At 41.2% G+C, this 50,399-nt stretch carries 47 protein-coding genes and 1 pseudogene; 20 read left to right on the top strand and 28 right to left on the bottom strand.

What is annotated here, in order from left to right; translation table 11 throughout:
* The first annotated feature begins 219 nt into the window (after window positions 1-219).
* Both V7K53_RS14005 and V7K53_RS14010 read left to right on the top strand, forming a co-directional pair.
* Window positions 220-1,104: a hypothetical protein gene (locus V7K53_RS14005; protein ID WP_335198120.1), complete on the top strand. Its 885-nt coding sequence runs from the start codon at window positions 220-222 to the stop codon at window positions 1,102-1,104.
* Between the two features lie 11 nt (window positions 1,105-1,115).
* Window positions 1,116-1,889 (top strand): hypothetical protein, encoded by a 774-nt coding sequence (locus V7K53_RS14010; protein WP_335198121.1) that lies wholly within the window; start codon window positions 1,116-1,118, stop codon window positions 1,887-1,889.
* Window positions 1,890-2,006: 117 nt separating this feature from the next.
* On the opposite strand, the gene V7K53_RS14015 is transcribed toward V7K53_RS14010, so the two are convergent.
* Together V7K53_RS14015 and V7K53_RS14020 are read right to left on the bottom strand one after the other, a co-directional pair.
* Window positions 2,007-2,729, bottom strand: coding sequence for an SAM-dependent methyltransferase (locus V7K53_RS14015; RefSeq protein WP_335198122.1), 723 nt, complete (start codon window positions 2,727-2,729; stop codon window positions 2,007-2,009).
* 45 nt (window positions 2,730-2,774) lie between these two features.
* A complete protein-coding gene (locus V7K53_RS14020; RefSeq protein WP_335198123.1) occupies window positions 2,775-3,320 on the bottom strand; it encodes a protein-tyrosine phosphatase family protein in 546 nt (181 codons plus the stop codon).
* 553 nt (window positions 3,321-3,873) lie between these two features.
* Between V7K53_RS14020 and V7K53_RS14025 the strand changes: the two genes are divergently transcribed.
* Genes V7K53_RS14025 through V7K53_RS14035 form a run of 3 tightly spaced genes read left to right on the top strand, consistent with a single transcriptional unit; the run spans window position 3,874 to window position 4,970 of the window.
* Window positions 3,874-4,083: a DUF2997 domain-containing protein gene (locus V7K53_RS14025; RefSeq protein WP_094328129.1), complete on the top strand. Its 210-nt coding sequence runs from the start codon at window positions 3,874-3,876 to the stop codon at window positions 4,081-4,083.
* 39 nt (window positions 4,084-4,122) lie between these two features.
* Complete coding sequence (locus V7K53_RS14030) at window positions 4,123-4,509, top strand: DUF1257 domain-containing protein (protein ID WP_012406942.1); 387 nt, start codon at window positions 4,123-4,125, stop codon at window positions 4,507-4,509.
* The gene (locus tag V7K53_RS14035; RefSeq protein WP_335198124.1) at window positions 4,509-4,970 is read left to right on the top strand and encodes a ferredoxin; all 462 of its coding nucleotides are present in this window, start codon (window positions 4,509-4,511) and stop codon (window positions 4,968-4,970) included. The genes V7K53_RS14030 and V7K53_RS14035 overlap by 1 nt, the downstream gene beginning before the upstream one ends.
* Window positions 4,971-5,089: 119 nt before the next feature.
* Here the strand turns inward: V7K53_RS14035 and V7K53_RS14040 are convergent, their stop codons facing one another.
* The 5 genes and pseudogenes from V7K53_RS14040 to V7K53_RS14060 form a co-directional block, all read right to left on the bottom strand.
* On the bottom strand, window positions 5,090-5,374 hold the full coding sequence (locus V7K53_RS14040; RefSeq protein ID WP_289796743.1) for a YiaA/YiaB family inner membrane protein: 285 nt from the start codon (window positions 5,372-5,374) through the stop codon (window positions 5,090-5,092).
* Between the two features lie 275 nt (window positions 5,375-5,649).
* Complete coding sequence (locus tag V7K53_RS14045) at window positions 5,650-7,278, bottom strand: DUF4335 domain-containing protein (protein WP_335198157.1); 1,629 nt, start codon at window positions 7,276-7,278, stop codon at window positions 5,650-5,652.
* Between the two features lie 249 nt (window positions 7,279-7,527).
* Window positions 7,528-8,133, bottom strand: coding sequence for a DUF3038 domain-containing protein (locus V7K53_RS14050; protein WP_322660741.1), 606 nt, complete (start codon window positions 8,131-8,133; stop codon window positions 7,528-7,530).
* Window positions 8,134-8,966: 833 nt separating this feature from the next.
* Window positions 8,967-10,325: pseudogene (locus tag V7K53_RS14055) on the bottom strand (IS701 family transposase).
* Window positions 10,326-10,793: 468 nt separating this feature from the next.
* On the bottom strand, window positions 10,794-12,059 hold the full coding sequence (locus V7K53_RS14060) for an FGGY-family carbohydrate kinase (protein WP_335198125.1): 1,266 nt from the start codon (window positions 12,057-12,059) through the stop codon (window positions 10,794-10,796).
* 200 nt (window positions 12,060-12,259) lie between these two features.
* Here V7K53_RS14060 and psaM point away from each other — a divergent pair, with 200 nt between their 5' ends.
* Window positions 12,260-12,349, top strand: a complete 90-nt coding sequence (gene psaM / locus V7K53_RS14065) for a photosystem I reaction center subunit XII (protein ID WP_040630342.1) — start codon at window positions 12,260-12,262, stop codon at window positions 12,347-12,349.
* A 307-nt stretch (window positions 12,350-12,656) separates the two neighbouring features.
* Complete coding sequence (locus V7K53_RS14070) at window positions 12,657-13,067, top strand: hypothetical protein (protein ID WP_335198126.1); 411 nt, start codon at window positions 12,657-12,659, stop codon at window positions 13,065-13,067.
* 232 nt (window positions 13,068-13,299) lie between these two features.
* Here the strand turns inward: V7K53_RS14070 and V7K53_RS14075 are convergent, their stop codons facing one another.
* Both V7K53_RS14075 and V7K53_RS14080 read right to left on the bottom strand, forming a co-directional pair.
* On the bottom strand, window positions 13,300-14,019 hold the full coding sequence (locus tag V7K53_RS14075; RefSeq protein ID WP_335198127.1) for a tetratricopeptide repeat protein: 720 nt from the start codon (window positions 14,017-14,019) through the stop codon (window positions 13,300-13,302).
* A 234-nt stretch (window positions 14,020-14,253) separates the two neighbouring features.
* A complete protein-coding gene (locus tag V7K53_RS14080) occupies window positions 14,254-14,412 on the bottom strand; it encodes a hypothetical protein (RefSeq protein WP_335198128.1) in 159 nt (52 codons plus the stop codon).
* 45 nt (window positions 14,413-14,457) lie between these two features.
* Here V7K53_RS14080 and V7K53_RS14085 point away from each other — a divergent pair, with 45 nt between their 5' ends.
* Both V7K53_RS14085 and V7K53_RS14090 read left to right on the top strand, forming a co-directional pair.
* On the top strand, window positions 14,458-14,922 hold the full coding sequence (locus V7K53_RS14085) for a hypothetical protein (protein WP_335198129.1): 465 nt from the start codon (window positions 14,458-14,460) through the stop codon (window positions 14,920-14,922).
* 6 nt (window positions 14,923-14,928) lie between these two features.
* A complete protein-coding gene (locus V7K53_RS14090; RefSeq protein ID WP_335198130.1) occupies window positions 14,929-15,486 on the top strand; it encodes a glutathione S-transferase family protein in 558 nt (185 codons plus the stop codon).
* A gap of 63 nt (window positions 15,487-15,549) precedes the next feature.
* Here V7K53_RS14090 and V7K53_RS14095 read toward each other — a convergent pair whose 3' ends face one another.
* From V7K53_RS14095 to V7K53_RS14110, 4 genes are all read right to left on the bottom strand, one after another.
* Window positions 15,550-16,041 carry a YajQ family cyclic di-GMP-binding protein gene (locus V7K53_RS14095; RefSeq protein ID WP_012411046.1) on the bottom strand — a complete coding sequence of 164 codons (492 nt, stop codon included), beginning with the start codon at window positions 16,039-16,041 and terminating at the stop codon, window positions 15,550-15,552.
* Between the two features lie 106 nt (window positions 16,042-16,147).
* Complete coding sequence (locus V7K53_RS14100) at window positions 16,148-16,546, bottom strand: MAPEG family protein (RefSeq protein ID WP_335198131.1); 399 nt, start codon at window positions 16,544-16,546, stop codon at window positions 16,148-16,150.
* Window positions 16,547-16,633: 87 nt separating this feature from the next.
* Window positions 16,634-17,137 (bottom strand): hypothetical protein, encoded by a 504-nt coding sequence (locus V7K53_RS14105; protein WP_041565591.1) that lies wholly within the window; start codon window positions 17,135-17,137, stop codon window positions 16,634-16,636.
* Window positions 17,138-17,221: 84 nt separating this feature from the next.
* Window positions 17,222-17,767 carry a PadR family transcriptional regulator gene (locus V7K53_RS14110; protein WP_335198132.1) on the bottom strand — a complete coding sequence of 182 codons (546 nt, stop codon included), beginning with the start codon at window positions 17,765-17,767 and terminating at the stop codon, window positions 17,222-17,224.
* 96 nt (window positions 17,768-17,863) lie between these two features.
* On the opposite strand from V7K53_RS14110, the gene V7K53_RS14115 reads away from it, so the two are divergent.
* Window positions 17,864-18,358 carry a DUF4188 domain-containing protein gene (locus V7K53_RS14115; RefSeq protein ID WP_335198133.1) on the top strand — a complete coding sequence of 165 codons (495 nt, stop codon included), beginning with the start codon at window positions 17,864-17,866 and terminating at the stop codon, window positions 18,356-18,358.
* A gap of 51 nt (window positions 18,359-18,409) precedes the next feature.
* Here V7K53_RS14115 and V7K53_RS14120 read toward each other — a convergent pair whose 3' ends face one another.
* The gene (locus V7K53_RS14120) at window positions 18,410-19,504 is read right to left on the bottom strand and encodes a phosphotransacetylase family protein (protein ID WP_335198134.1); all 1,095 of its coding nucleotides are present in this window, start codon (window positions 19,502-19,504) and stop codon (window positions 18,410-18,412) included.
* Between the two features lie 327 nt (window positions 19,505-19,831).
* On the opposite strand from V7K53_RS14120, the gene V7K53_RS14125 reads away from it, so the two are divergent.
* Window positions 19,832-20,386 carry a pentapeptide repeat-containing protein gene (locus V7K53_RS14125; protein WP_335181055.1) on the top strand — a complete coding sequence of 185 codons (555 nt, stop codon included), beginning with the start codon at window positions 19,832-19,834 and terminating at the stop codon, window positions 20,384-20,386.
* A gap of 296 nt (window positions 20,387-20,682) precedes the next feature.
* Here the strand turns inward: V7K53_RS14125 and V7K53_RS14130 are convergent, their stop codons facing one another.
* The 5 genes from V7K53_RS14130 to V7K53_RS14150 all read right to left on the bottom strand — a co-directional run bounded on the left by V7K53_RS14130 (window position 20,683) and on the right by V7K53_RS14150 (window position 27,695).
* Window positions 20,683-21,060, bottom strand: a complete 378-nt coding sequence (locus tag V7K53_RS14130) for a response regulator transcription factor (protein WP_335198135.1) — start codon at window positions 21,058-21,060, stop codon at window positions 20,683-20,685.
* A 206-nt stretch (window positions 21,061-21,266) separates the two neighbouring features.
* Window positions 21,267-24,638: a PAS domain S-box protein gene (locus V7K53_RS14135; protein WP_335198136.1), complete on the bottom strand. Its 3,372-nt coding sequence runs from the start codon at window positions 24,636-24,638 to the stop codon at window positions 21,267-21,269.
* A gap of 13 nt (window positions 24,639-24,651) precedes the next feature.
* On the bottom strand, window positions 24,652-26,631 hold the full coding sequence (locus tag V7K53_RS14140) for an ATP-binding protein (RefSeq protein ID WP_335198137.1): 1,980 nt from the start codon (window positions 26,629-26,631) through the stop codon (window positions 24,652-24,654).
* Window positions 26,618-26,812 carry a hypothetical protein gene (locus V7K53_RS14145; RefSeq protein WP_335198138.1) on the bottom strand — a complete coding sequence of 65 codons (195 nt, stop codon included), beginning with the start codon at window positions 26,810-26,812 and terminating at the stop codon, window positions 26,618-26,620. The genes V7K53_RS14140 and V7K53_RS14145 overlap by 14 nt, the downstream gene beginning before the upstream one ends.
* A 382-nt stretch (window positions 26,813-27,194) precedes the next feature.
* Window positions 27,195-27,695, bottom strand: coding sequence for a fatty acid hydroxylase (locus V7K53_RS14150; RefSeq protein WP_335198139.1), 501 nt, complete (start codon window positions 27,693-27,695; stop codon window positions 27,195-27,197).
* Between the two features lie 1,023 nt (window positions 27,696-28,718).
* Here V7K53_RS14150 and V7K53_RS14155 point away from each other — a divergent pair.
* Complete coding sequence (locus V7K53_RS14155; protein WP_335198158.1) at window positions 28,719-28,865, top strand: ribbon-helix-helix protein, CopG family; 147 nt, start codon at window positions 28,719-28,721, stop codon at window positions 28,863-28,865.
* A 497-nt stretch (window positions 28,866-29,362) separates the two neighbouring features.
* Here the strand turns inward: V7K53_RS14155 and V7K53_RS14160 are convergent, their stop codons facing one another.
* Window positions 29,363-29,542, bottom strand: a complete 180-nt coding sequence (locus tag V7K53_RS14160) for a CopG family transcriptional regulator (RefSeq protein WP_289796777.1) — start codon at window positions 29,540-29,542, stop codon at window positions 29,363-29,365.
* Window positions 29,543-29,983: 441 nt separating this feature from the next.
* Here V7K53_RS14160 and V7K53_RS14165 point away from each other — a divergent pair, with 441 nt between their 5' ends.
* Window positions 29,984-33,580, top strand: a complete 3,597-nt coding sequence (locus V7K53_RS14165) for an NB-ARC domain-containing protein (protein ID WP_335198140.1) — start codon at window positions 29,984-29,986, stop codon at window positions 33,578-33,580.
* A 164-nt stretch (window positions 33,581-33,744) separates the two neighbouring features.
* Here the strand turns inward: V7K53_RS14165 and V7K53_RS14170 are convergent, their stop codons facing one another.
* From V7K53_RS14170 to V7K53_RS14185, 4 genes are read right to left on the bottom strand one after another with little or no spacing between them, the layout of a single operon-like run.
* Window positions 33,745-34,500 carry an SDR family oxidoreductase gene (locus V7K53_RS14170; protein ID WP_335198141.1) on the bottom strand — a complete coding sequence of 252 codons (756 nt, stop codon included), beginning with the start codon at window positions 34,498-34,500 and terminating at the stop codon, window positions 33,745-33,747.
* On the bottom strand, window positions 34,497-35,501 hold the full coding sequence (locus tag V7K53_RS14175) for an SGNH/GDSL hydrolase family protein (protein ID WP_335198142.1): 1,005 nt from the start codon (window positions 35,499-35,501) through the stop codon (window positions 34,497-34,499). The genes V7K53_RS14170 and V7K53_RS14175 overlap by 4 nt, the downstream gene beginning before the upstream one ends.
* Before the next feature lie 40 nt (window positions 35,502-35,541).
* Window positions 35,542-36,684 (bottom strand): 3-oxoacyl-ACP synthase III family protein, encoded by a 1,143-nt coding sequence (locus tag V7K53_RS14180; RefSeq protein ID WP_335198143.1) that lies wholly within the window; start codon window positions 36,682-36,684, stop codon window positions 35,542-35,544.
* Between the two features lie 13 nt (window positions 36,685-36,697).
* Window positions 36,698-38,455, bottom strand: coding sequence for a ScyA-related TPP-binding enzyme (locus tag V7K53_RS14185; protein ID WP_335198145.1), 1,758 nt, complete (start codon window positions 38,453-38,455; stop codon window positions 36,698-36,700).
* A gap of 380 nt (window positions 38,456-38,835) precedes the next feature.
* Here V7K53_RS14185 and V7K53_RS14190 point away from each other — a divergent pair, with 380 nt between their 5' ends.
* Together V7K53_RS14190 and V7K53_RS14195 are read left to right on the top strand one after the other, a co-directional pair.
* A complete protein-coding gene (locus V7K53_RS14190; RefSeq protein WP_335198146.1) occupies window positions 38,836-39,528 on the top strand; it encodes a haloacid dehalogenase type II in 693 nt (230 codons plus the stop codon).
* A 254-nt stretch (window positions 39,529-39,782) separates the two neighbouring features.
* Window positions 39,783-40,652, top strand: a complete 870-nt coding sequence (locus V7K53_RS14195; RefSeq protein ID WP_335198147.1) for a DUF5895 domain-containing protein — start codon at window positions 39,783-39,785, stop codon at window positions 40,650-40,652.
* Between the two features lie 71 nt (window positions 40,653-40,723).
* On the opposite strand, the gene mltA is transcribed toward V7K53_RS14195, so the two are convergent.
* The 3 genes from mltA to V7K53_RS14210 all read right to left on the bottom strand — a co-directional run bounded on the left by mltA (window position 40,724) and on the right by V7K53_RS14210 (window position 44,034).
* Window positions 40,724-41,983: a murein transglycosylase A gene (mltA, locus tag V7K53_RS14200; protein ID WP_335198159.1), complete on the bottom strand. Its 1,260-nt coding sequence runs from the start codon at window positions 41,981-41,983 to the stop codon at window positions 40,724-40,726.
* A 3-nt stretch (window positions 41,984-41,986) separates the two neighbouring features.
* The gene (locus V7K53_RS14205) at window positions 41,987-42,241 is read right to left on the bottom strand and encodes a hypothetical protein (RefSeq protein ID WP_094348386.1); all 255 of its coding nucleotides are present in this window, start codon (window positions 42,239-42,241) and stop codon (window positions 41,987-41,989) included.
* A 368-nt stretch (window positions 42,242-42,609) separates the two neighbouring features.
* Window positions 42,610-44,034: an ATP-binding protein gene (locus V7K53_RS14210; protein WP_335198149.1), complete on the bottom strand. Its 1,425-nt coding sequence runs from the start codon at window positions 44,032-44,034 to the stop codon at window positions 42,610-42,612.
* A 421-nt stretch (window positions 44,035-44,455) separates the two neighbouring features.
* Between V7K53_RS14210 and V7K53_RS14215 the strand changes: the two genes are divergently transcribed.
* The 4 genes from V7K53_RS14215 (at window position 44,456) to V7K53_RS14230 (ending at window position 48,242) form a co-directional block, all read left to right on the top strand.
* The gene (locus tag V7K53_RS14215; RefSeq protein ID WP_335198150.1) at window positions 44,456-44,626 is read left to right on the top strand and encodes a hypothetical protein; all 171 of its coding nucleotides are present in this window, start codon (window positions 44,456-44,458) and stop codon (window positions 44,624-44,626) included.
* Between the two features lie 619 nt (window positions 44,627-45,245).
* Window positions 45,246-45,785 carry a calcium-binding protein gene (locus V7K53_RS14220; protein ID WP_335198151.1) on the top strand — a complete coding sequence of 180 codons (540 nt, stop codon included), beginning with the start codon at window positions 45,246-45,248 and terminating at the stop codon, window positions 45,783-45,785.
* A gap of 504 nt (window positions 45,786-46,289) precedes the next feature.
* Window positions 46,290-46,616, top strand: coding sequence for a DUF4278 domain-containing protein (locus V7K53_RS14225; protein WP_335198152.1), 327 nt, complete (start codon window positions 46,290-46,292; stop codon window positions 46,614-46,616).
* 165 nt (window positions 46,617-46,781) lie between these two features.
* Window positions 46,782-48,242 carry a serine/threonine-protein kinase gene (locus tag V7K53_RS14230; protein ID WP_335198153.1) on the top strand — a complete coding sequence of 487 codons (1,461 nt, stop codon included), beginning with the start codon at window positions 46,782-46,784 and terminating at the stop codon, window positions 48,240-48,242.
* A 64-nt stretch (window positions 48,243-48,306) separates the two neighbouring features.
* On the opposite strand, the gene V7K53_RS14235 is transcribed toward V7K53_RS14230, so the two are convergent.
* Window positions 48,307-49,221 carry a c-type heme family protein gene (locus V7K53_RS14235; RefSeq protein ID WP_335198155.1) on the bottom strand — a complete coding sequence of 305 codons (915 nt, stop codon included), beginning with the start codon at window positions 49,219-49,221 and terminating at the stop codon, window positions 48,307-48,309.
* Window positions 49,222-49,402: 181 nt separating this feature from the next.
* Between V7K53_RS14235 and V7K53_RS14240 the strand changes: the two genes are divergently transcribed.
* Window positions 49,403-50,263, top strand: coding sequence for a phosphate/phosphite/phosphonate ABC transporter substrate-binding protein (locus V7K53_RS14240; RefSeq protein ID WP_335198156.1), 861 nt, complete (start codon window positions 49,403-49,405; stop codon window positions 50,261-50,263).
* Window positions 50,264-50,399 lie beyond the last annotated feature (136 nt).

Here is a 50,399-nt window from a genome sequence, read left to right on the forward strand (position 1 = left end):
TTTTTAACTATATTGCTTGAGTTGCATTTAGGACAGTACATAGTTCTGGTATTGAACAACACTTCTTAATTCTATCATTACTATGCACTACTACCTAATTTTTCTCTGGAAGAAGAACAATCGGATAGCCATTATTCAAGGAAGGTCAGCTTATCTTTTACTGATACTTCAATTGATAAAGTTGCATCTGTTATGGGGGGTTACGTACCTTTAACTCAAGTGACAAATTCTCAGCGTGTTGTAACTCGCGAACAACAGCCTGTCTTACCTCCTTTTCAGAAACCACTAGAAGAAGCACAGTCCAGCTATGATAAGCCTTTGCAGGAAGGAATTATTAATACTACGGTTCAAAGTAATATTGAAACTAATGCCCCTTCAAATTACTTTGAAAAAGATGGACAGGGTATTCTTATTTCAATTAACCCTGATTACAAGGGCAAGAACAAAAAGGCTCAACAACAAAGATTTAGTTTACTTTATGTTTGGGCTTATAACTTACTTCACGAAGAACCAGTTCCTAATAAGGAACACTTGAATCAAGCTGCTAAAACAAATGGAGTATACGATCAAAATTATTCAACACATCTTAATGATATTGCAAGCCGTTTCTTTATTAAATCTGATGGAACTTTTAAAGTTAATCCTAGTGGACGTGCAGAAGTCAATAAAATTCTTGTAGAAATGCAAAACCAAGATATTATTGGTTTTGAGTATTCAAAGTCAACTAAGAAGAATTCTAGTCGAAGTTCTCGGATAACAAAAGAAGAAACTCAAAAAATCGAAGAGTGGCTTCAATTACCATCAAGGTTTGACAGCTTCGATGTAAGAAAATTAGATACTGGCGTTAAGTATGCCCTTCTTGCCTTATACGACATTATCAAAGAATTAAAAACTCAAGACGCTGTGAAACCAGGATTAGCATACGAGTACCTCACCAAAAGATATCAAACTGTTTCAGTGAAAAAAGATAATTTTACGAAAGCCTTGACTAACACCAAAGACTACAGCAAATACTTTGGTCGTACTCATGAAAATTTATATTATCTTACATCTGAAGCTGAAAGTCTTGTGGAAGAATGGCTTAACGAAGATACTGTTCAGTAACTATAGAAATTGTGAGTATTCAAAAATCCAATATTGAAACAGCTTTATCTTCTAAGCTGCCAAAAGATATTCTGATTGTATTGCTTAATGAGTATCAAAATATCAAACAAAACTTTTTTATAAAAAAGTTTCGTCCAACTGAATTAAATGCTGCTCGTTTCAGTGAATGCATTCTACGTTTAATTGAATTTCTAGATACGGGTAATTTTACACCATTTGGAAAACAATTAGATACTCAAAAAATAATCAATCGTGTTATTTCCAACACGAATTTACCAGAGGGTATCAGGTTTTTTATTCCTCAATTAACAAGAGTTCTTCTTGATATTAGAAATAAAAGGAATGTTGCTCATGTGGGCGGGGAAGTAGATCCAAATTACTCTGATTCTCTACTTGTAGCACATTTAGCAGACTGGATTTTAATTGAACTTATACGTAATTATCATACTAATAGTATTGATGAAGCAAGAAAAATTGTTGCAAGCATTAACGAAACAAAAATACCTTTGATAACAGAAGTTGATGGTTTTATACGAATTCAAAATACAAAACTAAATTCTGAAGACAAAACTTTAATTATTCTGTACTATAAACAGCCAGATAAAGTTAGTGATTCAGATTTGACGAAATGGATTAGATATACAAATATAAGTAGATATAGAACGCAAATTTTGAAAGCATTAGATGATGAAGCACTTATCCATTATGAGAATCGTTTCTGTGTAATTCTCCCCAAAGGTATCGCCTGGATTGAAAAAAATATTAATCTAGAATTAATTGTGTAATTATTGTGGTGTTAAAGCAGGTTAGAGATTGCCTGCTGTAATGTAAACAGCCATGTCTAGTTTAGGTTACGCCTAAGCATATTACACATATAGCTGAAAGCGCGAGCGCATTCAAAATTATTGAGAAATTGAGCATTCAAAATTACGAATTACATTAGCATCTCTAGTTATCTTCAACATTTTATTTCCACCAGGCTGTAGTTCGTATTCAACCTTTTCAATATCTATCTTGTAACCTTTTGAAGTGTAATATTTGACAATTTCATCTAAATATTGTGAATGTTTCCACATTAAAGTTATGAGGGGGAATATTCGGACTTCTTTAGCAATACGCAACATCTCACCTACAGAATCTAGGTGAAAATCGTAATCGAGATGGTCTGAATATAAAAACAGTAAATGTGAACAAAGCGCTATGTCAAATTCTTGATTATTAAATGCCAGTTTTGGCAATTCACCGATTGTGTATCTGTTGCTTTTTTTGCCAGCTTCATAATCAGACAGAAATTCTTGAATAACTTTCACCCTATTATGTCGCAAATCATCCGGTGATTTATGATAGCTCCATACCCAATCATTCGTTGTAGCCTTGACTTGATTAATAATGTTATCTACCACTTCATTAAATCTTTGCAATATCTCATCGCTAGAAAATTGGTAGAGTGGATCAACAGAAACTACACTTTTACCCTGACGTGTCATTTCTGCATTAAAGCTTGCTGGGCCATCCCCAATTCCAATGATTCTTTTATTTAAATCTGCATTTGTTAAATTGAATATTTTTATATATTCATCCATTGACCTCCCAAAAGGAACTACTTTATCTAGAACCATTGCCATATAATTTCCCTCGCAAAGGACTGATTAAACAAGATAATAGTAAACTCAAAATGTTTTATCCACTGCTAGACGGCAATCATTCAGAAGCGCGTTCAGTTCTTTTATAACTGTTAAAGGATTTTTACCTATAAATACAGCAGCGATCGCAGCTTCATAAGGATTTCTACCTGTTCTTTTGACAGCATTTATTGCAGCTTGATTTGATAATCCTCGGACACTAACTAGCCAAGCCGCTAACACATGTCCAGTACGCCCAATTCCACCAGCGCAGTGTACAACAACTTTCTCATTTTGTTTATCGGCTTCTATTAAAAAAGGAAGTATTTTATGTGTAAGAGTTTCTAAATCAGATAAATGGAAATCTGCAATTGGTGCCCAACAAACTACCTGATTCCCAAATTCCTGTTTGTAGGTGTCCAGAAGATTAGAGTAAGAAGCTAGCTGTTGTTCATCAAGAAGACAGCAAACTCGCTTGATATCTTGGCGCTTCATGAATTCTATCCAATCCTGAACATTCTTGTCAGTGTATCCAGGTCGTGCAGCACCAAAGACTATTTGCTCCTTTTCCCAAGCTGGGGCAAATTTGTACATATTTAGTCTAAAGTCGAGGTTGGTAAATCTAACCAATGGTAGAAAATGGCGATCGCAGTTTAAAAATCCCCTTTACACTCAATGCAAGCTAAAGTTACTAATCTAAAGACCTAATGCAATGCCTACGTAGGTATACCTCGCTATCTTGCTCTAGGCTGATACTGCGCTGCATCAAACCTACCTGAAAAATCTTAGGATAATAATCTAAATCGCACGGTCATAATAAAGTTTTTCAATAAATTTTATATTTTTGTGAATTGTTTTGCTGTCTATACTACCTCTAATGCTTGTTTTTAGGACTTTTGCAGCTTACTTAGCTAGCTCCAGTAGTTACCTTGACTAATCAATGAGGTTAAGAGAAACTAACTAAATACTGATGTGTGTGCTTATAATACTAATAAGTTTCGTAAAGATTCTGAGATATATATGTTGAAAGATGGAACATTAGTTAACAAATGGCGAGTTTGTATCTAAAAATGTTCCTACGGCTATATTTTTAGCCTTCTGCTAAGGCAGTACAATTTAAGCGTACTTATCCTGGTTGACCAAAAGAATGGAGACATTAGAGTTCATAATCTATCCAGACGGTCGGGTACAAGAGAAAGTCACTGGCATTGTGGGTAATTCTTGCGCTGAAGTTACAGCAGCAATAGAGGCACAGCTAGGGCAAGTACTTAATCATGAGCCAACCTCAGAATATTTCGCCGCCAAGGTGCAGCAATCTAATGTGGCGAATACACACACCACTTACAGCGATTGGTAAGTTTTCACAGTAGTTTAGTGTTATTAATTCACAACCACCATGTCACACTTTAGCCAAATTAAGACTCAAATCCGTAACCTTGATTCTTTGAAAGATGCTTTGACTGAATTGGGCGTAGACTGGAAACCCGGCCCACGCGAAGTTCGTGGCTATCGCGGTCAAACCCATCCTGCGGAAGTTAGTATTGAGCAGGAAAATGGCTATGACATCGGCTTTAGATGGAATGGCAAAGAATATGAATTGGTGGCTGACTTGCAATATTGGCAACAAGATTTGTCTGTAGATGGATTTTTGCGCCAAGTAACACAGCGCTATGCTTATCAAACAGTTGTCAAAGAAACCGCTCGTGTTGGTTTTCAAGTTTCTGAACAACAAAAAAATGAAGATGGTTCAATTCGCCTGGTAGTACAGCGCTGGAGTGCGTAATGGCTGATTTTCTGCCGTCGCCGGAAGAACAAGAAGATAACCGTTCCGGTTTGGAACCAGAATTAGGGGGTTTTTTACGGGATGCCCCAGAACGTTCTGGTTTAGAACCGGAATTGGGTGGTGTGTTCCGCCAAAATGGTGTTTATGTTGACGAAATCACCTGTATTGGCTGTAAGCATTGCGCTCATGTTGCGCGTAACACCTTTTATATTGAACCAGATTACGGGCGATCGCGCGTGGTTCGGCAAGATGGGGACGCTGAGGAAATTATTCAAGAAGCAATTGACACTTGTCCGGTTGATTGCATTCATTGGGTTGATTACACTGAACTGAGAAAATTAGAAGACGAGCGCAAATATCAAGTAATTCCTTTAGTGGGTTATCCTGTAGAACAGGCAGTTGTTGCTAGCGAACGTCGGCGTAAAAAGCAAAAGTTAAAAACCAAAAAATCCCGTTATTAAGATAAAAACGTTAAATCAATATAATAAAGGACTGGTATATCCAGTCCTTTTGTTTTTCGTTATGTATTTAATTTCTGATGCAAGGATAATTTTGAATTCTTTATAAGGGCTAACTTCCTTCATTTGAAATTTAGAGGATCGTGTTGTGAAAGTAATTTTTCTACTTTTGCCTCGTCTAACCTAGCGGTTAATCTTCTAGTTTCATGCAAGTCTCTAGTAGTTTTTGCCAAAGTAAAAGTTGAGCCAACAGAGAAAGCCATACCCATACCCATAAAGCCTTTCACCCAGCCATTTACAGGTAAGTTTACAATACCGAAGCTGGTCATAGAAATAGAAATCACAAAAGCTGCCCAAGTTTGAATAACCCAAGCTGCACTATCTTTTTGGGTACCAATTGTTTGCATATTTTCTACCTTTGATATGAGTTATTAATACCAATTCTTAATTCGTAATTAAGAAGCGTAAGATTTAATCTGGGTTTTCAGACTTGTATCTATAGTTTATTTTTGGAGAATTGGTGTTAACAGTAATTATATTGCTTGGTAGGTTTACTGGTAATTAATAGTAAGACCAGTTTCCTAACTGGACTTCAACAAGTGAGCTTAATAGCAATGTAGTAAGTAAAACTGGCACAAGATTTGTACCAGTTTTACAAGTGGCATTCAAAGGATGAGTTTAGTTATTCATCTGGAAAAGTCTGTACCTTGCCATCAGGACTAAGAACAACCCGAATTCTGACATTTTGTCCATTTTTATTAGCGGAAACAAAAGGTTTGCCAACTTCAGGCATCCCAGCGTTATCAACGAATTCTCTTGCTGCCTTATTAAGGGGGAAAATTCGTTCAATTGTGCCGTCAACACCAACTACCAAACTGTACTCTAATGTTTGTCCCAGTCCAGTGGGTGGTTGCCAACGCTTTGTGAGGTATTGTCTAGCTTCTGCTACTTGAGGTGTGTCAAATAATGTGCCAGTAGCTACTTCTCTGGATGTGGGGTTTTTACTTGCGTCCCCTAATTGATCGATAAATGGATTATTAGCAGCAGTTCTAGAGGAGGGAAGTTGTGAAGTAGGTTTCTCTCCAGCAGAAGATTGCTGTAAGGAACGGATTCTTTCGTCTAACTGTTGTGAGGTTAGTGGGGAGGGTTGAGTTGGGGTATTGACACGATTCTTATTGGGTATGGTGTCAAGAGATGGAGGCAGGACTGGTGAGATATTAGTTGGTAGGCTATTTGCGTTAGAAGATAGTCTGGGTGGCAAATTCCGCAGTTGAGGGATAGCACCGGCACCAGCTTGGGGACTTGACCCGGTTGGATTCTGTCCCAGATTTGGTAATATGGCAATTTCCTGGCCTGGGATTTTGCTGGATGGTGCGTTAGGGAAGCTCGCCGGAGGCATCGCTCGATTACTAGGGAGGGTTGCAGTCGTCCCTTGAGGTATTGTCAATGTATTTGGTGGCGATGCAGAGAAACTACTAGAACTAGGGGCTGTTAGAGGTGCTTGGGGTAAAGTGGATGTAGAAAGTGGAGGGGTAGAACCTAGCAAATTATTTGATGGAGGGGTTAGCCCAGGTTCAGGGGTGGGGAAGTTTAGCGAGGATGAAGGTTCTAGAGCAGTCTTTACTGCTTCTGAATTTGATGTTTTGGCTGTCTGCTGTTGCTTTTCTCTAATATTGTTAGCATATTGCCAAGTAACTGGTAAAAAACCTACACCTAATACTAATACTGCGGCAATAGGTGCCCAAGCAGGAAACCTCAGAGTCGAACCTGTGCTGTTGAGAGTTGGAAGTGCCATGACATCAGTTGAGTATTCATCTAAAGCACTTGCCAAATCGAATAGTTGCAGCAAACTGAGTTGAATGACGGGGCCAGATGAATAGTTGGCCAGAGAACCAAGAAATAGGTTGTGAGTTAAATAGCTGCTTGGTTCTAAGTGGATATTTGTCCCTGGAATCTGGTTACTAAAAGCATTTAATGTTTTTGTTGAAGACTTTAATTCCGGATCGTCCAGTGCTGTACTTGACTCTTGGGTACTGGAGAAACTGACCCAAAAGCTTTCTGGAGACTGTTGGAGAAATTGCTGTACATAGTTGGTAACAGCATCACATAAAGCTTCGAGTTGCTCGCGATCGCCCCGAATTGGAACTCTTTGTTCTTCTGGTAGTCGGGGATCGTCAAAACGTAGCTCAAAACTCAGATGTTTGAGGACAGTTTTCCCCATCCAACGAGACAAAGGTGAGCTTTGCGCGAATACTTCTAGCGTGCAAGTCGGTGGTGTGTAGCAACGAATAACTGAATTTGATAGAGGCATGACAGGAACTACGAAGAAGACTATATTGGGATTTTGCAAAAATTGAGCCAGTTGCTTGCAAAGAAAAGTTGGAACGGTGGATTCTTCCACTCAGAAATTTGTTAGGTTCCTTCTGTTATGCAAACTGGCGTGCAAGGAGGAAGCATTGTTGATAGTGCATCGCTCAAGAACTAATGACCATCAAAAAGGTTTCCTGACCTAGCAAACTTTTGAAAACAAATTTTGGTTGAGGAATTTCAAATCTAAAATTTAAAATTTTGTTGAACGGTCTATAAGTGCTAGCCAGAGACGGCGATGCCCACCAGGAGCGCTGTAAAAAAGTAAATCTACAAGCAGTTTTAGGGCCAGGTTAGTTAGTAAATCCGTTGAGATTTGCTCGTCCTCTTCCATCCGCTCTTGGTAGGTGTTGCAAAAAGCATCAATATAGTCTCCAAGTAAAGCAGCCTGGTGAGGTTCCCGGTTATTTTCTGCCATTTGTTCTAACAGACCGACAGCACGGCGAATCAATTCCTGGTGCTGTTTGGCTAGGTAGCAGACGATCAAAACAAGCGATCGCGCTTCTTCGACATCTAGCTTTTTTCGCCCTCCTTGACCTTTGCGTAGAGGATTTGATTGGCGCAATCGCCATAAAGCTACGCGGTCTGGCACTCTTGACTCTAAATTCAGATCGGTTGCCGCCGAAAGCATTGCCTCTGAACCAATCCCAGTTAAGGTTTCTAGCGCCAACAGCACCAAGTCTAATTGGGTTTTGATATTGTCCCATTGAACTGTGTTTGGGGCTGGAAGCTTGATTAAATCCTCCCACTGGGAATTTGGAGTGGCTGAGTTGGCGGCCGAGTGCATAACTTTTAGCATAGGTGATCGAGCTGATAGGGGATGTTGCTGTTACCCATTTTGAAACCAGACTCTTAAGAATCAAGCTTGGTTTCCCATAGATAGCTATGAGCCAGAGGCTTCAGCTAGCTTTTTTATCTGGTAAACAGTAGATATCTTTGTCTTACTCTAGATGAAAATTTATTTTCGACAAAGTAAAAAATTATCAATTCTAATTAAGGTTTACTTGACTTTCACTGTTAGCTCCGTATCAGAGTATAAATAAACTATTGTTTTAAGTGCTAACCGCTAGCGATCGCTAAGTAATTATGTAGAATACCTCCTAATTTATTTGCGGTTTTAAATTTTGAAATTTCTTGATATTTATTACTTGGTCTTAATGTATACATAATTACTCTACAAATATTTTACCTGTTTGCTAAAGGCACTTTTTGCTGCTGGACATTACCCCAACTGAGTTTTACCCGTGTGCAGCCTGTTATTTCAGTATAGGCTGGGCAACATCAGGACGATTGATGCCTCCATGAATAAAAGTGATGACAAACTTAAAAATTTGATAAAGTCAGCGTTTGAAGATGTTGAGCAATTGATTTATTCCAACTTAGTTGGTAGTATAACTCTAACCACAAACCACGCACATATCAAAACTCATTTATGAAGTTAATGGGCAGAGGTATCCTTCTCCTAAGAAACCATTCTGTTTTCTTAGGAGAGGGGTATATTACTGTGTGATGCTGCTACTGGCAAAACAATAGTAATTTTGGATACAAAGTATAAAGCCCCTAAACTGTCAGGAAATACAGATATCCCTCTTCTGTCACTTTCCGAAATAAGCAAGTAGTTCAGGAGCTAAATCATCCAGAAGCATAACAAGGTTTAAATTGATTTATTGCGGCAATTAAATGATTGAATCCCATTAACAAATGTGAATTAGGGAAAATACTTAACCAGGGATAAATTAACCAAAATAGTAAAAGTGGTTGGATAATGAGACGCAGATTATTTAAAGTATTCTTCCATCCAAATTCATGGTTCCATTGCGGATGATTAGAAAAATCCACATCACTATTTTCTTGTACCTCAGTCTCAAATTGACGAGATTAATTTAAGCTTAAGAAGACTGGCGAATTTAAACTAATCCGCAGTGTAAACACAAAAAATAATCTCCCACCACCTTTCAATATGTTGGAAATTAGTAAAACGGTAATCTGTCCAGCCTAGTTCCTGTTTACACTGTCGAAACCCATATTCTACCCAGGTTCTTAATCCATATAAGTCACCTAAGATTTTCTTGAGATTACCTTGCAGATTCGTCATCACGAAGAAGGTAGAATTTTCCGGCATGGTTTCTGGATCAGTAGTCATTTCCCAGTAAGTTATGGCTCTTTTTTTACCATAAACTATTTCCCTAATGTATCTAATTTCTGATTTCTGATTGCTAAATGTTCTCTCTTTCTTTACACCACTTATTCGCCCTAACGCTCTGTACTGCTGGCAACCAGACTCCATGATTATTTCTTATCGCTACGGCATAATCTAATTTGTATTCAACTAGTTTTCTAATAAATTGGCTGCTTTCACCATATAAACTATCCGCTAGTACTAATTCAATAGTAAAGCCCGATTCAATTAGCTCTGTAATAATTTCTGATGCTAACTCTATTTTAGTTTTGTATTTATCTTCTTCTTTTAGCGTTCCTTTTGGTTTGAATATTTTTACACTTAAAGGAAAAGTTATATTAGAGTAAAGTCCATAAGCATTGACTGCAAACGTTTCCATTATCGACTTTTCCGAAACTCCCTAAATATTGCCTGGCTACATAATCAGCGGAGCCGGAGACGCTCCGCCTCCGGTCTTTTTACCTTTTTTCCTATCTCCTGTTTCATCTATTACTACTGTAATTGCATTGCCATCCAATGCTTTTTTTAGTTTATTTAATCTTCGTTGTTTTAATTCCTCTACTGACCAACCTGAATTAGCTAAAAAATGATGTAATGACGCTCGCTGAGTTTATACTTACGGCTTTCGCTATCTCTGGTAACGATTTTCTTTTGATTGGTGACATTATCCCCAGATGTAAATATTTGAAGCACTCATAATTTCTTACTTCTTTAAACAGGTCTTTATACTCTGTACAATATTCATCTACAATCGCAACTGTTGGGTGAGCGTCTCTCGCCAAATGCTTGAGGATTTGTAATTCTACATCCATTGCCCTACTTACCTTTCAGGGTTTTATTTTTTTATTCTTTTATTCAGAATACCCGGAAAGTGACAGAAGAGGGATATTTATCAAATGATCGGCTACGCAAACACAGCAAAATGTGAGTAAGCCTTTTTGATATATCCCAAAGACTTGACACAGCCACTAGATATTAAAAGCGATAAAATACGAGTCCGCAGCCTCACCTTTTCCCTAGATGATAATCTCGATCGCGCAGGTCAAACCTTCTTAAAGAACCTTTTTCTCCTAATCCCTTCAGAACCCACACCAATAATTAGGAAAGGGGATGGATGACATTCGCTTGCTGCAAATCACCCATCCCCGAATAGCTGCCCAGATTATGAACCTGGAATCTATAGTCCGGTATCTAATCATCCCAGTATCGGCCGAGATATGTCGATTGTCACTGGGATAGATACTGATTTAAAAGATATCTACCAAAAGATGCGTTGTTGATTAACCCCTTTTTCTATCTCCCATCGCCAACAGCGCCGTTCCGTAAGCCGCTTCTGTGTACACTGACGCGACTACAGGAACCTGCAAATGACGCGCCCTAATTGCAGTCCAAGTATCATTCGCCGCACCACCGCCAGCAGTATAAACACGGCTCAGTTTGTCTGCTCCCATTTGTTGTAATAATTCATACCCTCGCGCTTCTATGCGGGCAATGCTTTCTAATAACCCATGCAAAAATTCCACTGGATTATCTGGGCGTGGTTCCAAACGTGGGGGTAGATTGGGATCGTTAATTGGAAAGCGATCGCCTACCTTCAACAACGGATAATAATCTAACTCGCTAGCTTTTGATGCATCAATCTTCCGGCTAAGGCTTGCTAACTCAGCGTTTGTGAAAAATTGCTTTAGTACTGCACCCCCAGTATTAGAAGCGCCCCCAGTTAGCCACAAATCACCCAACCGATGGCTGTAAATCCCATATCTGGCATCTTCTACACGAGTACGACTTAACAACTTTAGTACCAACGTTGAACCAAGGGATGTCACGGCTTCACCAGGTAATTTTGCCCCACTGGCGAGAAAAGCGGCAATACTATCAGTTGTACCAGCACACACCAGACAATCACGGCGTAAACCGAACTTATCTGCAATCTCAGGGCGCAATTGAGCTATCGGAGTCCCAGGACTTAAAACTTTGGGTAGCAGCTGAATTGGTATTTCTAGCAATTCTTGCCATTCTGGGTATTTCAACTTTTCTACGTCATAACCCAGCTTTAAAGCATTATGGTAATCGCTAATACCCAACTGTCCATGCAGCAGAAACGCCAGCCAATCGGCTTGATGCAGGAAATATCTAGCTTCACTAAAAGACGGTAATTGCCTCATCCACAAAAGTTTGGCTAGGCTAGAGGTGGCACTCAACACGGTATGATTGGGGGGTGCGATACTCCTCAAATGCTCTAGGACGCATGATCCCCGCGCATCGTTGTACAGCAATGGTGCATCTACAGGGTTGCCAGCAGCATCGACCAGCAAGACGGTAGAGGAAGTACCATTAATTGCGATCGCTTTAATTTCTCGCCGCAATTGGTCAGGTATTTGTTCCACCAACGCAAACAAAGCCTCCTGCCAAATTTTTGGCGTAACGGCATCTGGTGAGTCATGGAAGGGATATCGCACCTCTGCCTGAATACAAGAGGCTTCCTCGTCAATCACCACACCGCGTCCGCCAGATGTGCCGAAGTCGATACCCAGATATAAATTCATAATTTTTATAAATTTTTTTAATGGAGAATAAATAAGAACTACTGACTAATAACTGCTTTTGTTGCATCTTGTAACAAGATATTCCACAATCTTGGCAAAACAAGGAAAAGTAGTAAACGAACTGTTCAAAATCTATTCAGGTTAGGAGGTTTTCAGCCATGCCTATCTTAGATACTCTGTACATCGCTCAGATATCTTCTATCTCAGATACTCAAGTCTACATCGCTCTAGTTGTAGCCTTGATCCCAGGAGTTCTAGCTTGGCGATTAGCCACAGAACTTTACAAATAAGGCTCCGATGTGACACAGTTGAAAAGCTAATAATCCTGGCAGTACGGGGTGCAATTTCCAAACTTTATGGCTTTATGTCATAAGTACCTAGAAACCTTGCACTTACGTAAGCCAGGTTATTTTTTAACTAGTGCGACACTTGTAGCTATTTCAAAAAAATGAAGTAATATGACAGCTAAATCAAGCATTCAGGAGTGCTGAGTGCTAATTCAGCTCCGAGTATCGAGTGCTGGTTGCTGAGTTATATTTCCAACTCAGCACTCTTGATAGTACTTCCCTTCACTAAGCGAGGTTATCTTTTAGCATCATGAACGCGATTCAACCCTCCAGACCACCGTTACAACCTATACAAAAACGCCGGATCATTTCTCGACCAAAGCGGCATCTTCGTCAACGTTCTTACCAGGTGATGGCACTGGAAAGTACAGCCAAAATAGCGGTCAATCTTGTGATTACTGCCGTTGCAGCATCTGCTCTAACACAACTCTTGCCTTATCACTGGTTACAGCAAGAAAAATTGCGAGAAATGAGTACTGAAGTCAAGCTGATGGAAGGACATGTCAATGCTTTGCAGGCAGAATTTAGTCGTAACTTTGATCCGCAAGAAGCTAAAATTATTAGACAACGACAAGGATACCGATTCGATCCCAGCCAGCGTCAGATCGTGTTGATGAATCAAGATCGCCGAGAAGATGAGCAAACAGACTCGTTACCCTAAGATAAATGGCGAATTTGGGATTATTTAGGTTTATTGTGATTCAGGCTACGTATAAACCGGGTGTTAATTTATATTATTATTGCTAAGAAGTAATGGTTAATAGCTAATTTTTGAATAGCTATGTAGTTATCATCTATTAGTCATTAGCGATACAGCGTCACTAAACTCTAGTTCAAAATTAATCAATCAATTATTTTGAATTTTGAATCCCCCAGAAGAACTAATCTACCAATTAGGACGCTGATTGAGATAGTAACTCGTCTAGCCAATTTTCGAGTTGTAAACGCAAGCGACAACCAGGAATATCCTTATCGTTGTCGAGAGAGGGTAGTTGAGTAAGGGCGCGACGATAATCAGCGATCGCACAATTCCAGTCGCCCCAAAGATGGTAAGTTCTGCCGCGTTCAGCCCAGATATGACCTTCTAGTTGACCGAAAAGCAGTGCTAGCTCAAAATTCTCAATTGCCACCTCGTATTGCCCCAAATCACGCCAGGTAATGCCTCGGTTAATCCACGCCCGAACATGGTGAGGTTTCAAATCAATCGCTCGATCGTAGTCGGCAATAGCTACTGCTAATTCTCCACAGGCCGCGTAGTAATTTGCGCGGTTATTATAAGCACTAGCCAAATAAGGATTAAATTTCAGGGCGGTATTATAGTCGGAAAGAGCTTTTTCCCTGTCGCCACTTTGGAAATAAATTAGCCCCCGGTTGTTGTAATCAACAGCATTGTGGGGATGGCGGAAAATTAGTTGGCTTAAAAGTGCGATCGCCTCAGTATAATCTCCTTGTTGAGCCAACTTCAAAGCAAAAGAGCGTAAGTCGCTATCCCTAAAAATAGATTCACTGCGATCGCTTTTCCTCCGCTCTTGAAGTTTGTTTGTAGTATTTAGAACATATTTATATTGGTTATTTTGCTGGTCATCGTCAGCTAAAAATGAGTGAATATTCATCTTTCCCTGCCTGAAATCCCTGCTTTATGAAATAAAAGTCTAGTTTTTACAGATGGTGGTTTTACCACTGTGTCTATTTTTAAGGTATTTATGGTTACTTGAAAGCCATCTCAAGACTGAATTTAACTACTTACACCAGTAGAAATCTACGCCCTAAATAAACAATTGCTCCTCAAACCTATTCATGGATACTTGATCCCGAAGGCAAATTCCAGAAATAGCAGACGTTAAATCTCAAAGAATAGTCAAGTAGTGAGAGCGACAAATTGGTAGAATGCCAACAAGCCTTTCATTAAACAGGGGATGAGGAAGCAGGGAAAAATTAATGCCCAATACTTCTCTACGAGAGGCTGCGCCAACGGCAACGCTCAGTACAAGTGCCCAATACCCCATGCCCCATTCCCTAAATTCAATTTTTAAGTTTTGAGAAATTTCCTGATGACAACTGCAATTTCCTATCCCAATGCCCCTGATTTAGCAACTGATGATTACATTGTTATCGGCTTGGCAACCTGCTTCGTCAAAGAAGATGGAGAAGTTTATCAAATCGAAGTTATAGAACCGATTCCCTCTGCTGCTTTGGAAGCCCTGTTAAAGGGCATTCCTACCTCCTATAAGCTGGCTTATGCCACAACTTTGGGATCTGTGCTGGATGGCGATTCACCACTGCTACCAGATGGCTTTCCAGAGTCAGCTCAGTTTGGAGAGGAATTTGTGCCACGGGCATTTGCAGCAGCTCGTACATACAAGCGTCGTGAATCTGCAAAATCCCTGATTCCCTTGGGTACAAACTACACTGAATTTAAGTATTCCATTGAGCGGAAACGGGTGTTAAACGCCGCCAGAGTTGTCACCAAAGAAGACAATATTAAACAGCATTCTCACACTCACAAAGTGCTTTAAGTAATTATGCTAAAACTTTACGGTGGCGCTCGTAGTCGAGCATCAATTGTTCACTGGTATTTAGAGGAATTAGGAATTCCCTACGAATTCGTTAAGCTTGATATGCAGGCGGGTGAACACCTCCAGCCTTCATATTTGGCAATTAACCCATTTGGTAAAGTCCCAGCAATTGTTGATGAGGATTTTCAGCTTTGGGAATCTGGGGCAATTTTGCTGTATCTTGCCGATAAGTATAGTAAAACTCCACTTTCACCAGAGGAAAATGCTCTATTTTCCCAATGGGTGTTGTTTGCCAATGCTACCCTTGCTCCAGGGATTTTTGGAGAGGAGAATCGAGAGCGGGAAATGCCCCGCTTGTTGACTCCGTTAAATGAAATTTTCAGTAAGCAACCTTTTTTACTTGGCAATCAGTTCACTGTTGCTGATGTGGCAGTGGGGTCTATTCTGAATTACATTCCCATGATACTGAAGCTAGACCTCAGCCCCTATCCAGCAGTTTTGAACTATATGAAGCAATTATCTGAGCGTCCGGCATTTCAAAGAAGTATTGGCGGACGGACTTAAAATAATTCGTAATTCATAATTCGTAATTCGTAGTTAAAAATTTAATTACGAATTACGAATCTTTTAACGATAGTTTGTAAATTGCAAAGCAACTGGGTAGTCTTCTTGTTTTAGCCGCTGCATGACAACTTGCAAGTCATCTTTAGATTTGGCAGAAACCCGCACAGCATCCCCTTGAATTGAAGCTTGTACCTTCTTGAATTCATCCCGAATCAATTTGGAAATTTGTTTGGCGATTTCCTGACTTATGCCTTTTTTGAGTTTGATTTCTTGACGCACGCGATTACCACTGGCTGATTCAACCTTGCCAAAATCAAAGATTTTTTGGGAGAGGTTACGCTTGGCGGCTTTTTCTCGCAGAATGGTGTGTACAGAATCTAAGGTAAACTCGCTGTCAGTACTAACGTTAATGCTTTCTTCAACTAACTCGACAGTAGTTTCAGTATCTTTAAGGTCGTAACGACCTTTGATATCTCGTATAACTTGATCGACAGCGTTAACCAACTCTTGTCGGTCAAAGTCGCTCACAATGTCAAAGGAAAAAGTAGAAGCCATAAAACATTTTGGATTTTAGATTTTGGACTTCGACTTCGCTCAGTCGAACAATTTTTAGATTGGGTATTGGGAAAACTTTTCCCCAGTCCCCATACCCCAGCCCCAATTAACTAGTAGCTTGGATGATGCTCAAGAAAAAGAGAGTGCCACAGCTAAAGATGCCAGTGGCAAACATGAGCGACCGCAAAAGGGGTATATTCAAAATATAAAAAATCGAGTATAGGAAACGAGCCACCACAAAGGCGATCGCAGCCACTTGGGCTGTAAAAGAATTTACACCAGTTACATAAGCCATCAATGCAGCTGCGGCAAATATCATAAAGGCTTCAAAGGTGTTCTGATGTGCCCAAGTAGCCCGTTGGGCATAAGGTGGCAATTTATCAAACATGGCGCGAGGAGTAGAAACCATTTCAGAACTAATACGCGCACGGGCATAAGCTACTAGCAAAAATGGCACATAAATGAGAAATGCAGCAGCAGCGATCGAGTACAAAAAAATTATCATTACTTATTGGTCGTTGGTTATTAGTCATCAGTCATCAGTCATCAGTCATTAGTCAAATGCAAATGACAAAAGACAAATGACAAATGACTAATCAAAGTAGAAAAGCGTCACCACTTTTCTTTGTTCTTCTGCATCCTGACAAGTTTGTAACAGGGTGCGGCTGTCGTGAAACGCAAAGCAGATTAGTTGCTGGCAACGGGAGACAATTTCTTTGTTGCACAAGTAACTAGCTTCCGCCAGAGACAGATTATCATTACTGGGATTTTCGACTAGATGCATTACCTGTTCTAGTTGCTGGCGCGATTCTAAAGGCTGGCGTTCCAGGCTTTGGGGTAGAATCACCGTCAACAAATTTGCATCAGCCCGCGTTGCTCCCTTGATGGCCGCGGAATTTGTACCTGTAGCACCAGAAGTAATGATTCGATTACCCGATAAAACTAGGGCATAAGTCATCATTTCAATAAGATTCTGATGCGTTATCGGGACGTGACGAGAACCTAGCAAAGCAATTCTTTTAGAACCTGTTTGCTGGATTGTCGCCAATTCTTGGGCTAATGTATCGAGGTTAATAAGGTCTGTTGATTGGCTCAAAGATGGAGATAATCAGACTAAACGACCCAGATATTTTACCAAACAGCGTGTAGATGCGAAGAAAACTTAAGTTAGACATTGCGACTATTTTTCGATTGTTTGGTTCAGTAACTCCATTACTTGGTTACACCAGGCTAGCCAATGTGTTTCATAACTAATGCCATTTAAGAGAGTCAAGTACTGAAATTTGCCCGGTTCTGAGAGTTCATGCGGATTCTGAAAGTAACGCTGTTCTAAGTTATGGTACGTAGACAATTTTTTTTGATGGGCTTTTTGGTGATGTTCTAGCTCTGCCAAAATGGTTTGGTTAGGAACAATATGACCAGCAAAAATTTTAACTAGTAAATCATCTTTAATCGGTGTGGGTTCACAAGGTTGAGCAATCCACTCTTTGAGGTGCTGTTCTCCCAAGTCTGTAACGCTGTAGAGCCTTTTATCTGGCCGTCCTGCTTGAAGAATCGACTCAGAACCGATCCATCCTTGTTCTTCTAGCTTCGACAACTCCCGATAAATCTGCTGGTGACTTGCTGACCAGAAAAAGCCTACAGAGCCATCGAATCGTTTTGCTAAATCATACCCACTACAGGATGCGTCAACCAGAGCCGCTAATATTGCGTGCGCTAATGCCATAATTTTTAATTCACTACTTGACTTATGCAACTAATTGCATAAAGATAGTTAATATGCAATTAGTTGCATATTAACTTAAATAACAAGGAGTGAGAGATGCCTCAAGTAATACCAGGACGATTTACAGCCGAGATTGATGAACCCTTTGTTGTGTTTCTGATTGGGATGCGAATTAATAAATTATTCGCTTTTTCCAAATGGATTCCCACAGCTAGGGCAATGTCGCCCATGCTACAAAGCCTTAATCAGAATCCTGAAAAAGGGTTTTTAGGGGGAGAAACTTTTGTTTACTGGCGAGGGGTAGGATTGATTCAGTATTGGCGATCGTTAGAGGATTTGGAGCGTTTTGCCAGAAATCCAGCCGATGCACATTTAAAAGCTTGGCAAAGGTTTAATCAAGCCGTTGGTGCTGATGGCAGTGTTGGTATTTGGCATGAAACTTATGTAATCGAGCTGGGAAGATATGAGGCGATTTACGGCAATATGCCTGTCTTTGGATTAGCTGCTGCAACTAAACACGTCCTAGCGAGGGGGCGGAAGGAAACAGCACGCCGTCGCCTGGGAGGTGACGGCGAACCAGCTGTATCCTAGCAATACAGCCTCCTAACTAATAGATGCTCTTAAAAGTTTGAGTTGATGAATCTAAGACAATGCCGCTGCGGGAGTTAAACCTAGTTTGGATAACAAGCGGTCAACGTCAAAATGCTCGGACATCAACTGACGAATATACTGAACCTTAATCGGCTCGTGGACACGGACTTGACCAAAAGTGCGGTCAACAATTCCGACAGTAGTTAGGGTATCTAAGTCAACAGACAAAATGGGTATTTCTAGTTCTTCAGCGCGACTGAGAATAAACGGTGGGGGTGGTAGTTGCCCAGTGAGAATTAAACATTGGGTAGAAGTTTCCAAAGCCGCTTGCTGAATTTCCACCCGATCGCCTCCTGTCACCACTGCCATATTCCGGCGTTTGCGGAAATATTTCACAGCTGAATTGACATTCATCGCTCCAATTGCCAGACTTTCCACCAACAAATCCATACGATCGTTGCGACAGAGAACATCAGCCTTTAACTGTTTGACTAGTTCGCCAACACTCACACTGCGGAGCAAATCGCTGTTTGGCAGCATTGCTAGCACCGGAATACCCTGCTGTTCCAAAAATGGTAGCACGAGAGTTTCAACTGCTTCTAGTTGGGTGACAGGGATATCATTGATCGCAACTCCAATCAAGCGATCGCCCACACGCCTTTTAGCAGCCAATAGTGCCTCAACCGAAAGCAACGATTTATAGCGGGCTACTAACAGCACGCCAGCATCCAATACCTCAGCCATTTGCAGTAAAGACAAGTCAAACAAATTGCCTTCGGACAAATCACCAGGCCCCTCCAGTAACACTAAATCTCCTTGAGATTTATGTAAATATTGCTGTATTAGGGACTGCTGATAATCGGTTTTGTCTTCCCCTCGCAAGCGCTTTTGCACATTTGGTTCATCCAAAGCCAGCATTGTAGGTGCAACGCGGTTTTCCGGCAAATTGAGGCTAAGAGCGATGAACTGGACATCTTCTTCAACTACGGTTCCACTGGACGAATTGAAAGACGTACCGAGCGGTTTACCGTAGGTAATATCCAGACCTTTTTGCTGTAGCTGATGAGACAAACCCAGAACAGTTGCAGATTTACCGCTGTAATTCTCGGTCGATCCAATCAGCAAATATTTAGGGGATTTTGGCACACATGCACTCCTAATTTCAAAAGTCAGAAGAACCCAGCTAGGTGTTTCCTAATTCTAGTTCCTTCTGGCAAAAGCCTCTCGCTCTCACAAATTAAGGTTTCCCAGAATTACCTTCTGAATCAGCAGGGGCAGAAGAAAGGTTTTCTTTCCTTGTGTCGGCTCTGCTAACCTGTACGCCTACCTTGAAGATTTGTCATTACCAACAAATACCAAACTAAAAATCTAAGAGCTTCGTTGCTATGGAAGGGTTGGTAGGGTCAAAGAGGATTTGCCACAGATTGAGTGGGTTATCTTTATTGTTGTTTGATGCAGGATTTAAGTTATGGAATGGATATTGAAGAATTGCTGAAAAGGTATGCTGCTGGAGAGAGAGATTTTAGGGGCACTGATTTGAGCGATAGCGAGTTGATTGGTACTAATCTCAGTGGCGCCGACTTGAGTGAGGGTGATTTTAGTTGCACTGATTTCACAAATGCTAATCTCAGTGGAGTTAACTTCAGTAAGAGTATGATGATTTCCGCTACCTTTGAATGTGCCGACTTGAGTTACGCTAACTTGAGTACTTCCGATTTGACTGAGTGTATCTTCAACGACGCTAACTTGGTTGGTGTTAATTTTAGTGGTTCCGAAATGTTCACCGCCGTTTTGAGTGGAGCCAACCTGAGTGGAGCTTGTCTCAATAATGTGGGTTTGAATGTTGCCAATTTGGTTGGCGCTAATCTCACCGACGCTGATTTGAGCGGAGCTTCTCTCAACAGTGCTAACATCACTGATGCCAATTTGACTGGTGTTAAAAATGCCAACATCAGTGGAGCCATTATATACACCACTACTACTAGCCCAGATGGTAGTGTTGTTCATAGTCGCCAAATTTGTGAATGAAGAGTAAGTGTTCTCTGTTGAAGACTCTTGGTTAATGTTCGTCTCAATAGTTTTCTCACTTATCAAAGGTGCGGATAGCTTTGAAATAGCGGCTCAAAAATAGATGCGATCGCAGCTACTTTTAATAATTTAAAAAATATTTAGTTATATCTAAAAACACTTGGTGATTAAAAGTCATAATAGCCTAGTTGCAGAAGCAAGCTATGCCCATTGCGGATGAATTAGCACTACCAAATACTGCGATCGCCTACGTTAAATTGGAAGCGATCGCAGATGAAAAGCCTTCATAAATTTCCTCAAATACCCAACACCTGCATTGATTTTTCAAGCACTTCTTTGGGGCGGAATGGTTTAGTTAGATATAAGTCTGCACCAACCTCAATTCCTTTTTGTTTATCAAACTCCTGTCCTTTAGCTGTCAAAATTATAATGTAGATATCAGTCATTTGCAGGTCGTGTTTTACAATATGGCAGACTTGCAGACCATTCATTTTAGGCATCATTACATCAAGAAAAACTAGGTTGGGTTTTTCAGTTTTAATAGTTTCGAGAGCTTCTTCTCCATTTCTAGCAGTTAGAAGTTCAACACCCTCATCTTCTAATGCTTCTAAGGCTTGTTCCATCAAAATCAAGATATTGGGTTCATCGTCAACAATTAGAATTTTCTGGTTCATAGGGATTGGGGATTGGGAATTGGCAATTGAGCATTTGTACTGAGCGACTTGCCCTGAGCGTAGTAGAAGGGAGTCGAAGTATTGGGCATTGGGCATTGAAAAGAGGCGGAGGGGAAAATTCTGTTCCCTTGCTCCTGTTCGGCTACGCTCACGACAAGCCTGCTCCCTTGCTTTTTGCACAGTCCCCAGTCCCCACTCCCTAGCAATTACTGTTCTGACAGCATAATAAAAAATACATTTTCCAACTCCTTCTCAAACCGGAGGGTTTTCACCAAATCGGCTTCTTGAGAGAAGATAGAATCGATGATGATCATGTCAGGTTTGGCTGACAGGGCTTTATAAATACATTCTTGCGGATCGGAGGCTTCAATCACGCTATATCCCTGAGTTTGTAGTACATCTGATAGGGTTTTTAAGGCTGATGCATTTTTATCTACAACCAATACCTTTTTACTAGAAGTGCCTTGGTAAAGCAGTGAGCCAATTTCGTTGAGGAGTTTTTCTGTGTCAATGGGCTTGGTAAGATATCTATCGATACCAATATGGTAGCCCCGTTCTTTGTTTTCAATAATTGACAGAATGATAATTGGAATGTCTGCGGTCTGAGGATCATTTTTGAGAACGGCTGCCACATCGAAGCCGTTGATTTGGGGCATCATCACGTCCAAGAGAATCAAATCGGGACGGGCTATTTTGATTTGATGAATTGCATCCATACCGTCTTTTCCTTCGCGAACATTGTAACCTTCGTTTTCCAGTTGTTGACGCAGCAGTTCCCGAATGTTAGCGTCATCATCTACAACCAAAATGGTTTTACCGTTTTGATTCAACACAGCGCTTTTGGTAATGACGTGTTCTTTGAGTTGTTTGACTAGCGTATCCAAATTCAGATTAGCAGTGGTTTTTTGATCGCTGGCGTAGGTGGGAATGATGAACGAGAATATGCTGCCTTTACCTGGTTCACTTTCAACCCAGATTCTACCGCCGTGATGATCGACGATTTGTTTACAGATGGGCAGTCCTAACCCAGTGCCTTTGGGTTTGTCGGTGAGGGTATCGCCAACTTGGCGGAATTTCTCGAATACTTTCGGCTGGTCTTCAGGTGCAATCCCAATGCCTGTGTCGATGACGCTAATGCAAACACCGTCGTTTCCTTGTTTGACGCGACAGGTAACACAACCAGATTCGGTAAACTTAACGGCATTAGAAATCAGGTTGATTAAAACTTGCAGCAGACGGTTGCGATCGCCTACTATTTGAGGCAGTCCAGGTTCAATCTCACTGACCAACTGCAAGCCATTGCTTTCAAATAACCCGGCAGTAGAATTGGTTGCCCAATCCAGTAATTCACTGGGATCGATCGGCTGCATCTGCCATTCCACCTTACCTGCTTCCATCTTGGCGATGTCCAGAACATCGTTAATCAAAGACGTGAGCCGTTCTGCTTCCGACACAATAATGTTGAGATTATCAGCCACCCGCTTAATCGTTTTCTGAAGCTTGCGGTCTTCGGTAGAAATCATTGGGAACACATCGGTTTCCAGCTTTTCTTGAATGATGGATGCAAAACCGAGGACAGAAGTCAGTGGCGTCCGTAGCTCATGGGAAACTGTTGAGATAAAGTCGGTTTTCATTTGGTCGATTTCCTTTTCTGCCGTCACATCCCGAATCAGCAATGCCGAACCGAAGCAGGCAGCGGGTTCTGAATCTGTCGTCTTTTTGAAAATGGCGGTTGCCACTGCCTGACCAATGCGTTCCTTAGTCAGTGCAACTTCGGCAGAGAACACCTCACCGGGATGGGACTGAGTTCGTGTAACCAGGTCTGTTAAACCAGATATCGGCAATTCTCGGTAGTGACCGTTGAGGGCGGTAGCTGTCAATCCATACATACTTAAAAAGGCAGGATTGAAGTGGGTGATTTGTCCTGCGGTGTCTGCCACTAACAAACCATCAGCTAAGTTATCTAAAATGGCATTTAATCCCTGCGCTTCTGCTAAGGTATTTTGCAAGGCAGCCGTCCGCTCGACAACTCTGGCTTCCAGTTCTTGATTCAGTTGCCGCAGAGCAATTTCTGCTTGTTTACGGGCTGTGATGTCAGTATTGATTTCTAGCATGGCGCAGGGTTGACCGGATAAATCTCGTTGCAAAGTCCAGCGGCTCTGAACGGCGATCGGTCTGCCATCGCGCGTGATGTGTTCCAGTTCTCCTTCCCAAGTGCCCTCCCGTAGAAACTCTGATAGAATTTCTTCTAAAGGTTTTGGAAAGGTTGATTTTAGAAATGCGTGAATGTATTGGTCTTTCACTTCCTCACGCGTCCAACCGTAGAGTCTTTCGGCACCCTGATTCCAGTGAGAGATTTTGTCGCTCATGTCGCGGACAATGATGGCATCGCTGGAATGATTCAACATATCAAATAAACGTTGATTTTCAGTTTCAGCCAGCTTGCGATCGTGGATATCAGTACAGGTGCCAATCCATTCCCGAATGCTGCCGTCTTCTTCCAGGACGGGGGCACCACAGACCCAAAAGTAGCGGTATGTGCCATCTTTACCATGCAGCCGATATTCGGTTTGGTAAATACCTCGGTTTGCCACAGCAGCATTCCAAACTTCTGTAGAGTTGGCACGGTCATCGGGGTGAATTGGATCGATCCAGCCCCAACCTTCTACTTCAGCTTCGCTCTGCCCTGTATAGTCCATCCATGTAAGCATTTCACTACTTATTCCCAGCCCTTCCGGGGTAGCTCCCCAGACGATCTGTGAAGTAGCAGTTACTAATGAGCGATATCGTTCTTTAAGACGCTGATTTTCGGCTTCTGCCAGCTTGCGCTCATGAATATCGGTGCAGGTGCCAATCCACTCTCGGACACTGCCATCTTCTTCTATAACGGGCGCACCCCAGACCCAAAAGTAGCGATAGTTGCCATCCTTGCCACGAATTCGGTATTCAATTTGATACATACTTAGGTTTGCCACGGCAGCACTCCAGACTTCTCCGGTATAGGCGCGATCGTCAGGATGAACGGCATCAATCCAGCCCCCATTTTCCGCTTCAGCTAGACTTTGACCTGTATAGGCTATCCAGCTTGCCAGTTCAAAGCAAATTCCATCTGGTGTGCTTACCCAGACAATTTGTGTATTAGCTGTCACCAGAGAACGGTATCGAGCTTCACTCTGTTTCAGGATTTGTTCAGTATGTTGGCCTTCCTGCTGAACGCGTCGAAGGTCGCTGATATCCTCCACACTAGACCAGATCAGTTGCTCCCCATCTTTCTCAATCATCAGTCCAGATAACCTTACCGGAACCAAATGCCCGCCTTTGTGGATGTACTCCTTCTCATAAGGCCCATAGCGACCAGTTCGTTCCAAGTCTTCTAGGCAAGATTGCTCCGTAGCAGCATATTTTTCTGGGGTAATCTGCCAGTAGGTGAGATTAAGGGTTTCTGAAACAGTTCGCCCCAAAATGGCAGCATAGGCGGGATTGATGCTAACTAGCGTCCCATCTGTTCGGCATAGTGCTAGCCCAACAGGACATTGTTCAAATAGCTGACTGTTGTATTCATCAAGTTGGTTAAACATGGTTGAGGTTTCTTTAGTGGCGTATTTGGCTAGGGTTAGAACAACAGAACCAAGACAACAAAGTGGCGTAAAGCCTTAATGAAATTGGATGGCGTTGGAACATCTGGTAAATTTGATCGGGTGATGCACCTTCCACATCTGGACTATGCTTTGAAAGCCGCTGGATCAGTTGAGTATGGCGGATCAGCAAATCCGTCGGTTTGAGCATTGGAGCTGTTGATGGAATGAAGCCGTCGGTATCGGAAGTATGGAATAATTCTGTTGTTCGAGTTGGCGAGGTAGAAGTGTAATTTTGTTCTTCAGTAGCTTCTGCAAATGCACAATTTAACGGAATCTGAATCCAGAATTCTGTCCCTTCACCTGGTTGAGAACGACATTTGAGCATTCCCCCATGTTTGTCTACAACAATTTGGTAGCTGATTGCCATGCCTAACCCGGTTCCCTTACCAATATCTTTCGTGGTGAAGAAGGGATCGTAAATGTGGCGAATTACCTCCTCCTTCATTCCTGGACCATTGTCAGCAATGCGAATCACAACCCATTGTTGGTCAAGGACTTTGGTACGAATAGTGATTTGGGAATTGGGGATTGAGGATTGGGAACTACTCCTGACTCCCGAATTTTCTATACCTTCTTCCAAAGCATCAATGGCATTTGCCAGGATGTTCATAAATACCTGATTCAACTGTCCGGGGTAGCATTCAATCAGAGGAAGTGTTGCATAGTCTTTAACGATTTCAATTGCCGGACGATGAACATCTGCTTTCAGGCGATGGTGAAGAATCATTAAGGTTCCATCGATGCCATCGTGGATATTAACGGCTTTCATTTCTGCTTCGTCATGGCGGGAGAAGTTTTTCAAGGATTGGACAATTTCAACAATGCGACTTGTGCCCAGTTTCATTGAATCTAGCAGTTTGGGGAGATCCTGCATAATAAATTCCAGGTCTATGTTGTCTAACTCTGATTCCAGTTCTGGAGGAGCAACAGGTAGGAATTTCTGATACTTTTCCAACAGATACAACAAGTCTTGAGCATATTCGGCAACATACTTTAAATTGCCGTAAATAAAGTTAACTGGGTTGTTGATTTCGTGGGCAACTCCGGCAATAAGTTGCCCTAAACTGGACATTTTTTCGCTTTGGATCAACTTAGTTTGGGCCAATTGCAACTCATGGAGAGCTTGCTGAAGCTTCTGTGTTTGGGCTTTTGCCTGGAGGGCTGCTTGAGTGCTTTGCTCATAAAGCACAGCTTTGTCAATAGCGATCGCTGTTTGAGAGGCAAAGATACTTACCAGTTTCAGGTGTTCAGCCTTGTATGAGTCAGTTTTAGCCGTTCCAATGGCGATCGCTCCCAGTACCCGCTCTTTGGCTCGTAACGGTACACAAATCATTGCAGCAATGTTTTTTTGCCCCTCTAATCGCGGATCGGCTTGCACATCATTGACAAGTTCGGCCCGGTTGGATTGCACAATGTTGCCGATAATTCCCTTACCCGGTTCCGGCTGATTATGGTCAAAAAACACTCCAAATTCGGCAATGATTTCAAACGCAGTTGCATCTGGACTCAAAAGCAGAATCATCCCCGCAGATGATTCAATTAATTGACTCAATTCTTGCAGCACAAGTTGGGCAATCTGTCGCGTATCTAAACTTGTTGTCAGTTGAGTCGAGATATCGTCAAACAAATCAATTTCCTGATATCGCTCTAGCAATTCTTTGGCGAGTACTTTCTTCTCAGCTTCCTGCTTTGCCAGAAATGAGAGCAAATTTGCAAGTATAGTTGCCTGTTCTTCTCCAACAACCCAACCGATGATTTCTCCTGAAACCTCTATTGGATAACGGTTTTCTACTGTTTGCTCCCCAATGCTAATCAGTTTCGTGCCGTCTACCAGTTCAACATCAATCGCGATGTTGAACTGGTAGACTAAGTTATGAATAAGAGATGGCAACTCTTTTTTGTTGAGCATCTTTCTGAGGCTAACTGCGGGCATGAAACACCTCATTTAGAGCAGGTTGCAAATTTCTAGCAATCAGTGTTAATTCGTTGCCGTAGTGTCTCAAAGACAAACCTACACTGTATTGCAACCTCCTGCCACCTTCACCGTAGCTATCTGTACCCCTTTGTATAAGTAAGCTACGCCTAGCATCTCCCGAAAAGAGAGGAATTGTCATAAAAATCTAGGGATATAATAATTTACTAATTAAGACTAGGTTTCCCAAAAACCTTAGCTATATAACAGCGAAGGCGAGCGGTAGCAAATACCTTTAAACTCTTTACCAGAGGCATTCTTCCGTCCTTGTAACTCGCTTACTATTTGATCGGTTGGAATAACTATAAGTAAAAAAACAATAATTAGGTAAAAGCATAGATTTAAATCTATGGTAAATTCATGCCTTTTGTTGCTACTCCTCATAAATTAGGAATTAGCTTTTTGAGTATATAGGTGAGCGTATTTCTGAGAGTATAATAATCACCTTTAGTGTACTAAAAGAAGCTGCGATCGCAGCTTCTTTTGGTAATTTTAAAAAGTATTTAGGTAAGCACTAGTTTTAGTTAGATCCGAGAATCGCGAAAACGAAGTCTGAGTAATCGCAGCCAGCGCAACCACATTTGTGCGGGTTGTTCAAAGAAGGTGAAAATATCGCCGAAACCTAAATTAGTTTTATGATGATGTAACCAGTGTCTCTCAGGAGTGGTAATAAATAGAATTTTACATAAGATATTTATAGGCTTTGGAGTTTGCCAACCTAGTACACTTATGTGTCTCCACCATACATGAAACTGACCAAGCAGTAATCCAGAGATAACGCCAATGGGAGAGAAAGACCACAATACTAATGCTATAAGTACATAAGGTAAAGCTCCCAAGATACCATCTAAAAGAACCTGGGGATTAAAAGTCAAAATAGCATAGTGGCGGAAGTCCTTCTTCCAGGAGTGATGCGTTTTTAAATGAAGGCTACCAAAAACGTGCTCGGGTACGTGATAAAAGAATGTAGATAGAAAATCGCCAAAAAACAGTAATAACCAAGCAACAGCGATAGCCTCAAGCATTTGTACTCCTCAAGAATAGTTAAGAAAACTCCACAGAAAATATGCAAATGTCATTCTGTGGGCGTAGACACCTAGTTTTCTGCCACTAAAGCAGTATCTGTGCGTCTTATGTGTTTACGCTCCAGCTAATTTGGCTCAGAGTATATGTAATTGGTTTAGTTGCAGTTTCTATGAATCTCCAATCCTTAATGCAGTAATCAGCAACTCGTAAGAACCTCCAATTTGACTTTTAACTCTGGGTTAATGGTATCAATACATCTAAAACCAGATGGAGATACAGTATTTTGCCATAGTTACTACACAATCTTCTTACTAAGGCATACAGCGTAAGCAAAGGTTGAGTTAAACTTAGTACAAATTTAGGTTAAGGCTTTCTACAATATTGTTAATTCTAAATTTATTGCAATTAATCTTCAATTATGAATCGATTTAGAATAATATAAATAGATATTCTGCCAATATTAATTGAGTTATTGAGGTGAATAAAGTAGTTTTATAGTTTAATTGAAACGTTATAAAAATTGGTTGGTCTAGAACTAACTAGATGCTATATATTATTTATAAAGTGAGTAATAATATTGCTTTTAACCTGCACTTTCAATGATGAATTAACATTGAAAAGACAGCGATAATTTTAGAATTTCTCTTTATTTGCCAAGTGCGTTTGTATTCCCTTACTCTAGATCGTTAGCTCACTCAAGTTGTAGACACTCGCAACTTTATGTGTCACCCTTGTCCTGTAGTTGATGTTGCACATAGCTTGCTACGCGCAGCGAACGGGTAGGCATTAGGCTACAGCCTAAGCTAAAAGTGATAAAAAATTAAATGATAGAGTACCAAATATTGATTTTTCCTTTATCATTTATAGACAAGTTAGTAAATCAGTAAAGCACACCTGTAATATTTTTTTACAACGTGTCCTATTGAAAGGGTATCTCAGTATATCCAAAATTTAGGTTACTTTCCATTTGGAAGGTAAAATCAGGATTTGAAGTTATGATTACACGATTTATCTATTTCAGTATGAACAAAAAATGGGCGGTCAAGCGAATCACTATAAACCTGGCATCAAATGAAGCCAAAAACCTGGAAAAATATTGCGAACAGACAGGCAGACCAGCAACGGATGTAATTAGAGAACTTATTCGAGCCTTACCATTGCCAACATAAAAGTAGATTTGCGAATTATTTCACCTTGGTTCATTTTCAAGATATAAATATTAAAATTTGGTTTAATTGGAGGTCTTAAATTCAGAGATAGTAATTTTTGGTGATTATTGAGAGGAACGTAAAAACTTAGTTTATAGCGTGCTGCGCTCATTTACGGCGGGCGCGCCGAATAGAAGATGACACGATCGCTATTATTGAATTGCACAATGAGAAGTGAGAGAATATTTTTTTGGTTCGATGACTATCCTTATTCTGTCGTCATCTTCGTTAGAAAATAATCTCTAACCCATATTGTTTAAAATTTTCACAACAAACAACAGCATTGAGGTAGCAAATATACAGTCGTGAGGATCTAATCTATGATTACTGCTCTTGCAATTACTCACATCAGAGCAGAGTAAAATTGGAAACCTTTGTCCAAATTTGCAACACCTTCTACTTCAGCTAGAACTCTTCTGAACTGGCGCTTTTCAGACTTGGCATCAACGTTCAGCAGGTCAAGGCAAAGCTTGAATGAGTTCTCGAATCACGTCTATTGCTAGTTTGCCTGCTTGTTCGCAATACTTTTCAAGGTTTTGGGCTTCATCTGATGTCAAATTGATAGTGATTCGCTTAATTGCTCTTTTTTGACTGGAGGTTGTCAAACGGGGAAATTTAAGTGCAGCAGTTTTATTCATTGATTGATAAGCTAGATATATACAAACTTTCCTTATCAAGATTGCCAATTCTGAGCTGTCTTTACCAGTGAAAATCGAGATTTTGAGATTGAACTTAAGCTTTACGCACCAAAAATATTACGGAGAATAGGAAGTATTAAATAACTAACACATACGTAATAATTCTCCCGTTAGCAAGTGCAATAAAGAAACTTTCGGCTGAAGAGATGATGTTAGCAATGCCCTAAAGTCCAGATAGTCTGTTGAGCAAGCGACGTTGAATTACCGAGATGAGTGGATACCAAAGGTGGTTTTTATCACTCAAATTTTGGTAATATACCTGTTTTAAATCCTCTGCAACATGAAATTATTCGTTTGTTATGGCTATTACCCCATATCTATAGCAACCTAGTAGATAATTCCTTTTCATAAAAAGTGATTAAACGAACAGTGAGTTAATACATGACTTTACAGAATTGGAGACGTAAGCGTGGCGTTACACTTACTACCAAGGGTTTACAAAAAATTAAAGAAGCAAAGCATCAGTCAGAAGCAAAAGAAAATTTTGGAAATCGGTATACTCTTGAAGAAATGAGTGTACGTTCTGGTTTATATTCCGCTACCATCTCGAAAGTATTAAATCGGGAAGGAGGAGTTGACAAACAGACTATTGAGAAGCTTTTTTCAGTTTTTAACTTAAAAATAGATAAAAGTGACTATTCAAGCTCAAATACTCGTCTAGATTGGGGAGAGGCTATCTTTAACTCCGCTTTTTATGGGCGTGTAGAAGAACTTATTATACTAGAGCAATGGATTCTCAATGAGCACTGCCAATTGGTTGCACTATTGGGAATAGGAGGTATTGGCAAAACAGCACTGTCTGTAAAGTTTGCTCAAAAAATTCAGGAAAATTTTGAGTATGTGATCTGGCGATCGCTACGAGAGGCACCGCCTGTTAAAATTATTCTAGGTAACTTAATCCAATTTGTATCCGACGAACAAGAAACAGAAAGTAACTTACCAGAAAGTTTTAGCGATCGCGTATCGCGACTACTCTATTATTTACAAAATTATCGCTGTTTAGTGCTCCTTGATAATGCAGAATCAATTCTCCGCAGTGGTAGCCGCGCCGGACTTTATCGAGAAGGATATGAGGAATATGGTGAGCTTTTAAGACGGGTAGGAGAAGCAACTCACCAAAGCTGCTTAGTGCTGACTAGTCGTGAAAAACCCAGAGAAATAGCATTTTTGGAAGGCCAAGCACTACCTGTTCGCTCATTGCCACTGAGTGGATTGAAGGTGGCGGAAGGGCAAGAAATTTTAAAACTCAAGGGACTATCGGCGGCAGAAGATGAATGGAAAGTAATGATTGAACGTTACGCAGGCAATCCATTAGCCTTAAAGATAGTTGCCACGACAATTCAAGATATCTTTGATGGTAATATGACTGACTTTTTGCAACAAGACATGGCTGTCTTTGGAGATATTCGCGATATCTTAGAGCAACAGTTTGAGCGCTTGTCAGATTTAGAAAAGGAAATAATGTATTGGCTAGCGATTAATCGTGAGCCAATGGCGCTTCCAGAATTGCGAAATGATATTACATCACAAGTACCGCAAGCAAAATTAATGGAGGCTGTGGAATCTCTGCTAAGGCGATCGCTAATTGAGAAGGCTTCTCTACGAGATCCTGCGCGTAGCTTGCTTCCCCGTAGGGGTACGCTAATGCCAACGCCTACGCTGATTGAAAAAAGTAAAGCACTATTCACACTTCAGCCTGTAGTCATGGAGTATATGACTAGTAGATTGATAGAACAAGTCTGTGAAGAAATTGTTACTCAGAATTTTGATTTGTTTAGGCGTCATGCTTTGATAAAGGCGACTGGTAAAGACTATGTTAAAGATATTCAGGTTCGCCTTATCCTTAAACCAGTCATAGATGGGTTGCTTTACGACTTAAGAAGCAAAAAAAATATTGAAAGTCGGTTAACTCAAATTCTTGCAAGACTGCGAGAAGAATCTCCGCTAGAACCAGGGTATACGGCTGGCAATATTCTGAATCTGCTTTGTTATTTAGAGACGGATCTAAGTGGCTATGATTTTTCTTATCTGACTGTTTGGCAAGCAGACCTACGCAGTGTAAATTTGCACAATGTAAATTTTACTTATGCCAATCTAAGTAAATGTGTTTTTGCTGAAACCCTGGGAGGGATTCACTCAGTGACATTCAGCCCTGATGGAAAACTTTTAGCAACAGGAGATACTAATAATGATATTCGCCTGTACCAAGTTGCGGATGGAAAACAACTGCTCACCTGCAAGGGACACAAGGGTTGGATCTGGCCGGTTACTTTTAGTCCCGATGGTCGTATTCTCGCCAGTGGCAGTGACGACCAAACAGTCAAGTTATGGGATATTAGCAGCGGGCAATGCCTCGCCACCTTAGAGGGTCATAGCGGTGGAATCTGGTCTGTTTGCTTCAGTCCGGATGGTAATATCCTAGCAAGTAGCAGTGAAGACACAACGGTAAGGTTATGGAATGTCGGCAGCGGTCAATGCATTAAGACTCTACAGGCATCCAGTCGGGTATGGGCAGTCGCATTTAGTCCTGATAGTACAATGCTTGCTAGTGGAAATGACGATCGCACGGTGAGACTGTGGGATATCAGCATCGGTAAATGTATTAAGACCTTGCTGGGACACACCCATAGGGTGCAGTCTGTTGCTTTTGGCTTGGACAGTTCGCTAGCTAGTGGTTGTCATGACCAAACATTAAGGGTGTGGGATATCAGCAGTGGTCAATGTCTTCAAATTCTGCAAGGTCATACTGACTTAATAAATTCAGTTGCCTTTAGTTTAGATGGTCGTAAGTTGGCAAGTGGGAGTGATGACCAAACAGTTAAACTGTGGGATGTGAGTACAGGTGGATGCATCAAGACTCTGAAAGGACATGGTAGCAAAGTGTGGTCAGTTGCTTTTAATCCTGATGGTACAACCCTGGCGAGTGGTAGTGATGACCAAACGGTTAAGCTATGGGATGTGAGTACAGGTGGATGTCTCAAGACCTTCCAAGGTTACTGTAATGGGATATGGTCAGTTACCTTTAATCCTCAAGGCACCATGCTTGCTAGTGGTAGTAGCGACCAAACGGTGAGGTTATGGGATACCAGTACAGGTAAATGCCTCAAAACGTTGCATGGGCATAGTAATCGAGTTACATCAGTTTCCCTTAACCCAGACGGTAGCATCCTTGCTAGTGGTAGTGAGGATCTAACGGTGAAACTATGGGATATTAACAGCAGTAAATGTATCAAAACTTTGCACGGACATAGTAATAGAATATTATCAGTCGCCTTTAGTCCCAATAGCACAATGCTGGCCAGTGGTAGTGAAGACCAAACAATAAGACTGTGGGATGTTAGCACTGGGCAATGTTTGCGGATTCTGGAGGGACAAACTCATCGGGTATGGTCAGTCGCTTTCAACCCAGATGGTCATATATTAGCCTGCGGTTGTCACGATCAAACAATAAGACTGTGGGATGTTAGCACTGGGCAATGTTTGCGGATTCTGCAAGGTCATACTGACTGGATCTGGTCAGTTGCCTTTAGTCCTGATGGTACGACATTGGTAAGTAGCAGCGGCGACCAAACAGTAAAACTATGGAATGTTAGCACCGGATTGTGTCTTAAAACTTTGCATGGGCATACTAATTGCGTATATTCCGCTGCCTTTAGTATGGATGGTTGCACATTAGCAAGTGGTAGCGGAGACCAAACTGTAAAGCTATGGGATGTCAGCACAAGCAATTGCGAGAAAACTTTATCAGCACACACTAAGTTAACCTGGTCAGTTGCTTTTAATCCTAAAGGTAATACTTTAGCTAGTAGTAGTGAAGATGGGACGATTAAGCTTTGGGATATTTTGACAGGTGAATGTCTGAAAATTCTTTTTAGCTCTAGACCTTATGAAGCCATGAACGTTACAGCTATTACAGGTGTAACTTTGGCGACTGTTGCTACTCTAAAAGCTTTAGGAGCGGTTGAGCATAAAGATTAGCAGTAATTTTATACTACTACAGTGATTGCCCTTTGTTCTTCATTCAATATCTTAATTCAATATCTTGAAATGCCTTCAAATTCTATACTTGTTGTTGACAAAATAGATATTTTTGATACAAGTGAAATTGTGAACTTGTCACCCTTACCTTCATCTATCCTGCCTTACTGTGCAGTATATCCTCCATCAATCATCATATTATGCCCCGTGATGAAGGAAGTTGCATCTGAGCACAACCAAACCACAGTTTTTGCAATTTCCTCAGGCTTGGCAATACGTCCTATTGGATGCGCTGCTGGAAGTTGAGCAATTAAATCTACGGGAAGACTAGCTAGCATATCAGTTTCCGTAGCACCCGGACTCACGACATTGACTCGGATACCAGATTTAGCATATTCTATTGCTGCTGTTCTAGTTAGGGTAATGACTGCGCCTTTTGTGGCAGAGTAGATGGCATAACCAGGTACACCAACGACAGCACCGACGGAAGCCACATTTACGATCGCCCCGCCGTTCTGTTTGAGCATCGCCCTGATTTCGTACTTGAGGCAGAGCCACGTTCCTTTGAAATTTACGTTAACCAGACGATCCCAGTCTTCTTCTGAAATATCATCGGTGATTAAGCCGGGATTGCCCCCAATCCCAGCATTATTGCAAGCGCAGTCTAAACGACCATAAGTTTTTACAGTTTTATTTACCAGTGCCTCTACTTCAGCAGCATTTGAAACGTCAGTCTTGACAAAAATAGCTTCACCTCCGATATCTTTTATAAGACGCACGGTCTCCTCACTTTCGGCGAGCCGACGACTCGCAACCACAACTTTTGCTCCAGCGCTTGCAAATGCGATCGCACTCGCCCGACCAATACCTGATGAGGCCCCTGTAACCAGCGCGACTTTCCCATGTAATTGACCTGTCATAGGTGTGTTCCTTCCCTTTTGATTGCTTTGTTTTGCACCAACTGATAGCTCGATACTGCACCTACACCAAAAGCTAAGACTCCTAATACCGCAGAAGGTTCAGGGACAGACACTGGCTCAAGCGCTGAAAATGCTAATTTTGCGATTAGCTTATGAGTGGCAGTCGTTGGATGGACTTCATCCCAGAACAAAAACTTGTCTGGGATACATATAACTTGCTGTGTGGTAACTTCAATCGGCACCACTGGTGAATCTCCGATGCAGGAGTCAGTTCCATTCGTGAGACTGAATTCCTCCGGTTCTGCAACGATCCGATTAAAAAGAGAATTAACATCAAGAGGAATAATGTTGACATTAGGGTTTAGTTCCTGACTCAAAAGGTTGAGGTTTGTGGTCAAGCTGGAGTTATGTTTACTGGTAAAAGTGCTAAGTAAGCTAGAAACTTGACTATTACCGCCTGTAACTGGAAACTTTCCTAAATCTGGCAGATTCAATACCATGATATCTGTAGCTCCAACAGCAGCAAGTGATTTTACCGCCGTTGATATATTTGTAACTGCCTGCGTAGGGTTGGGAGTGCCTTGGAAAAAGTAATCGAAATAATCATTAACACCCGCCCACAAGATGTAAAGGGAGTTTGGATCGGCAGACGGATTTGCTGTTGTAAAGCTGTTGATTTGTTGTTGTAATCCCGATAGAGTGCTGATTCCTATATTCTTGAATCCTGTAGTTGCACCACCGAAGGCAAAGTTTGTGTTCGGATTGAAAGTTATCCCTAGATCGGAGGCGAGATATTCCACCCAAACCGGACCATTGGAGAAACGTTTATTAAAGTAAGGTGGATTTGGGGGCACGATTCCGTTAGTTGCATTAAATACATTACCCGTATCGGAAAAGCTATCTCCAAAAACATAAATCTCGTCATAATCTTTTGCCGAGACTTTGAGCGGAAATATCAAAGATAACAGGTAAAAGCCCACCGCCAGAATTTGTTTTTGCACGATTAACTACAGAGTATTATTTAAATCTTGACAGATAACTTTAATAAGGAGCAAAGCTACGATCTAAAAAACTTTTCAGTGCTGATTCAGGTTCGCCTTGATGTGGAAAAAGACCTAGCATTACGTTACCCCAACGCATCACACTTGCAGAGGCGACTCCTGCGGCGCCAAACCCATAAACGAGAACCAAATCATTTTCACGAATTTTACCCATCTGTGCAGCGTGATAAAGATTGGCCACGGTAAGTACTGGCCCAATATTAGCGTACAGAGGATAGAGGTTAAGGGTGCGCTCTGAGTCAATACCAAGTACACGTACACAGAAGCTTGAAAACCAAGCTGTGGCTGTATTGAAAAGAAAAAAGTCAATCCGATCGAGAGTTAAATCGGCTGCCAAAATAGCACCTTCGCAACAGGTACGTAAAAGCTGCGCCGATTCTTCACTGAGCGCATTTTTTGCATCCTTGTTCAACTGCATACGAATTCGTGGATTGCCTTGCTGGTTTTCTGTAATATTTAAGGTTAATAAGTCACAGAAACAACTCGTATTAACAGTTTTTGTACTGAGTATTCCTTGGTTAGGTTTGACTGAACCGATAACAAAGGCTCCAGCACCATCGCCAAGAAACCAGGAAACGGTATCGTCCTCATCGACAAAGCGAGAGTAAGTGCACGAAATTACTACCAGTACATTACGGTACTCACCTGCTTGTACTAAAGCACAGGCAGTTTGCAATGCTACTGGGGTAACACCACAAGCTCCATCAAGATTCCATGCAGCACCTTGTAGTCCCAGTTTTCGGGCAAGGAAAGCAGCATTACCAAATCCGATTTGTTCGGGCCAAATCGAGGCTACGAGCATTAGATCGACTTCTTCAGGATTAAGCTTCGCTGCTTTGAGAGCATCACAAGCTGCACGCTCTTCCAGCATCAGCGATGATTCACCTGGAGCAAGTACCCGTTGTTCGACAGTACCACGAAAAGGATCTGACAGATATGGCAACATCTCCAAGTCAAACTCGTTGCTGGGGGTAGAGCCAGCAAGCGAAAACAGCCTTCCCAAGCTTTTTTCCTCGACTTGAGCAACTATATCTGGGTATTTCTCTCTGTAATAATCGTTTGTACGTCTGACGCTGGGAAAGTTAACTGCGATCGCGCGAATACCTACTGGGTGATGCACCATGACAAATCTCCTCTTAGTAATTCGTAGCACCTTGTGCAATCAGATTGTGAATATGACTCTTAATTGGTGCAAGCCGGGTTGGGTCAATTACTACGTCAACAACGTACGGACAGGTTGAGGCCATCGCTTTCTCTAAAGCTGCTTGGATTTCAGGTTCTGTTTCAACGCGGATGCCCTCAGCCCCCATTCCACAAGCTATCTTGACAAAGTCCGCCTGCGGAATCTCTACATCTACATCTTTGAACCCTAACAAAGCCATTCCCTGATCGCACATGCTATAACGCCCATCGTTTAGTACAATCCAAACGGCAGCAACTTGGTATCTTACAGCCGTGCTTATCTCATTGTTCATTAGCATGGCACCATCTCCAACTATGGCGACGGTCTTACCATTGCGTGCCAGTGAAGCACCCACGACGCCTGTGACGAAATGACCCATAGATGCAAACCTGGTACTGGCTCGAAAACGACCTGGTTTGGCAAATCGCAGTAAGTTAATTGCCCAAGCTAGCGAGTTTCCTCCTTCAGCCATGACAACCGCATCGCTTCCTTCAACTATTTGCCGTTGAATTGCATCCATGAGTACTTCCGGTCGTACTGGGCCCTCTGCACGTGGATTCAGTATTACAGGCTTAGAACAAGGCAGCAACAGTTCTGTTAACTGATTTTGGTGTTGGGGAAAGTACTTTAGCAGTGTCTTTACAAACATTCCCACGTCGGATTGGATGGCAAACGTTTCGGCAGATGGATATGCAGTTCCTGGAACCTCTGGGTCGATATCGACATGCACGAACCCTCGTTTTGGAATCATCGCGGAATTCCAGAACGAAGTCCACTCACTGAGGCGCGTTCCTAGCACCAACACTCGTAAAGGTCGTTGTTCTTGCATATACGTTAAAACTGACGTATGTCCGGCAAAACCTGTAACACCAACAAATTGAGGATGGTTTTCGGGAAAAATGCCCTTGCCTCTAGGTGAACACATCACCGCCGCTCCCGTCGCTTCTGCAAGTTGACGAATTTCTGCTGCTGCACCTCGCGCACCAAAGCCGACCCAAATGGCAAATGGCCCTTCTGAAAGCAACCGCGTACATTCTGCAATAGTTTCCTCATTTACGGCTGCGGGAGCAAAAGAAAAAACCACTCGTGGCAATGATGTCTTAACTGAACTAGTTTGGATGTTAGTGGAGATATTTAAGTGTGCTAGAAAGCCATCTGGTCGGGCTATACCAAGTGTCAACCGTCGATGAACCTTTGACAGTTCATCACTGCATTCGATAGCCGTCGCATAATGAAACACTGGTTCTGAGGTAAACAGCCCTACACTAGGCATGGTGTAACTGCTAGTTTCTTGGAATGCCCACCGTCCACGCTGCGGTGCCGATGTTGAAGGCGACAGAAAAATAACTTTAGCACCTTCCCAACGTGCAGCAAATAACCCGGTTAAAGCGTTGGTGATCCCCGGTCCTGTAGTAGTGAATACCACAACCGGGCGATCGCTCGCAAAATACGCCTCAATGGCTGCAAAAGCGGCCCCAGCTTCATGGCGAAAGTGCAACACCTGGATGGAACTTTGGTGTAGCGCAGCCCACACTGGCGCGATCGCACCTCCCGATACACCAAAGGCATACTGTACTCCCATATCTTCCAGGATTTTTACCACTGCTTCCGCTACCGAAAAAGTTTCGGATGCCTTGCTATTAGATAGCTGTTTACTTGAGTTTAATTGTTTAGTGGTATTCGCTTGTGTATCCTGAAATTTCACATCCATACAAACTATACTTAGGAATAATTTCCTTTCTGGAATAACTATTATCCCACACCTAAACTTAGTAATCTTGTAATATCAATGTAATATGAATTTGTTTGGATAACGCCCATACAACTTCGGTGAGAACTGCTCTCTAACGCAGGTATAACAGTAAAACTACCTTGGTGGTTAACTTTGCCAATCTTTGAGCAACCTATAAGTTCCGCATTGCCCTGATATAGAAAAAATGTTTAGAGACTTCAAGAACAGTGGATGTGGCGATGCCTGCGGTGGTCGCTGAGCTTTGTCGAAGTGCGGGCTGTGCCAACGCAGATGGGTTCACCCGTCTTTTTAGTTTGTGAAAACTGAACACTATTAATCAAGCTCTGGAGTATAAAAAGGTGATTGAATTAAATCAGTATAAGGCTTTAACTTTCGATTGTTACGGAACCCTAATTGATTGGGAAAATGGCATATTAGGGGTGCTAAAACCACTTCTGCTGACACACAACACTAATTTAGATAACGATCAAATTCTTGATATTTTTGCTGAATTTGAAGCAGAACTGGAAAAAGGAGAATATATCAAATATCGAGAAGTTTTGAAAAGAGTAGTTCAGAAATTTGGTGAACGATTTGGCTTTAAGCCAACTGCTGACGAACTAAATTCACTTGCCAATTCGATTCAGCATTGGCTGCCTTTCCCTGATACAGTTGAGGCACTTAGAACTTTAAAGCAAAAGTTTAAGCTGGTAATTATCTCAAATGTAGATGACGATCTCTTTGCTTTCTCGGCAAAGCACTTGGAGGTGAAATTTGACGAGATAATCACAGCAGAACAGGCAAAAAGCTACAAACCCTCCTTCAACAACTTTAGACTGGCTATTGAGAGAATTGATTTGCCCCAAGAGCAGATATTACACGTTGCCGCTAGTGTATATCATGATATCGTGACAGCCAAATCTCTAGGATTATCAACAGTCTGGGTAAATCGTCGAGCAGAGCAAGGGGTTAGTGCAAATTTACCAGCAGTCACTCAACCTGATTTAGAAGTGCCTGATTTGAAGACTCTCGCTGCTTTAAGTTCACAGTAAATTGCTAGAGTGAATTTAACCACGAGAGGAACAAAAAGTAGATCGCATTTAGATAGAGAGATGCCAAAGAAAGAATTTGTTGTTAAAAAACTAAACAGGGATTGCAACATAGATTGATTCTGTCTTACTCTAGAAAAAATACTACGTCAGTTTGATTTTCTTAAACTTTGGAAACCACAACATATAACTGGCTTTCCAGGATCAGCGCCCTGCCGATAACCTTGTTCAATAAAACACTTTGATAGCCTAAAACGATGAAAGCATCTGCTAATTTCGACTTTGAAGACGAGAAATTTAATGCACCGCCTTCTCAAGTCCTTCCCTGGTGTCAGATGATTAATCCTCGGTATGGCACAGATGGTATACAATCTCACGGTTTGGCGATTAAGCTGGATAATGCCAATGCTGTCGGCTTTGTGCCAGATGATAATTGGCAGCAAGTTGAGCATGAATTTAGCTCTGGAGTAGAAACAGTCTTTATTAGCGCTACTCCACGCCTGGTCATAGTGCGTCGTGGACCATTGTCTGTTAAAGACCGGGAAAGTGGCCTAAAACTGGGTACGCTCAAAGATAATTATGATGCTTTTTTAGCCGACAAACTTAAATTTAAAACCTTTACTCGCTATCTAATTTTTATAGTGGGTGAGAATAAAAAGTTTTTACATGAATCACCATTACAACTAACTCTCAATGGTGCAGCTGGAGCGAGTTTCAGCAAAACCTACTGCGAATATCAACAAGGCAAAGTAGTTAGCGGATTCGTTGCTGAACTAGAAAAAGCTTATGCTATCTACCGCAAGCAACCTTTGACATCAAAAGGACCTTTGTTCCACGCCCACGGGATTTTTTGTCCCATCATTGAGTGTGAAGAAAGAGGTATTGAACCAAATACAGTTTTGGTCGCTTCAACTGTGGACTATAAACATCCCACAGTAGGGACTTTAACGCAATATTTAATTGCTTCCGATTCTCTTGAGTCTGCAATGATTTGTAAGACTTTTGAAGAATACAAAGATTTTGGCAAGGAACCTGTAAAATCAGAAACGCCCAAATTGGCAATGGCAGGAGTTTCCAACTCTTACGTTTATGCTGATGAAGATGATTTTGCTTATCCACCGTATTAAGGAGACTGAGGAGTGAGGAGTGATGAGTTTTGAATTAATAACTCCTAACTCCTAACTCCTAACTCCTAACTTTATTCTTTGAGCAGCAAATAATATAATGAACCATTACCACCTGTGACGCCAGCGCGATCACCCGCTAGTTTACCAGACCCCATAAAATAATCCACCCGGCCCGGCCCTTTGATGGCGCTTCCTGTATCCTGGTCAAGCACAAAGCGGCTGACAGTACGCCTCTCTAGTTTGCCACCACTGGCAGGATAGGGAAATGAGTTGTAAATCAGGGCTAACGCTCCCGGTGGCATGAGAGACTTATCTGTAGCAATGGAACGTTCTGCTGTTACTGGCACATGAATACTACCAGTAGCACCTCTACCGCTTGTTTCTTGGAAGAAAATAAATCGTTCCCAGCGGGGCAGATAATTGTTCAACTCCTGGGGCTTTTGTCGGAAATAACTAATCAGACGTGGCATTGTTAATCCTTCCAGTGGAAGTTTGCCATCTTTGGCTAGTTCTTTGCCGATACTAGTCCAAGGGTAATCAGTTCCACCGGCATAGCCAATTGATGTTGTCTTGCCATTAGTTAATTTAATTTGGGCAGAACCTTGGATATGTACCATGTATGCGTCTAGACGATCGCGAAACCAAAGCAGTTCTAAACCGCGTAATTTGCTCTTATTCCCTTGTAAACCATCCTTTCCTTCCAAATCAATTCGTTTTGGGTGGGGTTTCGGCCATTGGCTGAAATCAGGTGGTAGCCGATAAAGGGGATACTTATAGATTGCAGTTCTGACACGACTAGCGGTGTAAACAGGTTCGTAGTAAGCAGTGAACTTAACAGTACCCTTGCCATCATTGCCCACGGACTGGTAGAAGACAAACTCACGGCGGACAGCGGCTTGTAATTGCGCTGCTGACTTAGAACTGACAACCAGTTGGCGGAAACGCAACAAACTCCGGCGGACGCGATCGAGGGTAATTTCCCGAATTGGATAATTTTGATATGCTGCGATCGCGTCACCCTTTGTTAGGTAAAGCAGACTGTTATCAATGGAAGCCAACAGCGCTTTGCGATCGCCTGTTTTACCTCTTTGACTCCAAATTTGCTCATCCCAACCCAAGCAAGTCGACCGGACAGTACAATCGCTTCCGATAGTGATTGGTTTTAGCGGCGGCGCGATCTCAGGAGCAATCGGTATTGGTATAGGTGGAAGATCGGGAGTAGTCGGTAGTGGCAACGGCAGTAAGTTAGGAACCTGAGCAACAGCCGACCAGAGAGGGTTTACGAGGGCAATTCCTAGACTCAAGGAAAGCAAAGCAAGGGTTTTTCTCATCATTTAGTTGAATCTTTCAACACTGGAACTAAAAATCGGTTCTACCCGGATTGCCACAATCCGAGAAGGGCGTACTACCATATATTCCCCTTGAATATTTTTGATCGGCACGCTAATAAAGTCATTAGAAGCAGATTTTGGTACAAGTTCGCCACTATACCATTTCTGAAACTCTTGAATAGTAGGAAAACGTACTTCTTCTCGGTGGCCGCTTTCCAGTAGGATGTATACGGCATATTCATTTGCAGTTCTAGCCATAAAGTTGAATCATTTAAAAAACATTCAACCTATTGTTAACCACGTAACCCCCGAATGAAAAGGGTAAGCATACGGGAGCAGGGGGATTTGGAGGGCATCCTTGGCAGTTTTAGGTCATAAACAATTTGTCAATAAGTAATAGTGCTTAAAATTTTGCCAAGGTATATTCAAGAAGCAGATGCAGCTAAACGCCGAATTGTCTAGATAAAGCTGAAATGGATTTAATTTTTCAAGCTGAAAATCTGACAGTGAACTTTTCAGCCTCCAAAAAGTACAATCTAGATGCACGAAAGCTTCTTGCTATTGTTGGGTGTTATGGTAATGAACTCAAAGAAACATAGTCTTAGACAAAAGTTCCCCTGGCAGTTTTAGCTTGCTACCTGACGTTGATGTTCTCGATCCAGAAATGGACTCGGCTGAAATTTGGCGATCTTCTCGTCAAGAATAAAAGATTTGATATATTCAATAATCATCGTTTGGAGAGAGAACAGACCTGATTTGGCATCAATCCACGATCGCGCTTGCAGTAGTTCCAAGATTTCCAAGAGTTCTTGGGATGAAACAGAGGATGGCATCTTTGCTCGTAGCTGTGAAAAAGAAATGGGTTGACGATTGATTGCTATGCATTGAATCGTTACTTTAACCGTGTCCGACAGGCAGTCAAATTCTTGGTCTAAACTGTTAAGAATTGTACCAAAAACTGTAACTTTTTGTTTTAAAAATTCAGTGATGCTGCCATCAAATAACTGTTGAATCGTTGTGGCAATGCAGTTTAGCACATAGGGATTCCCTCCATAAGATTCGATTAATCGATTCCAGTTCTCTGGTGTTCCTCTAAAGATTCCTTTTGTTTTGAAAAGTTCTTGTATATCTGTAACCTGTAATCCTTGGAGAGAGAATACTCGCACAGGTCGTGTCTTTCCTTCAAGTGAGGCGATCTCATGGAATTGGACACGACTGGTCAAGATTAAGCAACTTTGATGGGTGGCTTCTCCCACTCTCCTAAAAAACTCGCAGTACTCTCCGATGGTTGTGTGCTGAAGCCAGATACAGTCTCGACAGGCGATCTTTGGGGCGGCACATTCTTGGAGAACTCTGTCAGCACCGTCTAAAACCAGTAAACAACGATGACGTTGCAAATAATGAATCAGCCGTGAAATTTTGTGATTGAATAGTTTTGGCAGATCGGTTTCTTTTCCATTAGATAAGACGGCAATCAGGTCTGCTAGGAGATCGTTAACTGAAGTATTAGGGAGGAGCGCTCGCCAAATCACGAATTCAAACCGATCCTGAAGTTGTTGAGCTAGTTTCACGGATAGCCAGGTTTTACCGATCCCACTCATACCCAATATCGTAATCAGACGACAGGGTATTGGCTCATTTGTAGGAGACTCAGCTAAAATCCAGTGTTTCAGGGTTGCCAGTTCCTCCGTGCGTCCGCAAAAAAGGGATACATCTGGTGCTTCTCCCCAATCAATTTGATTTTTAATTTTTGTGTAGTTTTCCTGTAGGTTGATATCCTGATTGGAAAACTGATAGTCATGAGGTTCTAGTTGTAGGTTGAATGCTTGAAAACAGTACTTCAGAGTTTGGCGATCTACCCCTATTTCACAGGCAAATACCTTTGTCACTGTATCGGAGTCTAACCCTATGCGAAAGCTTAAGACTTCACGAGTATAATGTTTATCGAAATTGTCATAATGTTCTGATTTAGATTTTGCATCTTGGAGTTTCTGCAATCCTTGGGGCGTTAGGATTACACCACGTCTACGGCTCCTGTGTTGTGATTTCATTGGGAACCTCAGAGGTTATAAATGTATTTTTTATGGTTTGGCATGACCGTCTGTAGCACATCTTTAAGATGTAGCAGCAAACAGAAGATAACTGGCACAATTCAGGAGTAAATAACTTAAGCTGCGAAAGCTACAAAGTTATCTAAATCTCAATCAAACCTTGATTGTAAAAGCTGAACTCATTTAAAAGATTTGTTAAATAATTATGCTAGGGAACACAGATGCGATGCACTATTGCGAATCTAAATCAGGTAAAAGTTAAAAGAAAAGATTGAATGAAGCCAAGTTATCCAGCTAAATTTATGTTACTTGCTTTGTTCTTGTACGGACATTAAGTAATTTTACAGTTGGTTATTAAAACCGCGATCGCGAATTGCTCATTTTTATAGCAGTTGCAAGAGTCAGGCTGCTTGAAATCAGAGTGAAGTATTGTCAAATTCCCAGATGCGATCGCCTTTCTCTTCAGTTCTATAGAGCGATCGCTGATATCGAAACGTTGACTGCCGCAATTGATATTGAGAGCGTTTTGGCAGAACAGAGAAAATATTTTAGCTGTTGTGAAGGCGATCGAAATTTGGGGAGAGGCGGTTAAAAAATTCTTATATCTGCAACCCCTATCTACAAAATTCCCTGGAAAGCGATCGCTATTCTTCTGTTTGCTATAACTTCAATTGTATTTTTCGGACAAACTAATATTAAGTTTTGTAATGCTCGATACTGAAATTAAGGTAGTTTCGCCGAACTTAAGGAAGAAGAGGGAGTGGGGAATTAAGTTTGGCAGTGGCTGAAATAATTCTTGTGTATAGCTTGAGAAAATCGAGTTTAAGAAGTCTTTAAGTTGGTTCTTAAGTTCGTCAACTTCGGTTGAGTTAAATGGGGAAAAAGGACAGACTCAACCTATAAACGTTTTTGGGTATCAAGGAATAATTCAATTAACAGGATAGCAAGTTGTCTTGAAGTTATATCACTCAATTGAGATCGGGTTACATCCAAGGGTTCTAGTTTTAAGATGGGTGAACTCGAATGAGCGCCATAGCTAGGTAAACTTGAACTTTTCCGCAGGATGAAATACTTGTTGTTCAATAAATTGGAAAGATATCCAACGTTTTGAAGCAGAGGAAATTGCCTGTTATGCATAAGCAATAACCGCTGAATGAACACTACTTTATTAAATAACAAATCAAAAACACAAATTCTCAGGAGAAACTCAAATGGCTACTTACGGCACCTCGTTGAGCGATACAATCTATGGCACCAGTGGTAACGACGTTATCTACGGCTATCCCTCTTCAGGCTATGGCTCTGGCCCTTATGACTACGACGGCTATGATTATTTGTCTGGCTCTGCTGGCAACGATGAATTATACGGCGGTAATGAGAATGACAGCCTTTACGGTGGATCTGGCAATGATGCCCTCTATGGTGGAGCCGGCAACGACCGCCTTGACGGCTATGCAACTAGTGGCGTAGAATACGATACTCTGGTTGGTGGTTCAGGTTCTGATACTTTCGTTCTTGGCGGTTCTTGGGGTGTTTCATACCAAGATTTTGGTTTCGCTACCATTACTGACTGGAATGCCTCTGTTGATTATATTCAAACCATTGGTAACTCTAGTCAATACTCTTTCGGGTATTCAAATTGGAGTGGCAGTTCGCTTATAGACACAGAAGTTTACTATGGCAGTGAGTTGATTGCTGTCGTTCAAGACACTACCAATGTCAGTTTATCTAGAGACTTTATCTTTGTCTAGTTGGCACTTTGTTCGTCAAGATTGCATTCGCGCTTAAAAGTTTGCGATCGCGCACAGCACCCGTAAGTAATGCGATGACCGAATCCCCGAAAATGAGCAAAGCTTTTAGTAACACAAACTAGTTTGTCACGGCACTTAAAAGAAGCCAGTGTGTTGTTGGGGTTCCCCTTGTTGTAGTAACAGACATTGTTGTATCGTATTTCATCGCACTCTATAAGGATGTAAGACTCTAAAATCCCAAAAAGATTTTAGAGTCTTTGGCTGTACATGAGCAAAAATTAAATATAAGATTCTTTACCAAGATAGTCAGTTTATACTCTGACTCTAATCCACCCTGAATCCAATCTCAAAGATATTGATAGTAATGATAAGCACTTAAAATGCGAGTATTTACACAAATTCACTGAAAAAGTGTAAGTTTGTTTAGCTCTTGCATAACATTCCAATCAACCTCTGATAAGTCATTGGCATTGTTGAAAAACAGTTATTCAGGAAGCGAAAATTATGAAACTTTACTATCGTGGTCTGAGCTACGAATACGACTCAAGCAAAGTTGGCAGCAAAAAAACGGAACAGCCATTTCAACCAGTTCCTCAAATTGGGCAAGCTTATAATTTGATGTACCGTGGCGTTAACTATCGTGTCGATCCAAATTCCAAATCGGCGGAAGTTCCTCTAGTACCAGTAACCTATAAATTGAGCTTTCGGGGAATAACCTATTTTGTAAATAAAACTCAATTAGGAGAGGTTAGCGTAGTTTCTCAACCAACAACTACTTCAAAAGCTGAGGCACTGGCGATTTCTGAGGAATTATTAAAGCTTCAACAATAATATGCCTGCAAGCCGATCTGGAGTCTAGTTAGTCATAAACTTGTAATACAATCCTCAAAAAATCTTGCTTGAAATTTTGGCACTACCTACTTTCTGTCTGAACAAACCTTACCAAAGCTGGTAGTTGTGTCAAGATTAATTTGAGGAATTAAGGCTTGTGACATAATGTTAGGACAATTATTAGACGGACGTTACCAAGTCCTCCAGATATTAGGTGGAGGTGGATTCGGTCAAACCTACATAGCCCAAGATACCCATCGGCCAGGTTTTCCAAAATGCGTTGTCAAACACCTTAAGCCCGTCACTCGTAGCCCTGAATTTCTCAAAACTGCCAGACGGCTATTTACTAGTGAGGCAGAAACACTAGAAAAACTGGGCTATCATGACCAGATTCCTCGGCTTTTAGCCTATTTTGAAGACAACCAAGAGTTCTTCTTGGTGCAAGAGTTCATTGAAGGACACACCCTAAAAGCGGAACTATTCCTCAATCAACGTTGGACAGAAGATCGAGTCATTCAACTACTCCAACAGGTTCTGGGTATTCTACAATTTATTCACAGCCACAACGTTATTCATCGAGATATCAAACCGGACAATATAATTAGGCGGCAACAAGACGGTAAGTTAGTGCTGATTGATTTTGGCGCTGTTAAACAAGTCCAAACTCAACTCCTCACAATTGCAGGGCACACGGGGGCTACTATTATTATTGGTACTCCCGGATATATGTCTACAGAGCAGGGGCAAGGTAAGCCCCGCCCCAACAGTGATATTTATTCCTTGGGCATTATTGGTATACAATCGCTGACAGGGTTACATCCGATAAACTTTGAGGAAGACCCAAATACAGGAGAAATTTCTTGGCAGCATCAAGCTAACGTCAGTTCTGAGTTGGCTTCTGTGCTATCTAAGATGGTGCTACATCACTTTAAACAGCGCTATCAGTCTGCGGCTGAAGTTTTACACGTGCTTAAGAAGCTTGATACTAAAGGAGAAGCGCAATCGCTTCAACTACCATCTTTGACACCCAAAGAGCAAGAATATTATCGCAAAGATTACCAGGTAGAAGCGCAATCACTTCAAGTACCAGATTTTACACAACCGCCTCAAGCTTCGCTTTCTCAGCAAAACTCAATTGGGTATCCGACTGCTTCTATTCTGTCTGGGGAAAATTACAATCGCTTAGAAACAATTCTTTTAGAATTTGTCGGCCCCATTGCCTCAAGATTACTACGACAAGTTGCGGCATCAGCGTCCAATTATGAAGAATTAATTAGTCAATTAGCCCTTCATCTTCAAGAAAATCAACAAATTGATTTTAAGAAGAAAACCATCTTTCTACTAGAGAAACCTACGTTACTACAAGAACTTACTGTTAAATCCGAACAATCTGGTATTAACTCAAATAATTTACTAAACCAAGAATCTCAAGTCATCAGTGACAAATTTTTGGAAGAGTGCGAACGTGAGTTGGCTAATTTAATTGGCCCAATAGCTAAGTTTCTAGTTCAAAAAGCTAGGAAATCTTCTGGACAAATCTCCCGTGCAGAATTTGTGAAAATTTTAGCATCACAAATCCCCGAACCTCAAAAAGCTTTGCAATTTGAGCAACGCTTACTATCTTGAATTTGTAAGCCTTTTTGTCCTTGTTAATTACGAATTACGAATTACGAATATGAATTACGACTTATTAAACTTGATTATTCAGCATTTCCAGAGCTATTTTCAAGCTAGCTTTCATCCGATTAAATGCTTCTGCTAACCCGCCAATTTCATCATGAGAGCTTTCTTCAAAATCAGCGGTCATATCACCAACACTAACTTTTTGAGCTATTTTCTCTATTCTTCTGATGCGCTGAATCACATATTTTGTAATTAAGAAGTTAATTAAGAAAACTACAATCGCAAAAATCGCAATTAAAAGTCCCATTATCAATATCCAAGTCTGCTTGGCATTGGCAAAAATATCTTGAGAAGGAACAGAGATTATTTGAGCAGAAACAATCTGATTGAGTTGCCAGCCAAAACCATTTTCTGAGCCATAATTTAGCAACTGACTTTTAGGAGCCCGATCTGGTGTAGAATGGCATCGCAAACATTTGGCTTGTGTAATCTTTAGTGGTTGTGCAATGTAAAATACTTCGCCTTCTGACAATTTACGAAAGCCTGTAATTTCTAGAGTATTAGGTTCATTGCGAAAACGCTCGACAAGTTGAGTTTCAAAATTATCAGCTTTATCCGCTAAATTGGTTGGATTAAGTGTTGCATCCTTATGAAAAAAGTTTTTAAATTCAGGCTTTTTACGAAAATTTTCAAAAACCTCTTTAGAGGAAAAAGTTGGTACTACTTCAGGCAGGAATGTTGGGTTAGTATCTAATCTAGGTTCTAATAGGGGAGCAATACGATTTTGTGTATAATCTCTAACTGCATTCACCATTTGGATGAGAATCTCCGCTTGAGAACTTACTTCATTTTGCGCTCTCTTTTGAAGTACACTGGATAAGGCAACGCCACTTCCTAAAATACTGATGATGAAAACTAATATTAAAAGCAAGTTAAATTTAGCACCTATTTTTAAGTTTTTTAACGTAATGTTGTTTAACATAACCTAAGCAACGAAGGTAGCCTGTGAGTTTGTCTAATATTTATTTATACCTGTTAAAAAGCTTCTCAACAATATTTAAATAAATATTAATTTTTTGCTGCAATATAACCCCTTTAAGCAGCAGTCAAGTTTATCTAAATTAGTCCTGAAAGCCAAATTATTTCCTTAACTATAATTAGTGATGTTTGTGCGATTTCCCCGTCGTTTATTTCTGTTTCATCTACTAGGTTTTACATTTGCTGCCTGCAAACCACAAGATGGAGATGGGGTTGAGGGCACGTTAACTATTGGTGTAATCAACTATGGTGGAGGCGAACAGATAATTAATCAATATGCTAAATTTAATAGTTACTTAGGTGAAAAAACAAACTCATATATTCAGTTAGAGCCTGTTTTTAATGAAAATAGAGCGGTTGAGCGCCTTGATGCTCGTGCTTGGTCATTAGTATTTGCTCCACCGGGTTTAGCGGCTATTGCGATCGCACGTCACCAATATGTTCCCCTATTTCCTTTAATTGGTATTAGTAATTTACGTTCAATCTTTGTTGTTCGTAAAGATAATCCGATCGCTGACTTGAAACAATTGCAAGGCAAAACAGTGGCTTTAGGACAGTTGGGTTCAGCAACAGGATATTATTTTCCTCTTTACAATCTTTATGGTACAACGCTGGCTGAGATACTGTTTGCACCCACACCCAAAGCAGCACTGGAATTGGTAGCTCAAGGAAAAGCGATCGCCTGTGCCGTTTCGGAGGCGGAATTAAGCCTCTACAGCTCACAATTGGCGCCAACCGAATTCCGCATATTATTTAAAGACCCTCATTATGTACCATTAGGTGTAGTCTTAATTGGGCCGAATGTAGAACGTAACCGTCAAGAGTTTATCCGCAAAGTGATGAGTGAATCGCCTTCAGGTTTAGCTCAAGAAGTGGGGTATGTACCTAATGGACAAGTACCAGATTACAAATACATGATTTCTGTGGTCGATCGGGTAAGTTCAATTAGTTCCAAGCTGCAAAATAAACCTGTTCGTTTATTTTAATTAAAGCAATAACAATACTTTTAATCTTTGCTTTCTTTAAAAACTGGAGTTTAGACTAAGCAGCAAAAAACGACTCAGGAACGCCGAGTTGAAAACAAACAGGCTTGAGGCTGGAAAATTGACAATCTTAAGCAGA

Source organism: Nostoc sp. (assembly GCF_036917355.1).
In the GTDB taxonomy this organism is placed as follows: Bacteria; Cyanobacteriota; Cyanobacteriia; order Cyanobacteriales; family Nostocaceae; genus Nostoc.

Coding starts and splice junctions, on each gene's coding strand:
- V7K53_RS14015 (WP_335198122.1), bottom strand. CDS start 2,729: ATGGCAATGGTTCTAGATAAAGTAGTTCCTTTTGGGAGGTCAATGGAT.
- V7K53_RS14020 (WP_335198123.1), bottom strand. CDS start 3,320: ATGTACAAATTTGCCCCAGCTTGGGAAAAGGAGCAAATAGTCTTTGGT.
- V7K53_RS14025 (WP_094328129.1), top strand. CDS start 3,874: ATGGAGACATTAGAGTTCATAATCTATCCAGACGGTCGGGTACAAGAG.
- V7K53_RS14030 (WP_012406942.1), top strand. CDS start 4,123: ATGTCACACTTTAGCCAAATTAAGACTCAAATCCGTAACCTTGATTCT.
- V7K53_RS14035 (WP_335198124.1), top strand. CDS start 4,509: ATGGCTGATTTTCTGCCGTCGCCGGAAGAACAAGAAGATAACCGTTCC.
- V7K53_RS14040 (WP_289796743.1), bottom strand. CDS start 5,374: ATGCAAACAATTGGTACCCAAAAAGATAGTGCAGCTTGGGTTATTCAA.
- V7K53_RS14045 (WP_335198157.1), bottom strand. CDS start 7,278: ATGCCTCTATCAAATTCAGTTATTCGTTGCTACACACCACCGACTTGC.
- V7K53_RS14050 (WP_322660741.1), bottom strand. CDS start 8,133: ATGCTAAAAGTTATGCACTCGGCCGCCAACTCAGCCACTCCAAATTCC.
- V7K53_RS14060 (WP_335198125.1), bottom strand. CDS start 12,059: ATGAATTTATATCTGGGTATCGACTTCGGCACATCTGGCGGACGCGGT.
- V7K53_RS14070 (WP_335198126.1), top strand. CDS start 12,657: ATGAACGCGATTCAACCCTCCAGACCACCGTTACAACCTATACAAAAA.
- V7K53_RS14075 (WP_335198127.1), bottom strand. CDS start 14,019: ATGAATATTCACTCATTTTTAGCTGACGATGACCAGCAAAATAACCAA.
- V7K53_RS14080 (WP_335198128.1), bottom strand. CDS start 14,412: ATGGGGTATTGGGCACTTGTACTGAGCGTTGCCGTTGGCGCAGCCTCT.
- V7K53_RS14085 (WP_335198129.1), top strand. CDS start 14,458: ATGACAACTGCAATTTCCTATCCCAATGCCCCTGATTTAGCAACTGAT.
- V7K53_RS14090 (WP_335198130.1), top strand. CDS start 14,929: ATGCTAAAACTTTACGGTGGCGCTCGTAGTCGAGCATCAATTGTTCAC.
- V7K53_RS14095 (WP_012411046.1), bottom strand. CDS start 16,041: ATGGCTTCTACTTTTTCCTTTGACATTGTGAGCGACTTTGACCGACAA.
- V7K53_RS14100 (WP_335198131.1), bottom strand. CDS start 16,546: ATGATAATTTTTTTGTACTCGATCGCTGCTGCTGCATTTCTCATTTAT.
- V7K53_RS14110 (WP_335198132.1), bottom strand. CDS start 17,767: ATGGCATTAGCGCACGCAATATTAGCGGCTCTGGTTGACGCATCCTGT.
- V7K53_RS14115 (WP_335198133.1), top strand. CDS start 17,864: ATGCCTCAAGTAATACCAGGACGATTTACAGCCGAGATTGATGAACCC.
- V7K53_RS14125 (WP_335181055.1), top strand. CDS start 19,832: ATGGATATTGAAGAATTGCTGAAAAGGTATGCTGCTGGAGAGAGAGAT.
- V7K53_RS14130 (WP_335198135.1), bottom strand. CDS start 21,060: ATGAACCAGAAAATTCTAATTGTTGACGATGAACCCAATATCTTGATT.
- V7K53_RS14135 (WP_335198136.1), bottom strand. CDS start 24,638: ATGTTTAACCAACTTGATGAATACAACAGTCAGCTATTTGAACAATGT.
- V7K53_RS14140 (WP_335198137.1), bottom strand. CDS start 26,631: ATGCCCGCAGTTAGCCTCAGAAAGATGCTCAACAAAAAAGAGTTGCCA.
- V7K53_RS14145 (WP_335198138.1), bottom strand. CDS start 26,812: ATGACAATTCCTCTCTTTTCGGGAGATGCTAGGCGTAGCTTACTTATA.
- V7K53_RS14150 (WP_335198139.1), bottom strand. CDS start 27,695: ATGCTTGAGGCTATCGCTGTTGCTTGGTTATTACTGTTTTTTGGCGAT.
- V7K53_RS14155 (WP_335198158.1), top strand. CDS start 28,719: ATGAACAAAAAATGGGCGGTCAAGCGAATCACTATAAACCTGGCATCA.
- V7K53_RS14160 (WP_289796777.1), bottom strand. CDS start 29,542: ATGAATAAAACTGCTGCACTTAAATTTCCCCGTTTGACAACCTCCAGT.
- V7K53_RS14165 (WP_335198140.1), top strand. CDS start 29,984: ATGACTTTACAGAATTGGAGACGTAAGCGTGGCGTTACACTTACTACC.
- V7K53_RS14170 (WP_335198141.1), bottom strand. CDS start 34,500: ATGACAGGTCAATTACATGGGAAAGTCGCGCTGGTTACAGGGGCCTCA.
- V7K53_RS14180 (WP_335198143.1), bottom strand. CDS start 36,684: ATGGTGCATCACCCAGTAGGTATTCGCGCGATCGCAGTTAACTTTCCC.
- V7K53_RS14185 (WP_335198145.1), bottom strand. CDS start 38,455: ATGGATGTGAAATTTCAGGATACACAAGCGAATACCACTAAACAATTA.
- V7K53_RS14195 (WP_335198147.1), top strand. CDS start 39,783: ATGAAAGCATCTGCTAATTTCGACTTTGAAGACGAGAAATTTAATGCA.
- mltA (WP_335198159.1), bottom strand. CDS start 41,983: ATGAGAAAAACCCTTGCTTTGCTTTCCTTGAGTCTAGGAATTGCCCTC.
- V7K53_RS14205 (WP_094348386.1), bottom strand. CDS start 42,241: ATGGCTAGAACTGCAAATGAATATGCCGTATACATCCTACTGGAAAGC.
- V7K53_RS14210 (WP_335198149.1), bottom strand. CDS start 44,034: ATGAAATCACAACACAGGAGCCGTAGACGTGGTGTAATCCTAACGCCC.
- V7K53_RS14220 (WP_335198151.1), top strand. CDS start 45,246: ATGGCTACTTACGGCACCTCGTTGAGCGATACAATCTATGGCACCAGT.
- V7K53_RS14225 (WP_335198152.1), top strand. CDS start 46,290: ATGAAACTTTACTATCGTGGTCTGAGCTACGAATACGACTCAAGCAAA.
- V7K53_RS14230 (WP_335198153.1), top strand. CDS start 46,782: ATGTTAGGACAATTATTAGACGGACGTTACCAAGTCCTCCAGATATTA.
- V7K53_RS14235 (WP_335198155.1), bottom strand. CDS start 49,221: ATGTTAAACAACATTACGTTAAAAAACTTAAAAATAGGTGCTAAATTT.
- V7K53_RS14240 (WP_335198156.1), top strand. CDS start 49,403: ATGTTTGTGCGATTTCCCCGTCGTTTATTTCTGTTTCATCTACTAGGT.